This window comes from Paenibacillus sedimenti (genome assembly GCF_014534655.1).
Taxonomy (GTDB): Bacteria; Bacillota; Bacilli; order Paenibacillales; family NBRC-103111; genus Paenibacillus_E; species Paenibacillus_E sedimenti.
Genome location: NZ_JACVVD010000011.1, coordinates 1 through 57671, shown reverse-complemented (window position 1 = coordinate 57671; position 57671 = coordinate 1). Strand labels below are relative to the sequence as shown.

The window sequence follows — 57671 nt, the reverse complement described above, 5'->3', positions numbered from 1 at the left end:
AGACTTTGATTTCTCAACCTTCCAAGTAGCCTTGGAAGGTTTTTTTGCATCTCTTAGCAAGAAATTTATCCTATCTAGATTCTTATATTGGTCAATCTATTATCAATGAACATAGTATTATATAAGAAGGGTAACCATGCAATAACAACAGTTACGGTATAAGTATTCAGAGAAAAGAAAGGAGGGAGGTCTTTGACAAGACAAGAGTTTATTCAATTGTTGGCTCCGATTGCCGTTAAGCTGCGTCTCGAGGGTTCATCCATTTACCCGTCGGTTCGGATTGCTCAGGCCATCTTGGAGACCGGCGGAAAAGTTAACGCGTGGAACAATTTGGTTGGATACAAGGTAGGGAATGGGCAGACCACACCTTACTGGCATGGAGACCGAGTATCGGCGAAAACATGGGAAGTTGTAAATGGGACTCGCTATGATAACGTACCGGGCGATTTTCGAGCTTATCGGAACATCGAAGACAGCTTCCGTGATCAAGATTTACTTTTTCAATTTTCGCGATACACGAGTGTGAGGCAAGCCAAATCTTCCGAAGAACAGACAAGAGCGCTGCAGAATAGCGGTTACGCTACAGACCCAGCATATACGAGTAAGCTGAACACATTGATTCAAACTTATCAATTAAAGCAATACGATCAGGAGGTAGCACGTATGCTTGAGGAGTTGCGGAAGCAAATCGAGGGTTTACAAAATCAGGTTAATGCGTTAGAAAAGCAGCTATCATTCGATGCTGTGCCGGGATGGGCTAAGGCAGCTGTGGATGCAGCAGTCGCTTCCGGTTTGATCGATACACCGAATGGCGGGAGCTACGATTTCTACAGATTGCTTACGGTACTTCATCGAAAAGGAATTATCTAATAAGAAAAAAGGCCGCGGTGTTGGGGAAACAAATTCCTTAGTACACCATGCGGCCTTTAATTTTGACATTCTCACCATACTTGGCTTTCATTAGTTTGGTCTGCTCTTGCATATAAGCATAAATCTCTTTCAAGCGATTTTTGCGAGGCTTGATTGTTTCCTTGATTTCCCCATTAACGACAATATCATAGACGATCATTTTTTTTGCTCCTCATAAGTTGATTTGAACTTTATACGATCATTGTAAGCTATGAATATTAAATGACGATTAATTTTGTTTTTCAATTTTGTGAACATGCTCAAGGTAATGTTAACAGAGAGTTAATATTTTCATATAAACTGATCATTTTTTTCTATCGGTATTTGGAAATTCAAGGATGTGCATAACTTTATGCACATTATCCCCTAGATGAATAAGCTGTTCGTGGTACATATCAACACATTACCCACAGGATATGCACAATTATCTGTGGATAACAGAACGGTTGTTCTATTTTTTTGTGCATGATAATATAATTACAAATTCTAGGATAAAGGTGATTCAGGTGAGACTAATTAGTGATGAAACATTGATCGACTCTTATTACAAAGCTCTGGATTTAAAGTTAGAGTCCGATTTCGTCGACCTGTTGCTCGCAGAAATAAAGAGGCGTAATTTAAAATTAAGCGTGTACGTAAAGGATGAGGCTCCACTTAACTAATGTCAGCTTCGCTTTATTCGCATGCTATGGTTTTATCTCATATTTGAACGGTAAAATTGTGATGGCAGTCGGGGCATGTACAGAGATGTATGCACAAGTGTTTGCGTACATCCTGAAATCCATTGGACATGGCTATATCATCGATTTCACGATACGGAGAATAAGGCCCGAGATAATCGTCGAATCTACCGCAATCATACGCTTGGTGCGTGCAAACCGGACACTCGGCTTCGAGCGCTTGCATGCCATTGCAAACCGGACATATATAAGACAAAGGGGTATTCCTCCTAATCATAAGATTAGGCATAGAATACCCCATTTTATTTATTCAAATTAAAATTTTAAGTTACTGCTGTGTCCCGGAGAAAGCTTCGCGGACGGATCAATGTAGACTTTAGCATTGTTAATCGCAGTTGGAGCTTCACCGAATCCGACGGCAATCAGTTTCAATTTGCCAGGATAAGTTGTAATATCACCGGCTGCGAAAATGCCCGGAATATTCGTTTCCATCCTGGAGTCTACAACGATAGACCCGCTCTCGATATTCAATCCCCATTCTGCAATTGGGCCCAGGGAAGAGACGAAACCAAAGTTTACGATGACGGCATCAACGTCGTGTACCGTTTCTTCGCCCGATTTAATATCTTTCAATGTGACTTGCTCAATTCGGTCATTGCCGTGAAGTTTTGTAATTTCCGTTGGGGTAACAACATTGACTTTGGAATTCATCAAGTTTTCTACGCTGTGCTCATGAGCGCGGAATTTATCGCGACGGTGAATGAGGGTAACTTTCTCGGCGATCGGCTCCAGCATTAAGGCCCAGTCTACCGCGGAATCGCCGCCGCCGCTGATGAGCACTTTTTGACCGGCAAAAGCATTCAAATCGCTAACGAAATAATGAAGGTTCTTTTTCTCATATTGAGCAGCTTCCGGCAGTTCAAGACGACGCGGTTCGAATGCGCCAACGCCACCTGTAATAATAACCGCACGGCTGTAATGTACGCCTTTGTCCGTCGTAATTTCAAATAAACGCTCTTCCTTTTTGTTCACTTGGTGCACTTTCTCTTCCAGACAAACATCAATAGGGAAATGCTTCATTTGTGCCAACAAATTATTAACAAGATCTTGCGCTGTTACTTTAGGGAAGCCGGCAACGTCGTAAATGTACTTCTCCGGATATAAAGCTGCAAGCTGGCCGCCAAGCTGAGGCATGCTTTCAATGATTTTCACGGAAGCTTGACGCATCCCCGCATAAAATGAAGCAAACATCCCCGCAGGTCCGCCGCCGATCACAATAATGTCTACTACTTCTTGATTCACTTCTCTCTCACTCATTTGAATTTCTCCTCCGATTCGTTCCTTTGATGTAAGTTTTGCCCTGATGCATAACCATTAATCCATTATAAACTGCTCTGCTGACCAAAAGAAACAGAAAAGTGCGATTTCTTTATTTAAATCGCTTATGAACATGATAAGTTCTGCTTACTTTGTCTGGACAGGCCAGATCCGCTTTTATGCCTTATTTTAAGCCAAAATAACACTTGATATTTACAAATGAAAATTATATTATATCATGAGAATCGGTTTAAGCTGTTGTGATAAATCTCATCCTGTTTCATCATAATTCGCTGCCGCGAAGTGCAAACTAGAGGCAGTATGCTGCTTTTGAAGCTGTTTGTGTAATTTTTCACAAGATAGAGAAACCATAGGACTATAAAATCGGATATGGAAGTGAGAGACACATGAGTAGAATTCCAAGAATCGTGATCTTAGGAGCCGGTTATGGCGGAATACTTGCTGCAATTCGTTTGCAAAAGGAACTGAACTACAACGAAGCTGATGTAACCCTCGTTAATAAACATGACTATCATTACATCACAACACACCTTCACATGCCTGCTGCAGGAACGGATAATCCTGAGAATGCACGCGTGAACATTTTGAAACTGATCGATGAATTCAAAGTGGATTTCGTGAAATCCACCGTAACGCAAATTCGCCCGCACGAGAAAAAAGTCATCTTGGAAGACGGTACGCTTTCCTATGATTACCTCGTTATCGGTCTGGGTGGAGAAGCAGAAACATTCGGAATTCCAGGATTGAAAGAATACGCGATGAACATACGCAGCATTAACAGCGTTCGTTTTATCCGTGAACATATTGAATATCAATTCGCAAAATACAAACGCGAGCCCGAGCGCAAAGATTACCTCACTTTCGTCATTGGCGGCGCAGGTTTTACCGGTATCGAGTTTATCGGTGAATTGGCTGACCGCGTTCCAGAGCTTTGCAAAGAGTTCGACGTGGATCCTTCTCTCGTGAAAATTTATAATATTGAAGCTGCACCTACGGCTCTGCCAGGATTTGACCCTGAGCTAGTAGAGTACGCGATGAAAGTTCTTTCCGATAAAGGCGTTACTTTTAAAATCGGCACGGCGATTAAAGAATGTACACCAGAGGGTGTATTGATCGCTGGCGACGAATTCATCAAATCCGCTACAGTGGTATGGACAGGCGGTATCCGCGGGAACCATATGCTCGACGAAGCCGGTTTCGAAACGATGCGCGGCAGAATCAAAGTTGACGAGTACCTGCGTGCTCCGCAGTTCGATAACATCTATGTGGTAGGCGATTGTTCGATCGTGATGAACGACGAAGGCAGACCGTACCCTCCTACTGCGCAAATCGCGATGCAGCAAGGGGAAGCTGTTGCCCACAATTTGATCGCGTCCATTCGCGGATCCCAAATGAAAACTTTCAAGTTCTCCCATAAAGGAACAGTTGCATCACTGGGTAAAGGTCAAGCGATCGGTATCGTCGGCTCCCGTAAGCTTAAAGGTAACGTTGCGGCCATCATGAAAAAAGTGGTTGATATGAGATACTTGTATATCATTGGCGGCATTCCGCTCGTGATTCGCAAAGGACGTTTCTAGGTGCGATTCCCTCATGTTGCATAATGAGGGGATCGTCACCTTAGTAGTCATTCGTAAACGGGGGGATAGCCATGCGGCACTGCAGTGTCCAAGTAAGAGGACTTCTTACCCGGGAAGAACTGGACCGTTACAATGCTCTGATCGAAGTAGGCCACTTCTTGGAAAGTGAGAAACGTTACGATCATGTAGCGACTATACAAAAAGAAATCGATATTCTTATCCTTCCCGCAATTGAAAGGCTCAAAGAAAAGAGTCGTCAGCGCGATCGCGATACGGAAGAGTATCTGGCCCGTAAGGCACAGATGGAAGCTGAATTAGCGGCAGCTCTTCGGGATGATGACGACGAATAAAAAAGAAGCTTTGCTCCGTTGAGCAAGGCTTCTTTCTTGTCCATATATTAAATTTGAATCAATTTGGCAAATTTATCCGGAGTAAGCAAGTTCCCGACGTAGAAGTCGCCAAACTCGCCGAAACGAGCGCTTACTTCGTCGAAGCGCATTTCATATACGAGTTTCTTAAATTGAAGCGCGTCCTCGGCAAACAAGGTAACGCCCCATTCCCAATCATCCAATCCAACGGAGCCTGTGATGATTTGTTTCACTTTACCAGCGTATGTACGTCCGATCATGCCGTGGCTGCGCATCATGTTTTTACGGTCTTCCGCAGGAAGCATGTACCAGTTATCGTTACCTTCGCGGCGTTTGTTCATCGGATAGAAGCAGATATGCTTCGCTTTTGGTAAAATTGGCTTCAAGCGGGCTGCAAGCTCGGGATCTTCCATCGGGTCAATGCCAGGCTTGGCGAGATAACTGCTCAATTCTACAATGGATACGTAAGAATAGACCGGAATTGTAAAAGCGGCAAAGCTTGATTTATTGAAAGTATTTTCCAGGTCATTCAGTTCTTCCAGTGTTTCACGCATGTGCATGAATACAAAGTCGGCCTTCTGACCAACGATGCTGTAAACGGCAGTGCTGCCTAGTTTATCGTTCTCGATTTGCTGCCACTGGGTTAGGAACGAATTTAGTTCCTCAGTTGCATGCTTGCGCTCCTGAGGGGTTGCAGCATTCCAAGCGTTCCAATCGATGAGACGGAAATCATGGAGCGCATACCAGCCTTCCAGCGTTTGTACGGCTTCACTCATGAAGAATCCTCCATTCACGGCTTAATATCCACTACATTGTATCCAATTCATGGAGAAAGGGCAAATGAACAATGGGTGACGGTGAAAATGTTCATTTTGTGTACACTTTACCTGATCCGATCAGTGGATTACAATTATAAAGTGAACATAAAGGTACTAATTTTTTGCTGATGCAAAAACAAGGAGGAGAATGTTTTGTTCCAAATGATTATAGCTACGGTCTTAATGATGGTTTTGTTTTTTGGACTGGGCTTTATTTTGAATATGTTAATGAAAACGACTTGGTTTCCGCTTTATGCTTATATCGCTTTGATCATTGGCGTTATCATTTACGGGGCGATGGGAACAGCTACATTTTTGTCGAATGATACCGGTTTTACGATCGTAGATATTATTCCTGCTATTGGAGGCTTTGTCGGTGCCATATTGAGCGGATCTGCGATCAAAGCGTTGCGTATCAGAGGCTTCAAAATGTTCTAAAACGAACATAAAATTGGCGGAAGTGGTCACTCTATGGGGAAGAAGTAGAATATTACCTACCGGAGGAGAATACCTTTGCCTTTTGCTTATGTAAATGGAACCACACTAAACTATGATATAACAGGAAAAGGAACGCCTATTGTCTTCCTTCATCCTCCACTGTTGACCTCACAAAATTTTAACTATCAGCGTGAGCAGCTTTCGGACGAATTCCAGATCATTACCTTCGATTTTCGGGGGCATGGCGCCAGCAAGCCGTCTGAACGACCGATTAGTTATTCGTTAATTGTAGAAGATATCAGGCAGCTTCTTGATTTTCTTGGGATTGAAAAAGCTTTCCTATGCGGCTATTCAACAGGCGGCTCTATTGTGCTGGAAGCGCTGCTGATGTATCCGAAGCGTTTTCTTGGAGGTATTGTGGTTAGCGGCATGTCTGAGCTTAGGGATTCCTATAACAAAACCCGGACGTGGATGGGTTCCCTAATGGCGAGTTCAAGCTTGTTCAATATGCTGTTGAAGAGATCGGTTGCCTTTGGGAATTCGGATAATGGCGAAACGTATCATCGGTTATTAGAGAGCTCGATACCCGATCATGAGGACAATTTGCGGCAATATTATGATTGCGCGTTAAACTATAATTGTACGAATCGGCTTTCAAGTATCCAGCATCCGATGCTGCTGATCTATGGCCAAAAGGATCGCAGCTTTGTCCAGTATGCGAACTTGCTGCATCAGAACCTTCCTCATAGTTCGCTCTATTTCGTTAAGGATGCGAAGCACCAAATTCCAACCAAGAATCCCGGGAAAATGAATGATTTGATCCGGCTTTGGATACTTAGCTTGCAAGACCAGCAGACGGAGCGGATCATGCTCGATCTGGAAATTGCAAGAAAGCTGAATCCGGCGATGTACGATCAGGATGAGCAAGATAACCGTTTGCCGCTTAGCTAGAAAGCATAGGATACCATTTGAGCGCCAGCCCTTAGGTTGGCGTTTTCATTTCAGGAAAAATTATCTTTTCCCCGATACATTCCAAGCGTGTCGATTTTTGTGGTAGACTGATAGAGAGAAGCTGCAAAGCTATGCTAGACTCGGATCAGGCAGGATGGTGCTGGAAAAGAATGCGAATGACAAATATGCTGCACTTTACGGAAAATCACCGCTTTTGCGTGAGTCGGGATTTTTCCTTGAGCAGCCTGGATTATAAAATGCTTGCCATGATGTATCAACCGATGATCGGTGGCTATGCGATTAGCCTCTATCAAGTTCTCTATCAGCAGATTAGCGCTGAGAGAGTCGGATACTCTCCGCTGGAGCAGCAGCGCAAGTTGTTTCTGTTATTGGAGCTGGAGCAGGGGGAGCGGGGACGCAAGTACCTGATCGAGCAATCCTCGAAGCTGGAAGCGATCGGGTTGTTACAGACAAACCGCAAGTTTTTGCCTGATGAGGAAGATTATATTTTTGAATACACCTTGTTCGCCCCTCTCGGGCCGAACGAATTTTTCCGTAATCAGCATTTGACGTTGCTGCTTCGAGATAAGGTCGGGAAGTTCATGCTGCTTTCACTCCGGGAAGAACTGCTCGCACCGGAACCCGAGGAGTGCAGGGATGCGAGCGTTGAGAATTTATCCGTACCGTTCTATGATTTATTCCGCCTTAATACACAGGTTATTGATTATGAGCTGGAGCAGGCGCTCTATGAGGCTTCTGCTTCCAAGCAGACGGACGTACGTTTAGACGTAATGACAAAAGGTTTTAAATATGCGGACATTATTATGAGGTTCCCCCGGGGAGCGAGCAATCGTATTTTCGTTGAGGCACTTAAGCATGCTCCAGAGCAAATGGCTGCCATAAATATCGTTGCTAAGAAATACAACCTGTCCTTGCAGGAGACGTGCCGTTTGCTCGATGAGGATGGTGTGTTTTCTGAAGATGGCGAGCTGCAGATGGATTTGTTGCAGTATAACGCCAATCTGTTCTATCGTCAGACAAAGAAACGCGGCGAAGAACGGGAACGCACACTGGCCAGGTCGGAAGAGAGAGGGCAAGGTGCAGACCACGAAAGTGCCGAAGACGCAATTGCTGATAAGTCGGTAGAGATGCAATATTACTTAGAGGTGCCGCAGCAGCTGCGCGGTGATTGTACAGATCATCAGTACAATTATATCATGCGCAATGAGCCGTATACGGCAGTTTTGAAGATGTTTTTTACGCAAGGCTCGATTCCTGACGGTGTACTTAATATTTTTGAGAAAATTGATCTCAATTATAAATTGAACGAGGAAGTGATTAATGTGTTGATTCATTTTCTGCACATTGATCGCCGCTCTTGGGCCAAGTCGTCGATTGAAGCTGTTGCTTCCGACATGCTTGGCAAACAAATTAACACATACGAACAAGCCGTCGAATACGTGCGTGAGAAAATTAGCTACAAGCAGAAGGCGGCCTCCAAAGTGGAGGCTGCGAAGGCTGGCGGCGGGGCAGTAACGCGAGGCCGACAAGGCAAAACGCAGAAACCGCATATTCCAATCGTCGTCCCTGATGCGGGCGCAACAGCGTCTTCCAGATTAACGGAAGAAGAGCTGGAGGCCGCGAGAAAAATGGCTCAAAAGCTGGATGAGCGCTTTAATCGCAAGAGCTAAGGAAAATTAAGCTTACACTTTTGATTTCTAGACGGAAAACTCAGCTTATGCTTACGATGCAAGTTTTCCTACGGAAAACTCTTAGGAGGTGTCTGACGAATGGAATCCCTATCGCAGTTACTGAAATCAATGCCGGAGTCGCAATGGAGAAAGAATGCAGAGGCGAAAATTCGGCTCGTCATGCAGGATCCCTTAATTCTCAAGTTCCGTCAAAAATATCCGTTTCTTGATGATTACACGATTAAAATTAATATGAACAAGCTTTACCAGCATGTCACAGAATACAAAAACTGTTCGAACTGTCCGGGTTTGGACCAATGTCCCAATGATATGACGGGGCACTACACGATGCTGACAGCTGAATCGGTGAGTGAGTCTTCTTTCATTCATGAGGAAAAAGTAGCCTGCAAGAAGTTCACGGCCAAGCAGATGCAGGATGCGATCAGCAGCCGGATACGTACTTTTCATGTAGATCCTCGCATGATATCTCGCAGCTATTCTTTCGGGGACATCCTCGAGACTGATTTGGATCGGGCGAAGGCGGTCATGCAGATCAATGACTACGTCAACCTGACGATTGAGGAAGGGCTACAGACGAAGGGGCTCTATCTATCCGGATCGTTCGGTACGGGCAAGACGTTTTTGATGGGATATATGCTCTATCAGCTTGCCAAAGTCGGAATGACAGGCGCTATAGTTTATATGCCCGATTTTGCGGAAGATTTGAAAGGCATGTTCCAGGAACCTGCCAAGCTCAAAGAGACGATTGATCTGCTCAAAGAGACGGATTTGCTCGTCTTTGATGATATTGGTGCGGAGAATTTGAATCCATGGCTTCGAGATCACGTGATTGGCGCAATATTAAATTATAGGATGAATCGGAAGCCGACCTTCTTTACGTCGAATTATGAGCTCTCCGGGCTTGAGAAGCATTTCAGCTTCACGAACAAGGATGGGGACGAGGAATATAAGGGGCAGCGGATTATGGACCGTATTCGTCCCTTTGTGGAAGTGGTGCCTGTGAACGGCACGAACAAGCGGGGATGCTAAGAGAAAGGCTGTATATACGGAGGAGATCCTTCGTGTATACAGCCTTTGTTGTTTTTAACGCTGCATAAACAGCGCATAAGAAAAAAAACCGCTTCGCAACAAGTGCAAAGAGGTTCTTTACATGCGGGAATATTCTTATTGCATGACTTGAATGACTGTAGCAATGACAGCTACTAGCAGCAGGACTCCGAAGAAAACGCCAAAGCCCATGCCTACATCCATAAAATCGTTGCGCGGTTCTTCGTATACGTGAAGCTCGGGATGCTTAGGATCGCTCATGTTTGTTACCCCCTAACGTCCATCGTTAGAATAGTTTAAGCATAGTATACCCAAATTCGTCGAAAGTTGTAAAGGTTGTGGCAATGACATTTATGACAATTATGCAAACACTATCCTGATACCTGATGTTTAAAAAGCGCCGGGGCCTTCTCGGTTCTGAAAGCGGACTTTTTAAACGCTATTGAACAAAGCATACATATACGATAAACGTGGAAATATTAAAAAAACGCTTGACTATGACATTAGTGTTATGGTTTACAATGAGAGCATCACCAACGGTGAGACTTTAATTAACATTAAAGATCCCTATATGATGATCAACAGGGAAAAGGTGAACGCCATGCGGATTAGTGAGCTATCCAAGCTTACCGGCGCCAGTATTCGTTCTTTACGGTATTATGAGGCCAAAGGGTTAATTGCCACAGAGCGGGAAGATAACGGGTATCGGGTGTTTAACCAGATGGCTGTCGAACGCGTAAAGACCATTCAATTCTATTTGAGTTTAGGTTTTACGACCGAACAAATTGAAAGCTTCCTTAACTGTGTGATGAAAAATCAAGAATCGCAGTGCGACGATTTGCTGCCTCTTTACACGGAAAAGCTCAAAGAAATTGAGCAGCAGATGGAAATGCTGCAGCTTCTGCAAGCGAATCTGAAAGATCGGATCGCTTATATCGAACAGCAACGGCTGCGCGGGGAACCTGTAAGTTCGTCACATAACTGAGCGAATGCCAGCTTTTCACTAGCTTGCGGTTCGGTTGAAATGGCCTGCCAGTGTGGTATACTTTACATGTTGACTCATCAGTAGCAATCTACTTGATGTTATAAATCTTATATTTAGAAGGAGGAACTATCATGGCAATCGTGAATGTTTCAGATAACAGTTTCAAAGCAGAAGTTGAAGGCGAAGGTACAGTTCTAGTCGATTTCTGGGCGCCTTGGTGCGGACCTTGCAAAATGATCGCTCCTGTACTGGAAGAGCTTGACAAAGAAGTTGAAGCATTGAAAATCGCAAAAGTTAACGTGGATGACAATCCGGAGTCCGCAGCTCGCTTTGGCGTTATGAGTATCCCGACATTGATCGTTTTCAAAGACGGTCAACCGGTTGATAAAGTGGTTGGTTTCCAATCCAAAGATGCGCTGAAAAACGTAGTATCCCGTCATCAATAATCGCAGCGTTTGCTTTTAGTAAAACTACGTGAGAAAAAGCTCTTTTTCTGCTATGCTGAAAAAGAGCTTTTTTGTTGTGAAAAACGGGGGCTTGGTATCAAAGGGAGGGTGAAAATCTGTGACTGAACATGAAGATGCAGCAGCCCGGGAACAGAGCTTGGAAGCCATCAAGCACAAGCTTTCCTTGCTGCCGGACAAACCAGGCTGCTATTTGATGAAGAACCGCGAGGGCACCATCATTTATGTGGGCAAGGCCAAGGTATTAAAAAATCGCGTGCGCTCCTATTTTACAGGGAGCCATGGTGCCAAGACGCAAAGACTAGTCAGCGAGATTCGCGACTTTGAATATATTATCACCTCTAGCAATATGGAGGCGTTGATCCTCGAGTGTAATCTGATTAAGCAGCATCATCCCCGGTACAACGTACTGTTGAAGGATGACAAGACGTTCCCTTACATCAAGATTACACATGAAGCGCAGCCGCGTCTGGAAGTCACGCGGCGGGTGATCAAAGATAAGGGGAAGTACTTCGGCCCTTATCCGAACGCTTTTGCGGCCCAGCAGACGAAGAAGCTGCTGGACCGGCTCTATCCGCTCCGCAAGTGCAGGACGCTGCCCGATAAAGTATGCCTATACTATCATATCGGGCAGTGTTTGGCGCCTTGCGTGTACGATATATCCGCGGAGACGAACGAGCGGATGGTGCAGGAGATCACACGTTTCCTGAACGGGGGACACGACGATATTAAAGAAGAGCTGACGGCGAAGATGCATGCCGCAGCGGAGGAACTGAACTTCGAGCGCGCGAAGGAGCTGCGCGATCATATTTTGAACATCGACGCCGTGATGGAAAAGCAGAAAATCACGACGAACGATGCGGTCGACCGCGATGTGTTCGGCTACGCGGTCGATAAGGGCTGGATGGCTGTGCATATCCAGTACATGCGGCAGGGCAAGCTCATTGAGCGGCACGTCTCGCTGTTCCCTTACTACGGTGACGAGTACGGCGATTTCATTACCTACGTCACTCAGGTGTACAGCGACAATCCGGCGCTGCCCAAGGAGATCTTTCTGCCGAGCATGCCGATCGCAGAGCCGGGAGCGGGCACGCAGACGGAAGCCGGGGGAGCTGCAGCCACCGCTGTAGAAGCGAATGCGCAGGCCGCCGCCCATGCCGAGGCCGAAGAGAAGGATGTCCGCGAAGCGCTGGAATCATGGCTGAAGGTGAAGGTTCACTTCCCGCAGCGCGGGTTGAAGAAGCAAATGGTCGATATGGCAAAAGACAACGCCCGCAATGCGCTTGAGGAGAAGTTCCGCATGCTGGAGCGCGACGAGCGCCGTACGGTCAAAGCCGTCGAGAATCTCGGCGAATGGCTCGGCACCGGTACGATCCGCCGCATCGAAGCGTTCGATAACTCAAACATTCAAGGTACGAATCCGGTATCCGCGATGGTCGTTTTCGTTGACGGGAAGCCAGATCGGAAGGAGTATCGCAAGTATAAAGTGAAAACCGTACAAGGCCCGGATGATTATGAGACTATGCGCGAAGTGATTCGCCGCAGGTATGAACGGGTATTAAAAGAGAATCTCACGATGCCCGATTTGATCGTCGTCGACGGCGGCAAAGGGCAGATCTCTGCGGCCGTCGATGTCCTTGAGAATGAACTTGGGCTATTCATCCCGATCTGCGGACTCGTTAAGGATGCCAAGCATAAGACTGCGCAGCTGATGATCGGCGACCCCGCTGAAGTCGTTCCGCTACCGCGCGACAGCCAGGAGTTCTACCTGCTGCAGCGCATCCAGGACGAGGTGCACCGATTCGCGATAACGTTCCATCGGGAGACGAGAGCGAAGTCGATGGTTGTCTCCCAGTTGGATGCGATTCCCGGTATTGGCGAGAAGCGCCGGAAGGCGCTGCTTAAACATTTTGGCTCTGTTCGCAAAATAAAAGAGGCAGGAGTCGAAGACTTCAAGCCTCTGGGTATTGGTGAGAAATTGGCAAGCGAGATTCTTAGAGCGCTTCAAGGCGAGGCGGCGGCTCCCCAGGAATAAGGGGACCCCGCCTTTTTTCATGCAGCCAGGCAAGCATTATGGCGATTAATGCGGGCAGCAGGATATAGAATATGCCTGCAAGTACATCGCTCCATTGCCCTAAAGAGAAGAGGGACATGCCCATCAAGATGCTGTCCATACAAGCATGGGCAAACACCGCAGTGATGAAGCCGAATTTCAAGAAGACATATCCGAGTATGAGACCGATAATCGTGACTTCGATGAGACGCGTATACACCGGGTAAATCGGATATTGCGTATGACTTGCCGCCCAAATGACACTTGGCACTATGATCGCGATAATATTAGAGCGGAATAGCTTTTTGAACAGCATGATGCCAAGCAGTCTGTAGGTCGCTTCTTCCGATATCGCGGCAACCCAGGCCATCAAAGGAAACAAACGAGGTTCGAGCATATTCAGGACAGAGTTGGAAGGATCGCTGACCGCCCACACATCGAAGTTTACTTCGCCCGTATAGAACAGCACCTGCTGTACACCTAAGATGAAGAGAGCAAGTAAATAGCCGCGTCCCATGCCATGGTAGACTTCCGAACCAAAATGCCGTTCCTTCCATGAAGGCCACAGACGCAGTCCGATGGATTCCCACAAACCATTGCCGGCTGCAAGAGATAAGTAAAGCGAGATTCCCAGCAGCATCGTGACCAAATTCATGAATAGGGATGCGATGAGTGTCGCTGTGCCTTCGTTAGCAGTGGCTGCCATCGCTTTAAACGCAGGGTACATATTGATGTTATTGATGATATAGATCGTGATGAAAATGACGGTCAATAATAAACCTCGGCGAAAATCGATTTTTTTCCGTAAAATTAGGATGTAAATGATGGCGGCAAGGGACATAAGCAGTGTGAACCCCATGGAAACCCACGTCATAATGGAAGCCGAACTGTCTTGCTGATCCAGCCAAGCTTGATACGATTCCGGCAAACTAAAAATAACGTTGTAACCAATGATAGTCTTGTCATCAAAATCCATGCGCAACTGCAATTTGGCTTCGCCGAGAGATTCCGATTGCTTTTCATAGAAAAGAGTAGTCCCATTCTCCTCTTCGGCTGCAGGCTTTTCGATTGCTATAAAGTCATCCGGATTTAATCCCTGTTTCCGGATTTCCTCTTTGGCCATTATGTCTGCCTTCTGCTTGCTGATCGATGACTGAACCGTCGCATCTTCGCTCCAACCGATGATACGTGCGTTCGTGTAATTAATCTCAACTTCGAAATGTCGCTTCATGACTGGATCGACAACGCTGACTTGATAGTAATCAATCGGATAGCGTTCTCCGTATTTCGCAGTGTAATCTTCTGAGAGGTTCTCCTTTTGCAAGTAACCGCTCCTTGCTTTTTTTGACTGGTATACGACGAAAGTCTTCGTGCGGTCTATGCGATATCGCTCACTGATGAATTGCGCGGCACTGTCTGCGGCCTGCTGCTTCGATATCGTTGGATTTTCGGCAGGGACCGCTTCTTCCTCTTGCAGCCCATACAGGATATTTACACCGATATACAGCACGATTCCGATACAAGCAAGTAGGAGCAGAGAACGATTTATTTTCGATCGGATCATGGACGAGTTCCTTTCATTATGCATGATTTTTTCATGATGATGTTTCGATAAACAGTTATATTAAAGTTATCACAGTTTACATAGAAAACCAATTAAGTCAAAAACATTCGTAAACAAGGGTAAATACTTGATTTCGACGGATAACTCCCTCGCCAGCTTAGCAGAAACGTTGGTTTATCGGAATTTACTCTCATATCCGCTGAAACGAACTTTGTATGTGGACGTAAACAGTAATATAATTCATATCAATTGAATAAAAAGCCGAATTTCTTATTGAAAACGGGGGAACCATTTATTTATGGGGTGAATTTTGCTTAGGCATTCCGTGTCAGGCAAATAGGGTGATCCACGCATCCGAATCCGTCAGCTAACTTCGTAGGCTTTACGTCAGGAACCATACCGAACAAGGCATTGGATTTCCAGTGTCTTTTTTGCATGTTACAGGGGGCAATATGAAGAAAAAAGTGAACATTTGGCAGCTTACGCCGCCGCAAATTCTTGTACTCGGCTTCGCTGCGATCATCTTTATTGGAGCAGGTCTGTTAACGCTCCCGTTTGCATCAGCCACCGGTCATTCTATTCGATTCATTGACGCGCTGTTTACAGCGACTTCTGCAACTTGTGTGACCGGTCTGGTAGTTGTCGATACTGGCAGTACATATACGATGTTTGGCCAGATCGTCATCGTGACCTTGATTCAGATTGGCGGTCTGGGCTTCATGACGATGTCGACGCTGATTGCATTCGCATTCAGGAAGAAGATCACGCTTAAAGAGCGGCTTGTACTTCAAGAGGCTTTTAATCAAGGCAGCATGGAAGGCATCGTGCGGCTCATTCGCAAAGTCATCATTTATTCGCTCAGTATAGAGGCCATCGCAGCTATTATTTTAACGATTCGCTGGACATTTGATTTAGGCTTTGGCAAGGCACTGTATTTTGGAATATGGCATTCCATCTCGATGTTTAATAACGCGGGCTTTGACTTGTTCGGCACTGTCGACGCTCCTTATGTCTCGTTTACCGGTTATGCTGACGATTTCGTTGTTAACGTTGTCGTTATGTTACTTATTGTTCTAGGCGGTATCGGTTTTATCGTATTGTCCGATTTGATGGACTATAAAAAGACGAAAAAGCTGTCTCTACATTCAAAGGTTGTGCTCAGCATGACTGGAATTCTCATCGTGCTCGGCGCGATCGTCATTTTCATATTCGAATTTACAAATACGAAGACGTTAAGCTCTCTCAATATGGGCGGCAAGGTGCTCGCTTCCTTTTTCCAGTCAATTGCGCCGCGAACTGCCGGTCCGAATACGATCGATATCGCTGCGATGCGACAAGCATCCCAATTTTTCATCGTTATACTCATGTTTATCGGAGCTTCTCCGGGATCGACAGGGGGCGGGATCAAAACAACGACCTTTGCGATTCTAATCAGTGCGATTGCGACGATGATACGCGGCAAAGAGGATATCGTTATTTTCCGTTTTCGCTTGGCGAAGGATCGTATCCTTAAAGCGATTACGTTAACGATGATCGCCTTGTTCCTTGTCATATTCGTATCCATGCTGTTATCAACCACCGAGGATGCACATTTTCTCAAAATTTTATTTGAGGTTACATCCGCCTTCGGCACCGTGGGGTTGAGCATGGGGCTTACGCCGGAATTGACCGCTTTCGGTAAAATCATGATCAGCTTAACGATGTTTGCCGGACGTTTAGGTCCGATTACACTCGCCTACGCTTTACAACCGAAGCAAGAGAAAGAATTATATAGATACCCAGAGGGTAAAATCACCATTGGATAGGGGACAAATCAGATGAAAAGTCAGTATGCGGTAATAGGTCTGGGACGTTTTGGAGCAAGTATTTCGAAGGAGCTTGTACAGCTCGGTAATGAAGTGCTGGGCATCGACAAGGATGAAGAAGCAGTTGATGAAATGAGCTCTGAGTTAACGCATACGGTCGTTGCCGATGCGACGGATGAAGATGTCTTAAAGTCGTTAGGCATTCGCAATTTTGATTGTGCCGTTGTCGCCATAGGCGATGATATTCAATCCAGTATTTTAGCGGCGATCGTGTTGAAGGATTTAGGCGTGAAAAAAGTGGTTGCCAAAGCACTCTCTGAGCTCCATGGCAAAGTGCTTGATAAAATCGGCGTAGATCGGGTCATTTACCCCGAGCGGGACATGGGCATTCGCGTGGCGCATCAGCTTGTATCCCCTAATTTACTTGACTATATCGAAATTTCCAAGGATTACACGATTGCTGAACTTTCTGTACCTAAACGGATCTGCGGATTATCCATTAGAGAATTGGACCCTAGAGCCAAGTATGGATGCAGTGTGGTAGCCATTAACAAAAAGACCGGCGTGATCATCGCTCCAACAGCTACAGATGTTGTCAATGAGAAAGATATTATGGTAATTATTGGAACGAATGATCAAATCGAAGAGTTCGAAAATGAAGTTATCGGCTAGTGATATTCTCGTCATAAAACGTTCTTTTCGGCTTTAAAAGGTCGAGCAGGGCGTTTTTTTCATAACAATTTACTAACATTTCATCTTGTTGCCCGCATAACTTATATAGTATATTAATGCTGTGTCCTACATTATTCGACATTATCTTTCATTTTTCAACATTCAGCGAAAGCTGACCTAACGATTTCCTTACATTTTCTTTATAAAAGGTCTTCGAAGCACAGAGGTGGGCTCAGCATGTATAAGGTATTAGTTATTGAAGATGACGCGATGATTGGTGATATGGTATCGATGTATTTGGGGGAAGAAGGCTTTCAGGTCATACGTCATGAGAACGGTAGGGACGGGCTTCAAGCTGCAGGGCATTTTAATCCTGATATCATTTTACTGGATCTCATGCTGCCTGATATGGACGGGCTCGAACTATGCGAACAAGTACGTGAAACGTCTAAAGTGCCGATAATGATTGTTTCGATGAAAAACAAAGTAATTGAACGGGTAAACGCTTTAGCGGTCGGTGCTGACGATTATATGTGCAAGCCGTTCAGTATGCACGAAATGAGTGCAAGAGTACATGCGCTGATTCGTCGCTCCAAGCTTTATCAAACTAACCACAGTCAGGTGAAACGCCCCTCGGTCGTGGCTGTATCCAATACAGCGGTGCTGCTCGCCGAGCAAGCCTATGAAAGTATCGTCAGTCTGGATCAAGAAACTCGGTCAATGTGGGTGCGCGGAGAGTTGATCGATACGACTTATTCTGAATTCGAAATTATGAAGTGTTTTGTGAAGAACCCCGGAAGGGTGTTTAGTCGGGAAGATTTGCTTCAGACAGTCCGCGGATTTGATTCGTTCGTAACGGATCGTGCCATTGATGTGCATATCGCCAATCTGCGCAAGAAAATCGAAGAAAACCCCAAAGAACCCAAGCGGATTCGCACTGTATGGGGCGTAGGGTATAAGTTTGTATTATGATTTCCCCTCAGTAGCTTCTAATCATTGCTCTCCTTAATAGGAGCGTTGATGATTAGGGGCTTATTTGTGTTTTGTAAAATAATCAGTTGCTTGTTCGATGAACTTCATGGCAGCCGGATTCTCTGAGGTGCCCTCCGAATAGATGAGGGAGGTCGTCCGTTTCGTTTGCTCCAGCTCCACCAAATCGCGTAGGATCAAATCGTTATTGCGTATCAAGTCTTCGCGCAAATAGGATTGCGGCAGCAGTGTGGCTGTTTTGCAGGTAGAAACCAGACGAATGATCGCCTCGAAGGAATCAATCTCCATTTGCACATTAGGAAAGATGGAAAACCGGTGAAACAGCTCATCCATAAGAACGCGATACCAGGTACCTTTGGAAAAAAGGATCATTGGCAATTCATTCAAATCACGGATCGCTATGTGTGGACGGTCGATATAAGGGTGACCGAGTGGCAGCACGAGACACAAATGATCATCGAATAAAGGCTCGCAGTGCAGGCCTGAAGCGTTGATCAGCGAGGCTACGATGCCGATGTCGACCTTTTTTTCTTTGACCATCGTGACGACTTCATGAGTTTTACCTGTCAGCAGCTTGATCTCGGTGAGCGGATGATCCTTGAGATAATCCGTGATCAGATCGGGGAGCGTAGCTTGCAGGGTTGTCAAACTGGCGCCGATGGTCATGGAAACATGATGGCCCTCAGCTTTGTACGTTTGAATGGCTTGCTTGAATTTGCGCTCCAGATGGCGCAGCTCCAAAGCGTGGTCGTAGCAAATTTGGCCGACCTTGGTCAATTCCAGCCGTTTACCTTTACGGATAAAAAGCTCAACCCCGAGCTCTTCTTCCAGCTTCATGATTTTCCGCGAGAGTGCGGGTTGTGACAGATTCAACAGCTGCGACGCTTTATTCAAGCTCGCCTGTTCGACAACAACAGCGAAAACATCCAACAATTCCACGTACCGATCAACTCCTCACTTGCTCTATATGCATATAAGTTATAAGTATATATAAAGAAACGGCACTTCCATTATAAGCGGGAAAGAGGTACGATGTATATGTCACTTTTGTTGACAATTGACCTATGCTGCGCAAAAGGTCAATTGCAACCTGTTCACATTTTTTGGTCGATCTAGTATAAACGCTCACTGATTTGGAAAAATAGGCGTGGATGATTCTGGGTTGACGCTCGTTTGCGGCGAGGGTACAATGATATGTGGCTTGTCTAAAAATGTCGGATCTTATTATTTTAGGGGGGAATTGGTTCAATGACGGGTAATTCGTATTACTTTCGAAAGATCCACTCTTTGCTTGGCGTAATTCCAGTGGGCTTCTTTCTGATTGAGCATCTGCTCACGAACTATGAAGCTACAAAAGGGCATGGCGCTTTTGTGGATCAGATCAATTGGCTGAACGACTTACCGCTGGTTTTGTTCCTTGAAATCTTCGGTATCTGGATTCCGCTTCTTTACCATGCGGTTTACGGACTGTACGTAGCGTATCAGGCTCGCAATAATGTGAGCAATTACAGCTATTTCCGCAATCAAATGTTCCTGCTTCAACGCGTAACGGGTGTGATCACGTTCCTTTTTGTGGCTTGGCACTTCTTTGAAACAAGATTCCAAGTAGCGATAGGCAGCGTGGAACATCATGAGCTGGGAATGACGATGCATGAAATTGTGACGAATCCAATTATGTTCACGATTTATGTGATCGGTACCGTAAGTGCGGCATTCCACTTCTGTAACGGTATGTGGTCGTTCCTCGTAAGTTGGGGAATTACGGTTGGCCCTCGTGCACAACGCTTTTCCTCATACATTTGGATGGGGCTATTCGTAGTAATGGCAGTCATGTTTATTATGTCTTTGACTGCGTTTACAGATACTCAATTTCAGCAGCTTCCTGCAGAAGCGACCGGGCATTAAGGGAGGGTGAACGAAAGTGGCAAATTCGAAAATTATCGTCGTCGGCGGAGGCCTTGCGGGACTCATGGCGACAATCAAAGCAGCGGAGGCCGGAGTTCACGTGCAGTTGTTCTCCTTGGTACCGGTTAAACGATCGCACTCCGTATGTGCCCAAGGCGGCATCAACGGTGCGGTAAATACAAAAGGTGAAGGCGACTCCCCTTGGGAGCACTTTGACGATACAGTATACGGCGGTGACTTCCTGGCTAACCAACCGCCAGTTAAAGCGCTTTGCGAAGCGGCTCCTGGCATTATTCACTTGATGGACCGTATGGGCGTAATGTTCAACCGTACGCCAGAAGGTCTCCTCGATTTCCGTCGTTTCGGCGGAACGAAGCACCACCGTACGGCGTTCGCAGGCGCGACGACCGGGCAACAATTGCTGTATGCTCTTGATGAGCAAGTACGCCGCTGGGAAACAGCAGGTCTCGTAACGAAGTTCGAGCATTGGGAATTCCTTGGCGCCGTCATCGATGACGAAGGCGTATGCCGTGGTGTTGCAGCGCAAGATCTGCGCAGCATGGAAATTCAAACATTCCCGTCCGACGCGGTTATTTTGGCGACAGGCGGTCCTGGCATCATCTTCGGTAAAACGACGAACTCCGTGATCAACACAGGTACGGCAGCGAGCGCGGTTTACCAGCAAGGCGTGAAATATGCGAACGGCGAAATGATTCAAATTCATCCGACAGCGATTCCCGGGGATGACAAGCTCCGCTTGATGTCCGAATCTGCTCGTGGTGAAGGCGGACGGATCTGGACATACAAAGACGGTAAGCCTTGGTACTTCCTTGAAGAGAAATATCCGGCTTACGGGAACCTGGTACCGCGTGATATCGCGACTCGTGAAATCTTCTCCGTCTGCGTAGACCAGAAGATGGGCATTAACGGCGAGAACATGGTTTATCTGGATCTTTCTCACAAAGATCCGAAAGAGCTTGATGTCAAGCTCGGCGGTATTATGGAAATTTATGAGAAGTTCATGGGCGATGACCCGAGAAAAATTCCAATGAAGATTTTCCCGGCGGTTCACTACTCCATGGGCGGTATGTGGGTTGACTACAACATGATGACGAACATTCCTGGCTTGTTTGCAGCCGGTGAGTGCGAGTATCAGCACCATGGCGCGAACCGTCTTGGCGCGAACTCGCTCGTGTCTGCGATTTTTGACGGAATGGTATCCGGTCCTAAAGCGGTTGAGTATATCCGCGGCTTGGAAAAGCATGCGGACGATACGTCTTCTACGGTTTATGACCGCGAGAAAAAACGCCATACGGATCGTTACGAGTCCCTGCTCAAAATGAACAGCGGTACGGAAAACGCATACGTTCTGCATAAAGAGCTTGGCGATATGATGAATGCGAACATGACGGTTGTACGTCACAATGATCGTCTTCAAGATACGATCAACCGAATTAAAGATTTGAAAGACAGATACCAAAACATCAACATTACGGATACGGCTCGTTGGAATAACCAAGGCGTAGCTTTCACACGTCAGCTGTGGAACATGTTTGAGCTTGCGGAAGCGATGACACTCGGCGCCTTGCTGCGTAACGAGAGCCGTGGAGCGCACTACAAGCCAGAGTTCCCTGAACGTGACGATGAGAACTTCATGAAAACGACAATTGCTGATTGGACGCCGGATGGCCCGAAAATCAGCTACGAAGATATCGATGTATCCTTGATCGCGCCGCGGAAACGCGACTACTCCACGGAAAAGAAAAAAGGAGGACACTAATCATGGCAGAGACACAAACCGCACAAAAAACAGTGAAGTTTATCGTGACTCGTCAAGAGAGTCCTGAATCTAAATCCTATACCGAAGAGTTCGAAATTCCGTACCGTCCGAATATGAACGTGATTAGCGCGCTCATGGAAGTTCAACGGAATCCGAAGAATGCTAGAGGCGACAAAACGACGCCGGTATGTTGGGAATCCAACTGTCTGGAAGAAGTATGCGGCGCCTGCTCCATGGTTATCAACGGCAAGCCGCGTCAAGCTTGTTCCGCATTGGTCGACAAATTGGAACAACCGATCCGCGTAGCTCCTATGAGCACGTTCCCGGTTATGCGTGACCTGGTCATCGACCGCGGACGCATGTTTAGCGCCTTGAAGAAAGTCAAAGCATGGGTTCCGATCGACGGAACTTATGATCTTGGACCGGGGCCTCGTATGGCAGAGTCCAAGCGTCAATGGGCTTACGAGCTGTCCAAATGTATGACATGCGGCGTTTGTTTGGAAGCTTGCCCGAACGTGAATGATAAGAACTCCTTTATCGGTCCTTCGGCTCTCTCGCAAGTTCGTCTGTTCAATGCTCATCCGACAGGTGAAATGAACAAAGAAGAGCGTCTGGATACGCTGATGACGGATGGCGGTATTGAAGGCTGCGGTAACTCGCAGAACTGTGTACGCTCTTGTCCGAAAGGCATTCCGCTCACGACTTCGATCGCAGCATTAAATGCGGACACAACGAAACATTTATTCAAAAAATGGCTAGGCGTGTAAGCTAAATAAAAAAGCCTGATACCCTATGTACGCTCCAGGGTGTCGGGCTTTTTTGCAACACGGCATTTATCAAAAAGTAATAATTTGACGAAGGAATTTCTTCCCGATAAAATGAGTTAAGGCGTTTTTAGGAAAGATAATGAGGGAAACAAATGAGTAAAAGCAAACAGCCCACGATCATCGACGTAGCCAAGGAAGCCGGAGTTTCAATCGCCACCGTATCGAATGTCATCAATCGCAGAAAAGTGCCTATGGCGAAAGAGACGATACGTAAAGTGGAGGATGCAGTGAACCGGCTTGGCTATCGCAGGAATGTCATGGCGACTAACCTAAGCCGCCGGCGCTCTTATGAGCTCGGGCTTATCATCCCGCACTTCGGAGGCTATTACGGCCGATTCGCGGAGATGCTGGAGCAGAAGGTGCATCGTTTCGGCTATCATTTATCTGTATTTTCGGCAGCCGGTATGAATCCGGAGATTGAGCGGCGTCATTTGGAGTTATTGTTGCAGCGAAGAGTGGATGGGCTCGTGTCCCATGGATTGGCGATGAGCATGGATTCTACCCGGCAAATCGTCGGAGGAGGCATGCCGCTAGTCATTTTCAATGGTTGGGGTTGGCCGGGCGATATGGTGAAGCTTGCGGTGAATTTGGATTTTGCAAAGGCTTCCTCCGAAGCGGTACGCCATTTCCATGAGAACGGCTGCCGTTCCATCGTGTACGCAGGCAGGCGTAAAGGACTTGGCGCGAATGAACAGCGAATTCAAGGGTTTACGGCGGGAATTCAGGACTATGCCCGTGAGAGTATACATGCCATTTTGGATGTGGACGAGCTTGGTATCGAGGGAACGCTGGATGAAGCGCTGAAGTTGAGTGGCGAGCAGAAGCCGCTTGGCATCTACACGTTCAATGATGCTCTGGCTTTTGAGATTCTGGCGGTATGTCATGCTCGTAGTATTCGGGTGCCTGAGGATGTTAAATTGATTGGCATGGATAATGAGCTGTTTTCGAAGGCCAGCTTTCCGGCTATCACAAGCTTTGATATGCCGGTGGAGCTGCAAACGAGCCTTGTTGCGGCCTTCCTCATCAAGCAGATCGGCGAGGAATTAGATGAGGAAACGGAGCAACTGCTCGATGCGCACCTGGCGCGAAAAAAGGATCGCGAGCTGCTCATCGACCTTACGATGATGGCTCGTCCATCCACAGCAAATGCAGAAAGACCGTTACGCTCCGCCCAGAGCTAACGGTCTTTGTTTTTGGATTGCGGGAGTACCAGCAAAAATCTGTTCCTATTTAAGTGAGAAGCTCCCTGCGCTTTCCCTCACTTTTATGCTTCAGAAACTCCTTACCATACTCCCCGTGCGGATTAATGTTGGCGTGCTCGACTTGAATCGTGGCATGTGCGATGCCGTATTTATTCTTCAATGTCTCATTGATGGCAAGTATGACGCAAAACGGTTGAATATTCGGATCGATGAAGACATGGGCCGTCAACGAATAATGATCTGTAGATACAGACCAGAGGTGCATTTCGTGCACATCCTCGACACCTTCGACTTCTCTGATTGCACTGCGAATTTCATCAAGGTTGAAGTGCTCAGGCACGGATTCCATGAGAATCAGATAGGACTCGCGGATGATCTTGCTGCCACCGGTGAAAATAATGCCGCCGATGACCATACTGATCAAAGGATCGAATATGAGCAAATCCGTATAATAAATGATAATCGAAGAAACAATGACGCCAAACGAGCTGAGCAAATCGCCGAAAAAGTGCCATAGGGCGCTTTTCACATTCAGGTTGTCTTCTTCTTTGACACTGTGATGAAGCACCAGGGTGAGCACCAGATTCACGATGAAACCAATGGAAGCGATACCCAGCATGAGACCAAGCTGTATCGGTTGCGGGTGAATAATGCGCTGAATCCCTTCAATAAAGATGCCAATCGCAATGACGCAGAGCGCTAATCCGTTCAAAAAAGAAGCGATGATTTCAAATCGCAAAAAACCAAACGTAAACCGGGCATTCGGCTGCCGAGTCGCCAGATGCAGGGCGATCATGCTCAACCCGAGCGCGATAACGTCGGAAATCATATGTGCCGAGTCCGAAAGCAATGCTAGCGAGTTCGAAAGGATACCCCCGACAATTTCTACGGAAGTAAAGAAAGCAGTTAATAAAAGGGTTACCCATAATGTTTTTCTTGATTTACTTTGTTCTTTGACGTGATGGAGATGATGGTAGTCGTATTCAATGGCCATAGGCGCGCCCTCCTTCGTTGAGTCTGATTGAGAATGATAATGATTCTCTTATTTAGAATAATTCTAATTAAGTATTATCAGTATATGCCAGACCTTCTCAAGGTGCAACAGCTAATTTTATCGGCACAATTAATTTTTTATTAACCGTCGAATATTGACCAGCGAATAATAACGCTTTCAAAATTGTTACACAAATGAAATATTTCTGTTATGGTTTCATAATGTTAGGGAGGTAATATAATAAACAAGACCCCCTTTTTAATATATAAACATTTGAACCTGGCCCCGTTGGCCGGGTTCCTTTTTTTGTGTCAAGAAAAGCGATTGCAAAGGCAACAAGCTGGAAATCCTATTCAGTGATTAAATCTAATCATAAGTAGGGTGAGCTGAATGAAAGAGGTTATTCTTGCATTTGCGGCAGGAGCCTTAGTTGGAGTTGCTTTTAAGTATCTTCGCCTCCCGCTTCCGGCGCCTCCTGTTTTCTCAGCTGTTATGGGTGTTGTGGGTGTATATGTGGGCGGCAAGCTGGTTGAATGGGTGAATCGTCTTTTTGCATAAAAACATTGTTTTTGTGGAAAAATCTCCGTATAATAGATATGAAATTATGTCAACTTCTAATGAACGAAATTTCAATTTATTATAAGGGCGGAGACATATGAGCGGAGAGAAGCTGGAGAAGATCGTTGACGCGGCTCGCATGTACTATCAGTTGGACTATAGTCAACAGGATATTGCCAGAAAGTTAGGGGTATCTCGGCCTACCGTATCCCGATTTTTGCAGCAGGCGAAGGAAGAAGGCATTGTCCAGATCAAGATTATGGATCCGACTGAAAATAAAGAGATTTTAGCCGCTCAGCTGGAAGAGCAGTTTAGTTTGAAAAAGGCGATTGTCACTTCGGTACCTGAGTATGAAGATCACATCGTCAAAAGATACATCGGCGAAGCGGCCGCTGCATACTTGCATGACGTGGTCAAAGACGGGGATACAATTGCCACAACCTGGGGTACGACGCTTTATGAAGTTGCCGTTCAATTGCCGAACAAGCTGGTGAAAGATGTGACTGTTGTACAACTGAACGGCGGCGTCAGTTACTCGGAGACGAATACATACGCTTCAGAGATCGTTCATCTGTTCGGCGGAGCTTTTAATACGACGCCCCATTTATTGCCGCTTCCCGCGATTGTGGATCATGCGGTTGTGAAGCAGGCGATCGAAGCGGATCGGCATATCCGCAGAATTCTGGAGATCGGCAAGAAAGCCAATATCGCGGTTTTTACCGTCGGTGTTCCATCGGAAGATTCGGTTCTGATCAAAGCCAATTATTTTTCCCCTTCTGACTTGGACATTATTCATGCAAGAGGAGCAGGCGATATTTGCTCCAGGTTTATTGATCTGGAAGGAAACATTTGCAGCGAAGAGCTGAATCGCCGCACGATCGGCATCGATCTGGCTGAGCTGAGAGACAAGGAAAGGTCGATCCTGGTGGCAGGCGGTAAGAAGAAGGTAGAAGCCATCTACGGCGTTATTAAAGGAAATTATACCAATACACTGATTACTGATCAATTTACAGCCAAGCACTTGCTAGAATATTCAGTTTGAAGGTAAATAAAGGAGAACGAGAACCCATGGAAAACAAAGATATCGCACAGATTATTGATCATACATTATTGAAACCGGAAGCAACCAAAAATGAAATCGTTAAAATTTGCGGCGAAGCTAAGCAGTACGGATTTGCAACAGTATGCGTGAACCCTTCCTGGGTTCCGCTTGCTGCCAGAGAACTAGCTGGTTCAAACGTTGGTATTACGACGGTGATCGGTTTCCCTTTGGGAGCGACAACGACGTTTGCCAAAATGGCTGAAGCGCGCGACGCGATCGCGAACGGCGCGACGGAGATTGACATGGTCCTCAATATCGGCGCACTGAAATCAGGCGATCTGAACACGGTGCAAAAAGATGTCGAAGGCGTCGTGCAAGCCAGCAATGGGCAGGCTGTCGTCAAGGTTATTCTCGAAACGGGACTATTAACTGATGAAGAAAAAGTGAAGGCTTGCACGATCTGTAAGCAAGCAGGAGCGGATTTTGTCAAAACCTCAACAGGCTTCGGACATGGCGGAGCGACTGTGGAAGACATTGCTTTGATGAGAAAAACGGTCGGCCATGAAATGGGCGTAAAAGCGTCAGGCGGAGTCAGAGATCTGGAGACGGCGCGTAAAATCGTAGCCGCAGGAGCGACTCGCATCGGTGCAAGCTCCAGCATTGCCATTGTAACCGGCGGCAAGGGCGAGGGGTACTAAATACATGAATGGAACAGGCGAATTTCGATTCGGGCCTGTTCCTTTTTTTGTATGCTTTAAGTTTCGAACAGCACACGGCCTGTTTTGGATAAATCATATCCCTGAATGAACCGCAGCTCGCCTTGAAAGGCTTCCGATTGCAAAATGTGCTTAACCTGATCGATCCACTCGCGATTCTCAGGTTTCCGGAGCATCACAAGATCGTAACGTTCTTGGATTAAAGGTATAAAATCTATGCCGCCGACCAGATTGGCGGCTTTTTCGATACCGACGCCGACGTCGGCTTCCCCGGAAGCAACCTTGCCGGCGACGCTCATGTGATTCGTCTCCTCGTCCTCATAGCCGCCGATCCCCTGAGGCGCTATCCCGTGAAGGCGAAGCTGCTCGTCCAGCAGGACGCGCGCGCCCGAGCCTTTCTCACGATTGGCGATGCGAAGCCCCGGCTGCTTGAAATCGGACCAGCCGCTAAGCTGCTTCGGGTTTCCGCGCTGCACATACAAGCCGGCTGTACGCGAGATAAGGTTCACGACGATATAGGAAGAACCGACAAGCAGCTTGCGGATATAGGGCAGATTGTACTCGCCGGTATCGCCATCCAGCAGGTGCGTACTGACAATGTCCGATTCGCCTTTGTACATGGAGATGAGGCTGTCCAGACTCCCGACATAAGAACGGAGCGGCCTATAGCCAGGCACTCTTTTTTCGATATGCCCCGCCAGAATGTCCAGGCTGAAGTCCTGTCCGGTAATAACCAGAGAGCGGTTTGATGAGGAGAGGAGTGGGGACTCCATCCGGGGCGGCTGTTCGGTGACTTCCGTTTTTTGAACAGCGGGGTGACCGCTTTTAGCCCTCGTTTTGTAAGCCTCAAGATCCGATGCATCGACACGCATCTGCTTGCCTACACGATAGGCGGGAAGATCCCCTTTTTTGATTAGATCGTAAACGGTTAGTTTCGATATTTTAAGCAGTTTGGCAATTTCTTCGGTTGTATAGGAAATGTCGGATGTCATTTTATCCTCCAAAGTTGGTTTATATGTATCATATGCTGTGATTTCGTTTATTTCAATCTAATTTGTTTACTAGGCTGGCATGATTCAGTATAATGATTTCATATTATTTATATCTAATTATATCTAAATATAGCTAAAACAAACCGTGGAGGAATGATTGTGTATAAGTTCATTAAAAGCCATTTTACTTTACTTCTTCTAACAATGATTCTGACTTTCATAGTAGGCTGCGCTCAAACGCCCGCAGAAAAGGTAGAGCTTACCATCTCCGCAGCTGCGAGCTTAACCGATGCATGTAAAGAAATTCAAACCGCATATGAAAGCAAAAACAAGAACATTAAGCTCAATTTCAACTTCGGTGCATCAGGTGCGCTGCAGCAGCAAATTGAGCAAGGAGCGCCTTCCGATGTGTTCATCTCGGCGGCTGCAAAAAATATGAAGGTCTTGGTCGATAAACAACTCATCGACAGCTCCCGGCAGATTAACCTGCTGCTCAATGAATTGGTTGTCGTCGTGCCTGCTGATGGCGAAGCTGCCATCGGGCAGATGAGCGATCTATCGAGTGCGGACATGAAACACCTAGCCATTGGCGAGCCGCAAACGGTGCCGGCCGGAGGCTATGCGAAGGAAGCGTTGGCGAATGCGAAGCTGTGGGAGCCGTTGCAGGATCGGATCGTACAAGCCAAAGATGTTCGCCAAGTGCTTACTTATGTGGAATCCGGCAACGCGGAAGCGGGATTTGTATATAAAACGGACGCATTATCTTCGAAAAAAGTAAAAGTAGCCTTTAGCGTCGATCCGAAAACGTATGCACCGATTGCCTATCCGGCCGGCATTGTAAAAGCGACCAAACATAACAAAGAAGCAGCGGATTTTTACGCATACCTGCAAACGAAAGACGCCCAGGATATTTTTATGAAGTTCGGCTTCTCCATACCTAAATGATGATGGCATCAATCAATTGGACAGAATTTGCATCGCCAATTCTTCTATCCATTAAAGTTGCAGTCGTCTCTAGTATTTTGGTGCTGCTCCTGGGTGCTTTAATGGCTTGGCGGATGTCTCGGCGCAGTTTCAAAGGGAAAACTCTGGTGGAGACCCTGCTGCTCCTGCCCCTTGTATTGCCTCCAACTGTCGTTGGATTTATTTTGCTTATGCTGCTGGGTAAAAAAAGCTGGGTTGGCATCTTGATGGAGAAGTTGTTCGATCAACCGATTATTTTCACATGGGGGGCTGCCGTCATCGCTTCGGTTGTAGTTGCCTTTCCTCTAGTCTATCAAACGATGAAAACAGGCTTTGCTTCGGTCAGCCGGGACCTCGAGGATGCAGCCCGATCGATGGGAGCAAACGAGTGGCAGGTGTTGAGGCTCATTACTTTACCCTTGGCGTGGCGGTCTGTCCTCACCGCATATGTGCTTGGTTTTGCCCGGGGACTGGGTGAGTTCGGCGCAACACTAATGATTGCGGGAAACATACCGCATCAAACGCAGACGTTGCCCACAGCCATCTATATAGCGGTTGAAGCCGGCAATCAGACGCTTGCCTGGTGCTGGACAGTCTCCATCGTGATGATCTCGTTCATCCTGTTGTTCATCGTAAGTCCAAAGAAATAGCGATATCATAGAAAATGACAAGTCAATATTAATGAAACAACGTCGAGGAGTGAATAGGAATGGATATGACAACCTTTTGGCCATTGTTGCAAAAAAAAGTCGATACCATGATCGAACGAATCGGTTCCAAATCTCCACATGTAGACAAAGAAGGCGTGTATGATGATTTCCGGTTGGATTGGTGGACATCAGGTTTTTGGCCGGGGATTCTCTGGATTATGTATGATATGACCAAAGATGAGAAGTATAGCCGGCACGCTTGGGAATGGGATTCCAAAATAGAAGCTTGCTTCTTGCAGGAAAATAATTTTCATCATGACGTTGGTTTTCAGTTTCTTCCCACTGCGGTGGCGAAATATAGGATGACGGGAGACAAGGACGGTCGCAGGAGAGGGCTGCAGGCAGCGAATTTCCTGGCAGGACGCTTTAATCTGGCGGGTCGCTTCCTGCGAGCATGGAATCAGGAGAAACATGGCTGGGCCATCATCGATTCCAGCATGAACCTGTCGCTGCTCTTATGGGCAGCCGAAGAAATAGCCGATTCCCGATTCAAGCAGGCGGCTATGGCTCATGCGGACACAGTTCTGGAGTATTTTATACGCAATGACGGGTCGGTCCGCCATATCGTCAGCTTTGACCCGGATACAGGCGCTTTCCTGGAATCGCTTGGCGGCCAAGGATATTCTCCTACCTCCGCATGGAGCAGAGGACAGGCGTGGGCGTTTCATGGGATGGCTAACGTCTATCGCTATACGCGGGAGCAGCGGTATTTGGATGCTGCGAAGCGGGTCGCCCATTACTTTATGGCGCAAACGGCGGTCGATCCAATCCCGCTTTGGGATTTCCGAACCGGAGACGCGGATTTGCAGCTCAAAGACACATCCGCTGCATCCTGCGCGGCTTCGGGTCTTATCGAAATCGCCGACCTGGTTCCGGGCGAAGAAGCGCACCTTTATCGTAACCAAGCTTTGCGTATCATGGAAGCATTAACAGAGCGCTATGCCGTACTGGATCATTCGCGAGAGTCCATATTGCGTGAAGGAACAGGGAATAAGCCGGCTGAGCAGAACGTTAACGTCGGACTCATATACGGAGACTATTTCTACGTTGAAACTGCGGCGAAGTTGATGAACTGGAAGAATCGTATATTTTAATCTACTTTGTAACACAATTGGAACATTCCCGTTTTCGTCCCATAACATTACTGGGCTATTATAATAAACAAGACCCCCTTTTTTAATATAGAATTTGGACCCAGCCCCGTCGGCTGGGTCCCTTTTTTTATCCGGCGCATAATTGAAAGGCAATATTTAAATACTAAGCAAAAACGAAAGTGGCGGTTAAATGACAAGCTTCGTCGAAGCGGCGATTGATGTAATCAAATCTTTAATCGATGATGAACCCAAACCCCCTTTACATGTTGGAGAGGTTATGACATGTTGGACATACCTGACCATGCTCGAAGAAGAAAAAGCGAGTGTACAAATTGGACTAAATACAACAACAGATAACGAACTCTTAGAAGCTCTGAATGCTTCTATGGAATTAGCAACAGCACAGGCGAATAAATTAAAAGAATTCATGTTACAGGAAGGTGTTCCGTTACCCCCGGTTTCTGAAAAGAAACCCGTATCAGAACCGGGTTCTGTACCTTTAGGAGTTAAGCTTACCGATGATGAAATCGCCAATGCACTATCGGTTAAGGTTGTTGCGAATTATATGATGTGTGCAACCGGCGCAGTGGAGTCTGTGCGTAATGATGTGGGAATGATGTTTGCTAAGTTTCAAGCAGATAAATTGAAATTTGGAGCTGCATTAAAGACATTGATGCGCAGACGTGGATGGATCAAAATTCCTCCCTATTATGTTCCTAACGGATTGCCGAAACAATAGAATTTCTGAAAAAAGCAGGAGATCTGGCCACGTCGGCTAGGTCTCTTTTTCTGGTAGCGAATAGCGTTTCTAGGTATGTATTGAACTGCACAGGTCTTTTTGACTATATATTAGAAGTGATGAATAAATATATTGCAACTTTGGGACTAGGAATGAAATAATAGAGCAGATCCTTTTTTTATTTTTATGTCTTAAAACAGAGGATTTTTCTATCCACAACATGAAATAACAGAAGACAGATTGATTTTGGCAGGGAGCCGACAGTATGAGAAAAATTAACTACACCCTAATAGCTCTAATATTTGTCATTTTGGTATCTTCCGTAGAGGTTGTACTCAAAAATTATGAGAATACATTGCTTCAAGAACTGAAGCTCTCTGAAGAATCTCAATTATCATCACGTGCCCTTGCTTTGAAATCGGCTGTTGACCGAAACTTCAATCTCATGGCAAGCTTGGAGGCTTACGTCACTTCGGGCTATCTCGAAGGCAAGAATGATCGAGAGGTCATGGATTACATGGAATCTTTATATAATGGCGTTCAAAGCTCCGCTTTTAATTTGCTCATTGTGCCCAAAGGCATCGTGAAGTATGTATATCCGCTCCAAGGCAATGAGAGTATTGTGAATTGGGATTTGTTGAATGATCCTCGGGCTAATTTACAAGAACAAATACAGCGGGGGTTGCAAACGAAAAAAATGACCGTTGACGGCCCGTTTAAATTGCTGCAAGGCAATAACGGTTTGGTCGCCCGGAAGCCAATTTATCAAAACGGCAACTTCTGGGGATTCGTCTCGGTTGGATTGGATAAGGATAAACTCTTGCTGGAATCGGGAGTTGCAGGCAAGGACAACAGAGCGCTGCAGGTTGCGATTCGCAATCCGGGAGAGCCGGCTTTTTATGGCGATGATCAAATTTTTCAAATGAAGCCGATGTACGCTACGATTGAATTTTACGGGAAAATATGGGAATTGGCAGCTCTCCCGCAAAGCAGCTCGATCCAAAGCGTGAAGGAACAGATTCAACTTATACGCTGTGCTTATATTTTGGTACTGCTGCTTGGACATATTTTCTATATCTATATCGTAAGACAGCGAAATCAGTTAAGCCGTATAGTTCAAGAACGTACGCAAGAGCTGCTTGAGGCCAATGAGGACCTGACCGCAGTGAATGAAGAACTTAAAGCCGGTGAGCATGAGCTGCAGCAGTATACGAGGCGGTTGCAGGAATCAGAGCAGATGCTGTCCTATATGGCCTATCATGATATGTTGACAGGCATCTACAACCGCGCACATTTTCAAACGCTGCTGAAGGAACAGATTGAACGTCATCGCGATCGGAGCTCAACGCTGGCCGTACTGTTTTTTGATATGGACAATTTCAAAATGGTCAATGATTCGCATGGACATCATATGGGAGACATGCTGCTGCAGGAAGTCGTGAACCGCATACGGCAAGCCGAATTATCGTATCAAACGTTTGCCCGGTTCGGCGGCGATGAGTTTGCGATGCTGCTGACGGATTGTTCGTACGAACAGGATATCCAGAGTTTGTGTGAGCGATTGTTGGACCTTTTCAAGGTACCTTGCACCATCGCTAACCGCTCCTTCTTTGTCAGCATCAGCATCGGTATTGCGCAGTACCCGCAAAGCGGCACCACGTGGGATATGCTGCTCAAGAATGCGGATATCGCCATGTACATAGCGAAAAAAGAAAGCGGCAGCTCGTATACATTCTTCACACTGCAAATGGAAACCAGCTCTTTAACGAAGCTCGAGATGGGCAACCATCTGCGGCAAGCGATGGATCGCAATGAACTGGAAATCGTTTACCAGCCTCAAGTGGATTGCATGCAGGGCAAGATCATCGGCGTGGAGGCTCTGCTCAGGTGGAAGCATACGACCAAGGGTTACATCTCGCCAGCCGTATTCATTCCTTTGGCCGAGGAGATGGGCTTGATTGTGCCGATCGGCGAATGGATTTTACGCAGAGCCTGCAGTCAGATGAAGGCGTGGCATCATATGCTGGAGCAGCCTTTAGCCATTTCAGTCAACCTTTCGGTACGGCAGCTGCATGATGAGCGGTTTGTCGATAAAGTATGTCACATCCTGGAGGAGACAGGCTTAGAGGCCAAATATCTGGAGATGGAGATTACGGAAAATGTGGCGATGAAGGACGAGCAATTGGATGCGCTTCGTCATCTTCGTCACATGGGCATTGCGATCTCCGTCGACGACTTCGGCACGCACTACTCCTCGCTAAGCTACCTGAAGCGGTTTCCGGTTACCAAAATCAAGCTGGATCAGTCCTTTGTCCGAGGCGTCCAGTCGGATGACAAGGATCGTGCTATGATTAAAGCGATTATTTCCGTGGCTAATTCCTTCCAATTGGAAATTATTGCAGAAGGGGTGGAGACGGAAGAGCAAGCCAGTTTCCTCGTTGAGAATGGATGCCGACAGATTCAAGGCTATTACTTCTTCCGGCCGATGTCTGCTGAGCAGGTCATGGTGGTGCTGAAGCAAAGTTTACGGCCTAAGCTGGTTTTCATGGAAGTGGCTGCGGCTGGTGAGGAAGAATAATTTAGGTAAACAAATAAAATCTCCTAGCTTAAATAAGCGCAGGAGATTTTTTGTTCCCATTATAAAGGGACGACTTGTTTTTGTTGGTTTTTAAAATAAACCCAGTGCTTGAAGCCGATTTCCTTCAGCTTCGCGCTGACTTCATTCCACTCGTCACCGACACGGCTAGGAATATGAGCGTCGGAACCGAAGGTGACTTCTACACCGTAATGCAGCGCCCGCTCAAGGATCTCATCGGAGGGGTACCAGCCGCCTACGTCTTTGGTATTGCCGGAAGTATTAATTTCAATAGCTACGCCGCATTCGCCGATTACTTTCAATGTATCGTTCACTTTTGGTGTGGAGATGTTCGAGAATTCAGGATAGAACCCTTTCATGGCATCAATGTGTCCAAGAATGTGGAACATGCCCGCGCGAGCGGATTCTGCAATTAAGCGGTAGTACTCCTCTTTATGTTCAACTTTTTGAGCGTCGTTCAGTTTCTTCCAGCGGTTGCGATTGAAGATGCTGACGCCTCCGGATAAATGAACGGAGCCGATGATGTAATCGAACGGATACTTCTTATACTCTTCACGGTAGATTTCGGCGTGCTCAGGAAAAAAGTCCGATTCCACTCCGAGAAGAACGTCGATTTTGCCTTTATATTCTTGTTTGAGCTGCAATACTTCCTCAATATAACGAGGAAATTCGCTTTTGGCCATTGCAATCTGGGGCTGTGCCTGATCCTCGGTGCTTCCGAAATAAGGCGAGTGGTCCGCGATACCGATGACGCTCAAACCACCGGCAATAGCCGCTTCAATATAATCGCGAATCTTGCCCTGCGCGTGTCCGCAGCGGTCATGATGGGTATGTAGATCGAATTTCATAGGGGCCTCCTTATTCCGAACCGAGAAATTGGGTTTCCGGCATGCCTTTCAAATCTCTTAGAAATTGCTGCATGGCGGAATTCAAGTATCGTCCTGACTTATATACTACACCTACTGGGTGGGTTATATCCAATTCACTCACTTTTAACATTTTTAACGTGCCATGGCGAAGCTCGTCGGCAACGGAAAGCTTGGAGATGATAGCCACACCGAGATTCAGCTCAACCATACGCTTCACTTCCTCGCTGCTCGAAAGCTCCATCACGATATGCGGCGACACTTCGTAAGTGGTGAAAATCTGATCGACGAAACGCCTTCCGGCAGTTTCCGGAGAGAGCATGATGAAAGGGATGTTGCGAAGCTTCTCGACAGACAGATGAGAAAATCGGCTGAGCGGATGCTGGGAAGACACAATGAGTTCAAAGGTGTCATAGTAGAGTACGGATGTCTCCAACGCTTGGTTTTTTTCGAATAAATAGGTAATGCCGATATCAATCTGACCGTTCTCCACGCTGTTCATAATTTGCGAAGAGGTCATGGAATGAATAGTTGTTTTGATCAACGGGAATTGATCTTGAAAATAAGAGAGGACCCGCGGCAAAATCTGCATAGCAATGGATGTAGTTGTTCCGATATGAATGTGTCCTTGTGGCGTTTGGTGTAAATCGGCTAGCCGCTGCTTCAAATCGCTGGCGATGCGCAGCATTTTCTCTGCATGCTCAAGAAACAACTTTCCGCTGTCCGTCAGGGTGACAGGTTGATTACGGTCAATCAAAATCGTGCCGAATTCGTCTTCCAAGCTTTTGATTTGTGCGGAAACGGCAGGTTGGGTCAAGTTAAGAATCTCCCCAGCTTTGCGAAAGCTCATCGTTTTCGAGATTGTGAGCAGCGTCTCCAACTGGTTCATATTCATGAGCGCACCTCCTGCTTTCATTTATGTAAGATGCATACAAATAAAATTTATCGAAATTGTAAAGGACATAAAAACCTTTTCTAACCTCATTATATGATATATGATTGGCCGTCGGCAAATAACGATAGTAAATTTCTTTCGTTTTTTGCTTGCTATGGCTCCAGGATGCTGGCGAACTTGGCGATGCCAGCTTCGATTTCCTGCCGGTTTGCCCGGGCATAGGACAATCGTACATAACCTTTATCCGCGCCGTAAACGCCGCCCGGGACGAACAGAACCCCTTGCCGGATGCCGCGTTCAAGCAGCTCGGTTTCTGTGATGGGCTCATGCAGCTTGCACCAAATGTGGTAGCCGCCCTCCGGCTTCTCCCATTCTGCTTTGCCGGTGAGATGCTTTTTCATGGACTCCAGCATGTAATCTCGCTTTATAGTGAGGCCTTGCAGAACTTTATCGCGCTGCTGCGCCCATGCCGATGAAGTGATGAAAGTTTCGACCAGATGCTGCAGAAGCGGACTCGTTCCGAAATCCATCTGCTGCTTGGCATCCGCAAGTCGGTCAATGACTGAACTCGGTCCGACCATCCAGCCGAGCCGGAGACCCGGCGCCGTCGTCTTCGACATGCTGCCGATATGGAGGATCGACTCCTTCGCACCGCTGAGTGCGAGCAGCGGGAGGGGCGGATCAGATTCACCGGCGAGCGTAATCGAGCCGAACGTTTGATCTTCTACGATCGGAATGCGATACGCTTCACAAATTTCGATTAAGCGCTGCCGTCTCTCTAAGGGCAGCACGGTACCAGTGGGATTCTGGTAGGTCGGCATCGTGATGACCATTTTGATGCGGTGCATTTTGTGCAGGGAGAGCAGCTCGTCAGGCAAGAGGCCATGCCCATCGACAGGTATGCGAAGTAAGCGAATGCCGGATGCTCCGAAAAGCGGAAGCGAATAATGGTAGGACGGGCCCTCAATCGCAATACTATCGCCAGGGCTTAAGAGACACTGAGCGATCAAATGGAGCGCCTGCTGAGCGCCCGAAGTAATCAAGATGTGCTCCGGCTTGCAGGTGATACTGGAAGTGCGGAGCAGGTGTGCCGAGAGGGCTTGACGCAGAGAGAGCTCACCCTTGGCGTCCGGGTAATGCAAGGGCAAGGGGCGATTGCTTCTCTTGAGCATATCCGCCACCATGTCTGCAGGAAGCAGATCAGGAGACATCTCGCCATCCGCCAGGTTCAAATAGACAGGATCCATCGTAAGCTCGCGCACTTTGCGGAGCAGGCTTTGAGTCGGACGGAAAAGTCCTGATGCCATATAACTACGCCATTCAGAGAATTTCGAGGACGATAAATTCCATAAGCTGTCGCTAACGTAGGTTCCACGGCCTTGCGCCGATTGAACTAATCCGACTGCACGCAGCTCTTCAAATGACTTGGTTACGGTACTGCGGTGAACGCCAAGCAACGAAGCCAGAAACCGCTCAGTAGGAAGCTGGCTGCCTGGAGCTAAAGTACCGTCTACAATCATTGCTTCGATTTGCCTGGTAATTTGCATGGGGATCGATTCTTTGTTCTCCCGATTTCGATTGATTTCAATTTGCATAGTAGCTTTCAACCCTTTATATGATCGCTTTTACTCTTATCTTCGTTGAATTGGCCTGCGAAATCAACTGCCAATTGGCTCCTGACGATAGCGGCCAATTCGATTAATCTGAAAGCAAGGACAAGTGATTGTACATATAGAAAGGGGCACCTGCATTGCTGTTATCCGCTTTTATCAAAGGATTTGTATTTTCATTATCGCTCTGCTGCGATCTAGGGCTTGTGAATGTGGCCATGATTAAGACGGGGATCGAAAAAGGCTTCAAAAGTTCATTCCAGCTAGGATTTGGATCCTGCTTTGGAGACTTGACTTATTTGGTACTAGCTCTGCTGGGAGTTACGGTTATATTTCAAATCCCAGTCATTCGGTGGGTACTATGGATTGTCGGTACGTTGGTGCTTGCGTGGATGACGATTCAGATGCTGCGCAAATCGCTCAGCCGGCAAAATGAGCTGCAGCTTTCAGGGGCAGTGACGAGGGAGAGTAAGCAATTTTGGTGGGGGCTTGGCTTAACCTTATCCTCCCCCACGGTCATTCTTTGGTTCGCGGTTGTGGCGGGGCCGATTATCGCCAGCTTCGGTACGCATGACTTGAAGACGACCCTGGTGTTTATCGCCGGTTTTTTTGCGGCCAGCGTGATCTGGTCCGGATTTATTGCACTAGTCTCCGGCGTATCCCGCAAATGGTCCAGCGCACGATTCGTCCGAATCATGTCGCTGGTCTCAGCGGTGTTATTCTTGGCGCTGACGGTAAAAATCTTTATGGACGGCTGGCAAAACCTGCTCCATCATTCAGCTTAAGCTGCTTAACGAAGTCCTGCAGATCTTCGCAGATCAAATCCGGCGTCACGCCCGCCAACGCCAGCTGCTCGTGCGCATTCGCCGGCGTGGCGACGCCCGTGAGCACGAGCGCGGTACGACACCCGGCCATCACGCCTCCGCGGATGTCCGTAGCCGCATTGTCGCCGATGACCCAGACATCGGCGGCGGGCAGACCGAGCCGCCCGATGGCGTAAGCCATAATGATCGGCGACGGTTTGCCGATCACCACCGGCTCCACGCCGGAGGCGGCGGTGATAGCTGCTGCCAGGGAGCCCGCCCCTGGCATGAGTCCTCCATCCGACGGCAGCATGCGGTCGGGATTGGTTAATACATAGGTCGCGCCGTTTTGCAGGCGGCGGACCGCTTCCGTCAGCTTCGCGTAGGAGAAGCTGCGGTCAATGCCTTGGACGACGTAGTCCGGCGTCCCCTCGTTCAAGAGGAAGCCGGCCGCCTCCAAGGCTATTTGCAATCCGGCTTCGCCGATCATATGCACGCGGTTCCCTTGCCGCTGCTCAGCCATGTACTGTGCAGCCGCTTGGGATGATGTATAGACGGCTGCAGCAAGGACCTCGATGCCGAGTTCTCGCATATGCCCGGCGACTTGCTCAGGCGTTCGTGACGAATTGTTCGTCACGAGCAAGTACGGCAAGCCTTTTTCATTCAGCATGCGGATGAAAGCCGCAGCATGGGGAATGGGCTTGCGACCCCGGTACAACGTTCCATCCAAATCGATGAGGAATCCATTTTTCATATTCATATATTCCTTTCGTTCCTACTGCATGGAAGGCAGCGAAATTTCCACCGTCGTGCCTTCTCCCAGCTTGCTGCGAATTTTCATTGTGCCTCCATGGGCTTCGATAATACGGTAGCAGACCATGAGACCGAGACCGGTTCCTTTTTCCTTCGTGCTGTAGAAGGGCTCTCCCAGCTTCGGAAGCCGTTCGGGGGCGATACCGCAGCCCTGATCGATGAAACGGATCATCAAGTTTTTGCCATGTTCGGCAGGGAATGCCTGAATGCGCATCTTTCCGCCTAAGCTCATGGACTCCAGCGCATTTTTCAGAATATTAATGAACACCTGCTTAAGCTGATGCTCATCGCAGGACACAAGCGGAAGCTCGGCTTCGATCTCGGCTTCGATCTCAATGTTGCCGAGCAGCGCCTGCGGTTGCAGCAGTTCTATCGTGCTCATCATAATCGTGTCCAGCTTGCGAGGCTCAAAAAGAATGGCCTGCGGCTTGGATACAAACAAAAATTCATTTACAATAAATTCAATTCGCTGCAGTTCATTTTTCATAATTTCTATATAATATTGTTCTTTGGGACTGTTCGTCTTAAGCAGCTGCAGAAACCCTTTCAATGCAGTCAACGGATTGCGAATCTCATGCGCAACGCCAGCCGCCAGCTGACCGACAGCCGAAAGCTTATCCGATTTAATGAGAAGCTCCTGCGTCTTCTTCTGCTCGGTAATATCGACAAAGGTGATAACAGTACCCAGCAGCTGCCCTTTGTCCTCCAACATTGGACTGCACATATATTCCACGGGAAAGTACGTTCCGTCTTTTCTCCAGAATATATCCTCTTTGATAATCGTAACTTCCCGGTTCAAGACGGTATTCAATATAGGGCTTTCTTCCCTTGAGTATAATGTCCCGTCGCTTTTTTCCGGTCGGATGAGGTTGTGGATTTGTCTGCCCAGCATTTCATCCACTTTCCACCCGGTCATCATCTCGGCTGCTTTATTCCAAAAAATCGTTCTACCGGTCATATCAATGCCATAAATGCCTTCCGACACGGAGTTGAGAATAAGCTGATTTTGCTTATGAAGCTTATCGATTTCCTTCTTCTGCTCGTTGACTTCGGTTAAATCTTTCAAAATGGCGTAAACGCCCACGATGTTGCCGTCGACCATAGTCGGAACGAAAGTTACATTTGACTGGACGGGAAAACCTTTCCGGTGAACGAAAGCCGCTTCAAAGTGCTGCGGTATCCCGGCAGAAGCTACTTGAAAATGATGCAAGGCCTTGAGTAAATCCGGCGGATTAATCATGGGAATGAATGAAGTTAACTGAGAGGCGTCCTGACTTAGACCGAGCAGGCTTTCCAGACCGTGATTGGAGGAGATCACCTCACCGTCCAGGCTGAAGGAAATAATCGAATCCGGATGGTTGTCATACAAGGATTTATAGCGTTCCATGCTTTCTATCATCTTCGCTTCACGCTCTTTGATCTGTTTCATGCTATAGAAAGTAAGCACCAGAATGATGCAAATGACAAGGATGTCGATTGTGATTCCCGCATACTTCAAATTTTGCAAAAATTCGATGCGATGCAGGACCAAAGCATCTACTAGCAGTAAAAGAAAAGCAAAAATATGATAAACTAGCGCATTTTGAAATATAGTCATGCGTTGATCGTTTGTGGTATGTTTGGACATGATCGACTTTCAAAGCCCCTTTAAGTCATTTTCTACCATAATTGTACCAGTATTCGACAGAAAATTATATATTTGTCTAGTACTAGTTTGAATCCTGTCTTATAGGAAGAATTTCCCATGTGTTACATAACTCAGCGCCGTTATAGTTCCGGGAACATGATTAAGATGCATATGTGAGCAGTTCGTACTATAAATCCAAAAAAAATGCAGTATACTTGTCCCAGATATTTAGGTATAATGTTGTAAAAGGTCGTTTTTCTGCGGATTTTATTCACAAAGGAGATCGGAGCATGAAGGCTGAGTACATTAATCCCTTTTTGGAGTCGGCTAGAATCGTCATCGAACAAGTCGCTAACATTCGTCCTACGACAGGGCAGCTCGGCGTTAAAGACGTCAAATTTGTGGAAAAGTACATTTGGATTCAAATTGGTATGACCGGTCAAATGGAAGGCGACATCGTATTTGGGCTTGCTGAAGAGGTCGCACTGAAGATGGTCTCTGCCATGATGGGCGGCTTTACAGTGACGGAAATGGATGAATTGGGTAAGAGTGCCATCTCCGAACTCGGAAATATGATTAGCGGTAACGCAAGTACGATGCTGTTTAATCAAGGCGTCCGTGTAGACATTACACCTCCGAAGCTCGTTCAGTCAGCTACAGCTGCAGGCTTTGTGCCAAAGAAGGCACTTACGATTCCTTTAATTATGGATAGTATCGGAGAGCTGGACATTCAAGTACTCATTACTTAGCAGGTGTTTCACAAGAAATAACGAATTATGGATGGAGTGCTGCTGATAAGCGGCAGCTCCATTTTTTGCATTTATTTGTAATATAAGGAGAAATCACGTTGAACATTTCGGGTAAAATTGTACTGATTACAGGGGCATCCAGCGGTATTGGGGCTGTGATGGCGCAGCATTTTTCCGCCAAGGGGGCCATCCCTGTTCTCACAGCCCGAAGCACGGCAAAATTAGAAGAAATTGCAGCCGGGTTGAAGGGCAAGCACGCTGTGTTTCCATTGGATGTGACGGATACGGGACAAGTAAATGCTGTCGTAGAGCAGATCATCGGGCGATTTGGGCGAATCGATATACTTATCAACAATGCGGGGTATGGCATTTTTGAATCATTCGTAGACGCTCCTCTGGCGAATTTCGAAGAAATGATGAATGTCAATTACTTGGGATTGGTTCGCTGTACCAAAGCGGTACTTCCTCACATGTTGGAAGCGGGAAGCGGTCATATTGTCAACATCGCGTCGATGGCTGGTAAAATCGGATCTGCCAAGTCGACAGGCTATTCCGCGACGAAACACGCCGTGCTTGGGTTCACGAACAGCTTGCGGCAGGAATTGATGGGCTCAGGCGTAGCGGTAACAGCTATTAATCCAGGTCCGATCTCGACCCCTTTCTTTGATAGAGCCGATCCAAGCGGTAATTATGTGAAAAACGTTTCGTGGTTCATGCTGAAGCCTGAGAAGGTTGCAAAAGAACTAATACATGCGGTAGAAAAAAACATTCCCGAAAAAAATCTGCCGATTGTAGCTGCTGCGGGCATCAAATTGTTTCACTTGTTCCCGCGTGCGTTTGACCGATTGGCCTATAAGTTATTGAACAAAAAATGAAAAAAAAGCGGGTCCAGTCATAAGATGGAATCCCGCTTTTTCTCATGGGTTAGGATTGTCTGATTTCAAGGCTTGATTCAAATCGCGTATTTCTTCAAAAATGCGGCGCACTTCGGTTTTCCCCGTCGGATGGGTCTGATTCCAGTGGGAAGCAAGTGCGGGAAGCGACTTATGTATGTGGTTATAAAGTGCCCAAATCTTGATTTTCTCAATCATTTCCGGAGAGGTGTCGCCCGTGATCAGCTCGGCAGTTTTAACGAGCAACGCATCGAATTCTTTCTCAAATTCTGTATTCATAGGATCATCCCTTCGGATGGAATAGTAAAGGATACAACCAGTCTAGCGCAAGTAATCACCACTGTCAAAATAGCCTATGCTTAGGAGGTCCTCATGTCAATTGCTGCAACGCAAGTTCGAGACGGTCAATTATTGGAAAGGGAGCAGCTTCGCTGCTACGCCAAGCAAGTATCGCTTTATCTGATCACTTACGGCAGTCAAGGCTTGCGGGTGAAGGGTTATTTGGCCGTCCCCGAAGGAAATGCTCCGAGACCTGCTGTTATCTATTGCCGCGGCGGAATCCGGCGTGTCGGTATGGTCCGCAAACGAAGAATCGTATCGATGGCCCAACGAGGATATGTCGTATTCGCTCCGTTTTATCGCGGAAATGAAGGCGGGGAAGGTCGTGAAGATTTTGGCGGCGAAGATCGGTACGATTTGTTTCACGCCATTCCGATGGTTCAAGCTCTGGAAGAAGTACAGCCGGGACCTGTGTCTTTAATCGGCTTCTCCAGGGGAGCCGTGATGGCGATGCTTGCGGCCAAAGAATGCAGCGGCGTCGGTCCTGTCGTCGTATGGAGCGGCGTCAGTGATATGTTCGATACGTATGAGCAGCGGATTGATATGAGACGGATGCTGAAACGGGTTGTCGGACATCCGAAGAAGCAAGCAGAAGCTTATATCCAGCGATCTCCGGCTCATTGGGCAGAGCAAGTGAATTCGCCTATCTATATTATTCATGGCACCCGGGATACTCAAGTAGATATCGGACATGCCCGAAAGTTGGCTGTTGCTTTAGAGAAGGCGGGCAAGGATTATACAATGGATTTATATGATGGACTCGATCATCGCTTTCCGAAAAAGGAAGATGAAAAAGCATTGGATGCCATGTTCCAATGGTTGGCTGATAAATCGGCGCTCATGGGTTAGGAAAGGAATTCCACTTTTTTCATGGATAATATTGTTTACTCACCACTAATGCCCTAATATTAAGTAGGAAACACAGAGGGCTAGGGCCGGTTGTAGTGGGGGGCTTTTATGTCGAAGTATCTGATGCTGATTTTTACAAGTGACTTTTATTCGTTGGATAAAGACATACAAGAGCAAGTTTACCAGGAGTTCTATTTACTTGTATACCCGATGATTTATTTTATTTTGAGAGATCATTCGGCTGTAGAAGATATAATTCAAGAATCATTTATAAGAGCGGTTGGCAAAGCGCCCATGCTGAAAGAGATAGATAAGTATGAAAGTTGGCTGAAAAAACTGACGCGAAACGTAACACTCAACCATCTTCGCAAGCATAAGCGGAATCGGGAGGAGTTAGAAGCCGAGTTCGTCCTGATATCTAAGGAAGCTGCGCCGGCAGCGGAACATTTGGTACCGCTCGAAAAAGAAGTTGAATTGAAGCTCATGCGTGAGGCGATTATAAAATATATCAATCAGCTGAGCCCCTCTTATCGGCAAATTATTGCCATGAAATGGATACATAATCTATCTTACAAAGATATGGCCGTTGAGCTTGGCGTTACCGAAGGTGTGATTAGGCAGCGACTGTTTCGGGCGCGCGAAGCAATCAAGCAGAAGCTGCTTGACGAGTGGGGATCTTTGCATGAGTGACAGAGAGAGGTCTTGAAAAGTAGAAAATGGTTAAAAGCGAAGTTCTGTCCTGGTGGCAGAGCTTTTCCGCTCTTGATTTGTATCGCTATGCGCGGTGACTTATAATTGGGGGAAACAGGTTTGAAGAAATGGGGTTTTCGGAAGTGAACACAAGCTTTGAACAGCTGCTGGTCGAGCAGTCTTATGTACATAAATTGCACGCAATGGGTATTGCGGAACCTACACCGATACAAGAGGAAGCGATCCCTGCCCTTTTGCAAGGGAAAGATGCAATTATCCAATCTCAAACGGGAACAGGGAAGACCTTAGCTTACTTATTGCCGGCACTGCAGAAGATTGATCTACAACAAAAACAGCTGCAAGTACTAGTGCTTGTACCCACAAGGGAACTTGGCATGCAAATTATGCAGCAAATCGAATTGCTGACTCAAGGAAGCGCGCTCCGCGCACAATCATTAATTGGCGGTGCGGCCGTTGCAAGACAGGTGGAAAAGCTGAAGCTTCACCCCCATATCGCCGTTGGAACGCCAGGACGTATACTGGAGCTAATGAAAATGCGTAAGCTGACTCTCCATCATTTGAAGATGACCGTTGTCGATGAAGTCGATCAAGTCTTCGAGCTCGGTTCTATGAATGAGGTTGAAGCTGTCCTCAAGGGAACGCTACGTTCCAGTCAAACGGTATTTGTATCTGCGACCATTCCGGCTAGTATTGAACAAACGGCTCTGAAGTGGATGAAGGAACCCGTTATTTTGAAAATCAACCCAAGTCAGCGTACGGCCGAAACGCTGGAGCATTGTTATTTCGTATGTGATGAGAGAGACAAGATCGATACATTAAGAAGATTGGTGCGTCTGATAAATCCCGCTTCCGCTATCGTCTTCATTAACGCGACAGCGGATATTGCTGAGGTGGTTGGTAAACTGCAGTATGTAGGGCTTTCCGTGGAAGCCTTATACGGAGAAGCGGGTAAGACGGAGCGGGCTAAAGTGATGGCCCATTTCCGCGATCGCAAGTTTCAACTGCTGCTTGCAACCGACATTGCAGCCAGGGGGTTGGACATCGAAGGCGTGACCCATGTCTTTCATCTGGATCCTGCCATTAACGCGGAGTATTATCTTCACCGCGTAGGGCGGACAGGCCGGATGGGCCGTAAGGGAACGGCCGTCTCCATCGTAACACCGAAGGAGCTGTTCATTCTCGAGAAATTCGAGAAGCAGCTAGGCATTACGATCGCGCCGAAGGCGATGTACGAGGGCCGGATCGTCGATCCGGACCATAACCGCAGCGCGGCTGCCATGCGCAGCCGCCGTCAGGGCGCGCGCCCGTCAGGCGGCGTAGCACCTGCGCGCGGCGGCCCTGCCGCGAGCGCACGGGATGCCGCTGTACCTGCGGCAGGCACGGTGCGCATCAGCGCCGCAGCCCCAGGCGCCCGCGGCGCGCGCAGCGCTGCTGCAGCGGCGAAGCCTGCAGCGCGCATTAACGCGGCCGCCGGCGGAAAGGGCGCAAGCCCGGCTGCTCGCAAGGCGGAGCGCGAGCGGGACCGCAAGAGCAAGGGCGCGCCGCGCTGGCTCAAGGCGAAGCAGCAGGGCAAGGAAGAGTAAACGTTCCGACACATCATGGGAGATGGGGGGCGCAATACGATTTGAAGAAATTCATTGTATTCGTAGTCGTTACAATAGTGATTCTTGCTGCTGTTATTGCGGGGATCATCTCGTATGTAAAACCGGCTGAAGCTTTGGACCTTGAATATAGTGAAGTTCCTATAGGGAGCAAAATCGTAGACATCATCAAAAACCGCAAGCTGAAAGTGGAACTAACGGAACAAGACGTCAACGATATCGTCAAAAAGCAGCTGGCTGCCCGCAAAACGCTGCCTAACGATGTTCGAATCGAAGGTGCGAAGCTTACGCTTCAAGGAACTGCACTTGCAGCTGATGTGAACATCCGATGGCACGATAAAGTGCCTGTGGGCGCCAAATTGAATTTCGTCTTGGCATGGAATAACCCAAAGATCGAAATTCAACACATAAGTACACAAATCAAGGGAGTTAATATTCCTGGCAAGTGGCTTCAACTGGCTCCGATAGAGATACCGCTCGAACAACATTTGCCCAAACTGGTTGGGGTCAAAGATGTAATTTTTGAAGAAGATGCAATTCAAATTGATCTGAAACTATTGAAGTAAAAGCCAACTCCAAGGATATCGGTCAAATACCGGTTCAATGGAGTTGGCTTTTCATTATATTAGGAAATTAAGCCATCAGCCAGATCTCAAAGCTTGTATCTTCCATCGATATGAGTAAAAAATAATGGCCAGCGTCAAACTCATACCGCCTAAAATAAACCAAATGGAGACGCCGACATGGATATGATCCATGCCCCAGCCGACGGCCAAAGGAAGGACGGCTCCGCCAAGACCGCCTGACGCGATCAGTGTGCTAGTCGATTCCTCGGTGCGTCCCGGGATTAGCTGATTGGCATAAATCAGCGCGACGGCAAACATGCCGGACATGAAGAGTCCGAGCAGCAGAACGATGATAAACGTGCTCCAGATTGCCGCGCTAAACATCCATAGGAAGGCAATTACGAGACAAGCTGCGAAGGAAGCGGCCAAATAACGGAAATACGTCATTTTTTCGGCAAGGACCCCTGCAAAAATGCGCCCGATCACCATGGTTAACCAGTAGGCTGTCACAGACAGCGATGATATCGAGCTCGAAGCGTTTAACTGATCGATAAAGAGCGAGGGCAGAAAATTCACGATTGTATTTTCCATCCCGACGTAGACAAAGAAAACAATCATAAACAGGAACAGCAATACCATTGAACGTCGGGTAAGCGCCGGAGGCTTCTCGGCTTTTTGCGTGCGATCAGCCCTATGCGCCAATAATTCATCGTGCTCGCCTAACGATAGCTTTGACCAGACGAGTCCTGTCGCGAGTGCGCTGGCACCAAGCACAACGAAAGAATATCTCCATGCGCCTCCGGCAATGAGCATACTGGATACGAGCGGCATGACAAGCGCGCCTATACCGAAGAAAACTTCAAGCTTGCTGAACGCAACCGCCTGCTTATCTTTAGCGGCAATTAATACGAACGTGCTGATGCTGCTCTCGACGAGGCCGAAGGAGACCCCTGCTATGAAGGTCAGGCTTACGGCAAGAGGCCATGGCGGCAGCAATACGATGGCAAACATCGCGATACCTAGCAGGGCAAAAGCCGTTGTGATCGTACTTCTGCGGCTGAGGCGGCGAATAAGAAAAGGCGTGCTGAGAACACCCAGCAGGAAACCGCCAAACAGCATAAAAACGAGGAGGCCTCCATCGTCATAGCTCTGTCCGTAGTGCGTTAACAACTCAGGTAAAATGGCGCCGAAAATAACGTGCGTGCTGCCCGTTAATAAATACGACAAGCAGCCCATAATTAGCAGTCTTCTCATAGTCCCTTACTTCCTTTTTCTTGCAAAGAATGTTTTTCGTTATGGGCGAAAACATGCCCGATAGCCTCTGCAACAGATTCAACTAGATAGGTAGCTTTTTGCCTCACATCTGGGTGAGCGCCCTTCATGGCAAAGCTGTGAGGCGTAACGCCGAACATCGACACATCATTAAATGAGTCGCCGATACAAGCCGCTTCATCCGGCTGCAAGCCGAGTTTTTCAAGTAAAACAAGCAGTGAGCTGCCCTTTGAAACATTTCGCGGCATAATATCGAGGCAATCTGTATCCGAGATGAAAAGCTCTAACTGATTACCTAACTTTTCTTCCATTAAATCTTTTACTTGCAGGAGAGTTTCCAATTTCCCGAAAAGAGAAAATTTGCTTGCCGGGAGTTCGTTAAGGAGTGCTTGCTCCGCATCTTCTTTTACAATAAAGGGTTCAAACATTCGCGATTCGATCTTATCCGAGGCAGGGGAAACATTGGCGATATAATTGCCATCGATAGAGCAAATCAGTTTGACGAGTCTAAAGCCGTGCAGCAGCTGATAAACCTGATGAGCCAGCGCCGGATCAAAAAGCTTCGATTGCAGAAATGTACCGTCATCCAGATGGATGAAGGCTCCATTTTGGGATAGCGAATAGGCTTGATGGCCAATCTCCGTCATGACCCGCTGCAATTCGATATGCATTCTGCCGGATGCCAAGCATAGTTGAATGCCGGCATCTTTAGCTTTTGCCAGTGCAGTCACTTCTCTTGGACTTACCTTCTTGCTATGATCCAGAAGCGTACCGTCCAGGTCGCTTACAATGAGTTTAATCATGCTCGTTTTCTCCTCCTGCTAATACAATTTCGACTTCGCTGGCGAGCAATTTTTCTTTGATCTCCGGACTCAGTGCCTGATCCGTCACGAGAATATCAATGCTTTCGAAGCCAACGACGCGATGAAAAAGTCTTCTGCCGAATTTGGAATGGTCGGCCAGGACGATAACCTGATCCGCATGCTTCATCATCGCCCGGACTAAATAGCAATCCTCTTCGTTCGGAGCGGACAGGCCATCCTCCGTAATCCCGCAAGTCCCGATAAACAGCTTATCGACATGGTAGTCGTTTAGCATCTCGATCGCTTTAGCTCCATACACGCTATGATGTTTGTTATCCAGCACGCCGCCAAGCATATGAATGGTCGTATCTTTTTTACGTGCCAAAATAGCTGCGATTTCAATGGAGCTGGTAACGACTACGTTATGCTTGGCATTCATGGCTGTAGCGGCGTGAAGCACTGTAGTCGAAGAATCCATCATTAAGTAATCGCCATCTTGAATAAGCGCTGCGGCTGTTTTACCTATGTTAATCTTAGAGGAAGGCTCTGATTGCAGCCGCTCATCATAGTTCCATACTTCTTTGGACAATGTAGGCAGGATAGCTCCGCCACGTGTCCGGATAATACGGCCTTGCTCCTCCAGTTTGACCATGTCGCGCCTTGCCGTATCGCGAGAAACGTCATAGAGCTCACAGATGAGATCGACGGTAATTCGCTTATTTGTTTTTAAGTAATTGACGATTGAGATCAGTCGTTCCTCTTGAAACAATTCATTTTCACCTCTTTTACTTAAGTAATTATAAGTATTGTTAAGTTATAAACTTAGTATATGCTTAAACATGGGAAGTTTCAACAATAAAAAACGTGCTTCGGAGAAATATATCTCCGGAGCACGTTTTCCTTTGCTAAGTTGCATCGATTGATTGCATGGACGGTTGCTGATCTTCTGTTTGTTTGCTTTGAGCTGAAACAGTCCGCGCACGATTGAATGGCCACCAGTTGCTTTCCCCGAATAGAACGGTAAGAGAAGGAACGACCAATCCCATGATGACCGTAGTATAGACGGCCAAACCAATAACGATGCCGGCTCCGAGCTGAAGCAAAGTGTTCATGCCCGAGAACATGAGGGCACCGAACGTACCGCCCATAATAACGGCTGCCGACATAATGACGCCGCCTGTCGTTGTCATCGCCTTGCTCATCGCCTGCGTGACATGACCATGGCGATATTCTTCTTTGAATCGCGCCATGAGGAATATGTTGTAGTCAACGCCGAGCGCTACTATGACCAGGAAGACAAAGAATGAGACCGTCCACGATAAACCATCATAACCTAGAAGCTTAACGAAAATAAATTCGACGATTCCCATCGTAATCAAATAGTTGAAACCAAGGGAGAGCAGGAGATAAAGCGGCATCACCAAGGAACGCAGGAGTAAGGCAAGCACAATATAAATACCGATAAGCACTAAGGAACCCGTACGAATAAAATCATCTTGGGATATACGGTCGAGTTCATGCGCTTGTGGCGTCGTGCCTGCAAGCTTTACATCGACATTCGTCAATGCGGTTCCTGCCAAACTATCTTGAATCGTTTCCTTCAGATCTTCCGTACCGTTCATCGCTTCTTTGGAATATGGATTGATGCTCAGTACAACTTCGAGTTTGGCTATCCTGCCATCTTTGGAGATATAGAAATCCATTGATTTTTTAAAATCTTCCTGCTCCAGCAATTGCTTCGGCACATACCAGCCGGCGATTTGCTTGGAGCTGTTTTCGGCAATTCCTTTTTGCGCGTCGACAACTTGCGTCAATCCATCAGAGACTTTCGAGAGTGCGGCCGTGCCTTGGCCGAGCCCGGAGCCGAATTGATCGAGCCCTTGCTGTAGTTGCTTGATACCGCCTGATACTTGAGATTGACCGTCGGCCAGCAAACCGACACCTTCCGTAAGACTATTTGCGGCGGGTGTAAGTTGCGCCAGCCCTTTGCTAAGCGGAAGCAGACCTTCAGCCGTTTGGTTCAACCCGCCGGCAATCCCTTTTTGTTTAGCGACGATCGTCTGGTAAGTCACGCTTTGGGCCAATTCCGGATTTTCTTGAACGAGTTTGGTCAAATCATTGTCCAATGATGATGCGGTTTGCGTCAATTGCTTTACCGCATCGCTTATCTGTGTCGTGCCGGTTTGCGAGCTCGCCAGCCCTCCGGACACTTGCTTCAATCCGCCCTGTACTTCAAGCAATTTCTGCGAAACTTGTTCGGCGCCTTCTTGAAGCTTTGTTATATCGGCCGACTTTGCGTTCATATCGGCCTGAGCTTGCCGGAATCCGTCCCGGACCTGGTTCACGCCGGATCGGAGTTCCTCCAAGCCTTTATTCGTCTGCTCCAATTGATTCGGCACGGTCAGCTCTTGAATCTGCTTGCCAAGCGGCCTTGCCGCGCTGCGCACTTCTTTGACATGCGGCGCGAGACTTGCCGCAGCGCTTGCTTTCTCCAGCGCTGCCAGCCCTTCGGGGGAGCGCATATCCGTCGCTGAAGTAATCGCGACGCTCACAGGAAGCACTTCGCCGCTGCTGAAGGCGGCCTCTACCTTGCGGAACCCTTTGACCGCGCTGATATCCGGATCAATTTCGGCCAAATCGTCAAACGAACGATTGCCTTGGAACAGAAAGATGAACGGTGAAAGTAGCAGTACGCACACAAGGAGTACCGCAAGCGGCCTCTTGCTGGTCAACCGGGCCATGGCACCCCACAGTTTCGAGTCTCCATGTGAATGTCCTGCTTTCAGCTTTACCGGCCAGTACATGGCAGGTCCCAGGATTAACATAAGCGCCGGCGTTAACGTTACAGCCGCTAGTAAGGTAACGGCCATGCCGATCGCAACGCCGACAGCGGATTGATACAATCCGAATTTAGCGAAGCCGATGAGAAAGAAGGCGATCAGTACAGTGCTGCCGGAATATATGACCGTCTTACCTACGGTCATGATGGTACGAGTCAGCGCCAGCACGCGATCCGTCGTTTTTGACAGCTCTTCCCGATAACGGTGAATGAGCAGAATGCAGTAGTCCGTTCCGGCGCCGAACAATACCGCAATAAGGAAAGTTTCTGTAAAGGACGAAACCGGCAGACCCGCTTTTGTCGACAAGGCGACGAGCCCGCGGGTAAGTACAAAGGCAATACCGATAGTTACAAGCGGTATGAATGGCGCAATCGGCGAGCGGAAGACGATAAGAAGAATGCTAAGGACAAGAACGATAGTGAGCACTTCCGTCTTCTTCAATCCTTCTTCTGACGATTTATTGTAATCGGCAAAAATCGGTGCGCTGCCTGTATAGTCAATCGTGGTGCCGCTTGGATTATCGCCCAGCTCTTCCTTAAGGAGCGCAATGCTGTCGGCTGTTACTGCAGACTGCACTTCTTTTGGAAATTCAATAATGGCCATTTCTGTCGTTTTATCTTGGCTAATGAATTTTTCGGCAAGCGTCGGATCGTCATAGGCCGACATCGTGCTCACAAGGCCGAGCTTCTCTTTGTTCGCATTGATTTGCCGAAGTTCTTTCTTAAACCATGCATGATCCTCCTCGGTCAACCCTGTCTCCCGCTGCAAAACAACGACAGCATTAGATTTGGATTTATGCTCAGGATCCATTTGTTCCAAAATGGCTGACGCTTGAGCGGATTGCGCATCTGACGGCACGAACTTGGACTCTGTATTGCGTACGATTTGCTGCAAGTCAGGCAGCACGAATACGGAGCCTACGGTGATAATCAACCATACGATCACGACCAGCCATTTTATTTTCGCTAAATTTCTAACCCATAATTCCATGTTCCAATCTTGCCTCCTCATCCATATTTCTCTATCTACATGTAGTTATATCTAATAAATGACCGTAAGTCAAGTTTAAATTATACTCATGGTCATATTTTATTGAACGGCAATCAAACAAAGTTATTTATAGATAATGAAAGCGATTAGTATGTATAAAAAATAAATGAAAAATATATTATTGTACTTAAAGTCATAATTTTGATTGAACATCATCTGTGTTTTGTTTATAATTTAATGAAGACCTGTAAACGGAGTTGAGGGCATGAACCGCGAAGAGAAGAAGCGTGCAACGAGGCAGAAAATTATTGACTGTGCACTTGAATTGTTTGCAGAGAATGGCTATGAAGCGACGACTGTTCATCAAATTACGGAGCGAGCGGGCGTTGCGAAAGGCACTTTTTTCAACTATTTTGAAAATAAAGAGGAAGTATTGTGCGACCTTCAATTGTTTATTGCGACTGAAGAGATTTCCAAACTTCAATATAAACAAGGTCCGATTATTCCATTGATGAGAGAATTGCTTATGGAGATGCTGCGGCATCTTCCTTTCAATAGGTCTCTGATTCTAGCGTCATTTCAATGCACGTTGAGTAACAAAAAGCTATTAGAATCAGCAACAGTCAAATTCGAAGAATTCAAACAAGTGCTCATACCCGTCATTGCAGCCGCGCAAGCACGGGGTGAGATTAGCAGCGTGATGCCGGCAGAGATGATTGCTGATCTTGCAGTTCAGAATTATCAAGGTGCTCTTATCTATTGGGGAATGGGGTTAGGTGAAGATAAGCTTTCCAACCAGGTAACGCTTAGCTTTGAATTGTTTTTCAAAGGACTAGCTCCATGAGGAAAAAAGACCGCGCAGCTCGCTTGCAATAAGCGATTGCACGGTCTTTTCATTTTGGATGCGCAGTTTTTTTGCGCTTATGCACATAATTCGGGTACGTAATTTCACCGGAATCGAGCTTTCTGATTTCCTCTTCGTTCCAGCCGCTAATTTTATTCATACCGGTAATGCCGGTTAATTTGATGTGGTAACGATCGGCGATATATTGCTGAAGCTTGGCCATTTCCTCCGGTTGTACGTCTCTAAGCCTTTGCTTGCCGCGCAATTGCCCCAAGATAATACCGATGGATTCTGCAGCCAGACTTGTATTAGGTTGAATTCGAGTGCTGCCGTAGGCGATTGCAGAGGATCCTACGTTTTTCCCTGCCGCTATCACGTTATCATAATTTTTAAGTAAAAAGCTGCGCAGCGGCATGCCGTATTTATCCGGCCGCCCCATTTCTATTCCCCATTTATTCGCGCTTGTACCTTGTAAATCAAGCGGATATCCGCCAATACTCACATTATCCCAAAACATACCGCCTGAAAGCAGATCCGAGGGTTTGAGCACATAGTCCATCTCGTAGTGGTTGTACTCGCGGATGTAAGGATACGAGGGCAGCTCTCCCAATTCGGCATGTTCCCATCCAGGCAATGCTTTGCGGAAATGATTCAGGATTAACGGTGTTTCTTTATTGCCAAGCGTGACGGCTTCTTGTATGGAAGCAGGGTTAGAAGGGTCAACGGTGTAAACGAGCAGAGCGTTGATCAATACTTCCCCATCCCGTTGATGCACCGCATTCAGACCTCTAAGGAAGACGCGGTCATTTGAAGGATGATAGCTTTTGGTCATACCGCTAAGTCCAATTGCAAAGCTGTCATTGACATAGCCGCCGCCAAATTGCTTTGTTTTTTCCTCTTGTTTCAATTGGTTGAATACCATGTTGAATTTCTTCCAATCGACATGCTTGAACTTCATCATCATGCCGGCGCTCATGTATTCAATGTTTTTCTGTCCATAAAAAGCTTCCAGCCCTGGAAGCCGTTTTGCGTTCAATCGGCTGATCAAAGCAGCATAATCGCTGTTGTCTACATAATAAGAAGCTGTTATTTTCTTTTTTTCACGCTGTTGGTCGGTGTATATGATGGAAGTGATTTTATGCAGGTTATCAGGTGTGTTCGTTTGTTCGACTTCGTTGATATCAATGCCGGATTCTAAAGGAATATCCTTAATCAATTTATTCATATAAGTCTGAAACTCGGTCAATTTGCGAATTTTTGCGTTTCTGAAGCCGTCAAACAGCTCTTTGGCCCGGCCTTGGACAAGCAATTTACCATGGTCATCCCTTGTTTCATCCAGGAACAACATTTGGCTCTGCAAAATTTGACCACCGAAAGCCGTTCGGGGATCTAATATTTTTACTTTCAATCCTTCATCTGCTGCTGCTCTGGCTAAGTATAGCCCCTCAAGCTCACTCCCAATTACAACGATATCGGTATGTTCAGTAGGGATGTTGTTCGCGCTTTCAATTGGCGATGCCTCCGGCTGCTGAGAAGGAGTCGCTATTGAATGGGGCTCTTGATGCGTTGATGATGTTGCAGAATTGGATGGATCCATTTTTTGCTGCATCCAAAGCTTGCCTAAAGCAAATGCCGATACCAGAATGAGCAAAGCGGCAAGAGCAATGACGAGCTGGGCTCGTGTGCTTAGTAAACGCATGCGTGAGCTCCTTTAACATAGATATAGGGATTTTTGAACGAAGTTCAAAGTCTTTCTGCTTCAAAGTCTATCAGTTTCATAGCTGTTTTAATAGACTGCAAAGTTATTTTTCAAAGTTTTTATCCTGCACCCCCCAAAAAAAAATCCAAATGGCGAATTGATGTAGCATAACCAGGAACCCTTCGCGAAGGCTCCAAATTGATTATCATTATAATGTACAAGGAGAGGGAACTTGATGAAGAAAGATTTGATGAAAAAAGTTGTAGCAACCGGTCTCGCACTTACAATGGTGATGGGAGGCGGAACTGCAGCTTTTGCAAAAGGAAACGAACATAAAGACTGGAATGATAGAGACGATGACCGCAAAGGAAAAATCGAAGTTAAAAACGATTATCAAGTAAAAAACAATATCCAAATCAACCTGAATTTCAATGATATGAAAAGTGCTGAATGGGCAATGAGATACATAGCGAGCTTGGCTTCCAAACGCGTATTTGAAGGATATGAAGATGGAACGTTCAAGCCGGAGAAAAGCGTTTCCCGCATCGAGGCTATCACAGCGGCTGTTCGTCTGATGGGACTGCGCGAGCAAGCGGAATCCGCCGCTGAAATGCAAACCAAATTGAACTTTAAAGATGCTGACAAAATCCCTTCATGGGCTGTAGGCTATGTGGCTGTAGCGCTTGAAAACGATTTGTTCACGGAAAGCGATGATTCCGTTCAGCCTCAAAAAGAAGCTGACCGCCTGTGGGCTACTACGCTTTTGGTTAAAGCTCTGAAGCTGGAAGCCGAAGCAAAAGCAAAAATGAACACAACGCTTACTTTTAAAGATGCAAAAAACATTCCAGCCGGCTCTGTAGGTTATATCGCAGTAGCGATTGAAAAAGGTTTGGTTGACGGTTTCGAAGACAATACATTCAGACCTAATCAGCCTGTAACTCGCGCACAACTTGCTGCATTGCTGGATCGCACGGGTAATCAATTACCTGATCAAGATCAAAACACAAGCAATGGGACCGTAAATGCCGCTGTTGCTAACAACGTTCTTTCGCTGACCAAATCAGGCACGACTACTCAATATACTCTTCACCCAGACGTATTTATTCTGCGCGATGGCGTTAAAGTAAGTGCATCCGCGATTCAAATTGGCGATGAAGTTAAAGTTCGTTCTTACAACAATACCGTTGTATTCATTGAAGTGACGAAAACGGCCGCGCAAACAGAAGTAACAAGCGGAACAGTAGCAACCGCTGTTTACAATAATACTTTGTCGGTTACGAAGAACGGTACAACGTATCAGCTGACTCTTAGTCCGAATGTATTTGTATACCGTAACGGCGCACAAGTAGCGGCTTCGGCTCTGCAAGTCGGCGACGAAGTCAGCTTCCGTACTTCCGCAAACCAAGTATACTACATTGAAGTAACTAAACTAGCGCAAGTGAACCAAGCGTTTGATGTTATCGGTGTTTTAAACAGCACTACACTGAACGCACAAGGAAAAATCGCAACGATTTCGGTTACCCAAAATATCAATGGCAACAATCAAACGTCCATTTACAACGTTTCTGCCGACGTTGCGCTTACAGGTAATCTGAACGCATTTACTCAGGGACATCTGGTTCAACTGAAAGGCCAAAATCAAGTTGTTACTTCCATTGATGTTAAATAATTAGATCTTTTTAGAGATGAAAAAGGTTAGAATCGTGCGACTAGCTCCTGCTGCCATCAGCAGGGGCTGTTGTTATTTGCGCTGCATATTATTATTTCCATTGAGGTAAACTGACATTTATCAATTGTAAGGAGAGGTGTTGATTTAATGGACGAAACACTTATTCAAACGTTTAAAAGGTATTATGCCGATTATCGCGCTGCAACAGACGTTGACCAAAGCTTTGCCGATGCGTATCAAGCGCTTGCTTACCATGTTATTGAGGAAACAGGACAGCTGGCGCAAGAAGGGAACCTGGATGAGATTCAAAACTTAGTGCGTGAGTTTAATGAAATCCGATTATCGGTTGGCGGAAGTAATGATTCGGTAAAAGAACGATTCGAGCAGGAACTTGTGGAGCATATGCTCGATCGGGTATCCCACTAATTTCCATTAAAAAGAAGGTTGCATTATTCAATTCAGCATGCTATATTAGTTTTCCGGCCGAAAACGAGCTGAAAACTTTATGAATAATAAAAAAAAGCTTGCCATCGACTGGGTGAATGTGATATATTAGATTTCGCTGTCGCCGAATTGCTTCGGTGATAACGAAAGGAATTGTTCTTTGAAAACTGAACAACGAGTGAAGAAGCACGGTCACGCAAGTGACCACAATTAAGAGATTGCAAAATCTCGTCAGCTTTGAAATTGAGCTATTCAGCTTAACAAATAGGTTTTACCTTTTTGGAGAGTTTGATCCTGGC

Annotated in this window: 55 protein-coding genes and 1 riboswitch; of the genes, 36 read left to right on the top strand and 19 right to left on the bottom strand. The window is 46.9% G+C overall.

Features of this window, described 5'->3' with window-relative positions; all coding sequences use genetic code 11:
• Positions 1-192 precede the first annotated feature (192 nt).
• The gene (locus ICC18_RS25190; RefSeq protein ID WP_188177222.1) at positions 193-870 is read left to right on the top strand and encodes a glycoside hydrolase family 73 protein; all 678 of its coding nucleotides are present in this window, start codon (positions 193-195) and stop codon (positions 868-870) included.
• 37 nt (positions 871-907) lie between these two features.
• Here ICC18_RS25190 and ICC18_RS25185 read toward each other — a convergent pair whose 3' ends face one another.
• Positions 908-1069, bottom strand: coding sequence for a mechanosensitive ion channel protein MscL (locus ICC18_RS25185; RefSeq protein WP_188177221.1), 162 nt, complete (start codon positions 1067-1069; stop codon positions 908-910).
• 256 nt (positions 1070-1325) lie between these two features.
• Here ICC18_RS25185 and ICC18_RS34850 point away from each other — a divergent pair, with 256 nt between their 5' ends.
• Positions 1326-1571: a sporulation histidine kinase inhibitor Sda gene (locus ICC18_RS34850; RefSeq protein ID WP_376745667.1), complete on the top strand. Its 246-nt coding sequence runs from the start codon at positions 1326-1328 to the stop codon at positions 1569-1571.
• Between the two features lie 333 nt (positions 1572-1904).
• Here ICC18_RS34850 and ICC18_RS25175 read toward each other — a convergent pair whose 3' ends face one another.
• Entirely contained in the window at positions 1905-2906 is a 1002-nt protein-coding gene (locus ICC18_RS25175; protein WP_188177219.1) for an NAD(P)/FAD-dependent oxidoreductase, read from the bottom strand.
• Between the two features lie 407 nt (positions 2907-3313).
• Here ICC18_RS25175 and ICC18_RS25170 point away from each other — a divergent pair, with 407 nt between their 5' ends.
• Entirely contained in the window at positions 3314-4504 is a 1191-nt protein-coding gene (locus tag ICC18_RS25170; RefSeq protein ID WP_188177218.1) for an NAD(P)/FAD-dependent oxidoreductase, read from the top strand.
• A gap of 71 nt (positions 4505-4575) precedes the next feature.
• A complete protein-coding gene (locus ICC18_RS25165) occupies positions 4576-4854 on the top strand; it encodes a hypothetical protein (RefSeq protein WP_188177217.1) in 279 nt (92 codons plus the stop codon).
• A 47-nt stretch (positions 4855-4901) separates the two neighbouring features.
• On the opposite strand, the gene hemQ is transcribed toward ICC18_RS25165, so the two are convergent.
• Positions 4902-5648 carry a hydrogen peroxide-dependent heme synthase gene (hemQ, locus tag ICC18_RS25160; RefSeq protein WP_188177216.1) on the bottom strand — a complete coding sequence of 249 codons (747 nt, stop codon included), beginning with the start codon at positions 5646-5648 and terminating at the stop codon, positions 4902-4904.
• A gap of 195 nt (positions 5649-5843) precedes the next feature.
• Between hemQ and ICC18_RS25155 the strand changes: the two genes are divergently transcribed.
• The 4 genes from ICC18_RS25155 (at position 5844) to dnaI (ending at position 9820) form a co-directional block, all read left to right on the top strand.
• The gene (locus tag ICC18_RS25155; protein WP_188177215.1) at positions 5844-6128 is read left to right on the top strand and encodes a YuiB family protein; all 285 of its coding nucleotides are present in this window, start codon (positions 5844-5846) and stop codon (positions 6126-6128) included.
• A 75-nt stretch (positions 6129-6203) separates the two neighbouring features.
• Positions 6204-7079 carry an alpha/beta fold hydrolase gene (locus ICC18_RS25150; protein ID WP_188177214.1) on the top strand — a complete coding sequence of 292 codons (876 nt, stop codon included), beginning with the start codon at positions 6204-6206 and terminating at the stop codon, positions 7077-7079.
• Positions 7080-7249: 170 nt separating this feature from the next.
• Entirely contained in the window at positions 7250-8770 is a 1521-nt protein-coding gene (locus ICC18_RS25145) for a replication initiation and membrane attachment family protein (RefSeq protein WP_188177213.1), read from the top strand.
• Positions 8771-8869: 99 nt separating this feature from the next.
• Positions 8870-9820, top strand: coding sequence for a primosomal protein DnaI (dnaI, locus tag ICC18_RS25140; RefSeq protein WP_188177212.1), 951 nt, complete (start codon positions 8870-8872; stop codon positions 9818-9820).
• A 135-nt stretch (positions 9821-9955) separates the two neighbouring features.
• On the opposite strand, the gene ICC18_RS25135 is transcribed toward dnaI, so the two are convergent.
• Positions 9956-10099, bottom strand: a complete 144-nt coding sequence (locus ICC18_RS25135; RefSeq protein ID WP_188177211.1) for a YqzM family protein — start codon at positions 10097-10099, stop codon at positions 9956-9958.
• Positions 10100-10349: 250 nt separating this feature from the next.
• Between ICC18_RS25135 and ICC18_RS25130 the strand changes: the two genes are divergently transcribed.
• From ICC18_RS25130 to uvrC, 3 genes are all read left to right on the top strand, one after another.
• A complete protein-coding gene (locus ICC18_RS25130) occupies positions 10350-10823 on the top strand; it encodes a MerR family transcriptional regulator (RefSeq protein ID WP_312029604.1) in 474 nt (157 codons plus the stop codon).
• 131 nt (positions 10824-10954) lie between these two features.
• The gene (gene trxA / locus ICC18_RS25125; protein ID WP_188177210.1) at positions 10955-11269 is read left to right on the top strand and encodes a thioredoxin; all 315 of its coding nucleotides are present in this window, start codon (positions 10955-10957) and stop codon (positions 11267-11269) included.
• A 118-nt stretch (positions 11270-11387) separates the two neighbouring features.
• Positions 11388-13322 (top strand): excinuclease ABC subunit UvrC, encoded by a 1935-nt coding sequence (gene uvrC, locus ICC18_RS25120; RefSeq protein WP_188177209.1) that lies wholly within the window; start codon positions 11388-11390, stop codon positions 13320-13322.
• Here the strand turns inward: uvrC and ICC18_RS25115 are convergent.
• The gene (locus tag ICC18_RS25115; protein ID WP_188177208.1) at positions 13282-14904 is read right to left on the bottom strand and encodes a CPBP family intramembrane glutamic endopeptidase; all 1623 of its coding nucleotides are present in this window, start codon (positions 14902-14904) and stop codon (positions 13282-13284) included. The two genes, uvrC and ICC18_RS25115, sit on opposite strands and share 41 nt — an antisense overlap.
• 249 nt (positions 14905-15153) lie before the next feature.
• Positions 15154-15301: riboswitch (cyclic di-AMP (ydaO/yuaA leader) on the top strand.
• A 55-nt stretch (positions 15302-15356) separates the two neighbouring features.
• Between ICC18_RS25115 and ICC18_RS25110 the strand changes: the two genes are divergently transcribed.
• The 3 genes from ICC18_RS25110 to ICC18_RS25100 all read left to right on the top strand — a co-directional run bounded on the left by ICC18_RS25110 (position 15357) and on the right by ICC18_RS25100 (position 18353).
• Positions 15357-16709 carry a TrkH family potassium uptake protein gene (locus ICC18_RS25110; RefSeq protein WP_188177207.1) on the top strand — a complete coding sequence of 451 codons (1353 nt, stop codon included), beginning with the start codon at positions 15357-15359 and terminating at the stop codon, positions 16707-16709.
• A 12-nt stretch (positions 16710-16721) separates the two neighbouring features.
• Positions 16722-17381 carry a potassium channel family protein gene (locus ICC18_RS25105; protein ID WP_188177206.1) on the top strand — a complete coding sequence of 220 codons (660 nt, stop codon included), beginning with the start codon at positions 16722-16724 and terminating at the stop codon, positions 17379-17381.
• A gap of 237 nt (positions 17382-17618) precedes the next feature.
• Positions 17619-18353, top strand: a complete 735-nt coding sequence (locus ICC18_RS25100) for a response regulator transcription factor (RefSeq protein WP_188177205.1) — start codon at positions 17619-17621, stop codon at positions 18351-18353.
• Between the two features lie 60 nt (positions 18354-18413).
• Here the strand turns inward: ICC18_RS25100 and ICC18_RS25095 are convergent, their stop codons facing one another.
• Positions 18414-19310, bottom strand: coding sequence for a LysR family transcriptional regulator (locus ICC18_RS25095; RefSeq protein WP_188177204.1), 897 nt, complete (start codon positions 19308-19310; stop codon positions 18414-18416).
• Positions 19311-19619: 309 nt separating this feature from the next.
• On the opposite strand from ICC18_RS25095, the gene ICC18_RS25090 reads away from it, so the two are divergent.
• The 4 genes from ICC18_RS25090 (at position 19620) to ICC18_RS25075 (ending at position 24064) form a co-directional block, all read left to right on the top strand.
• Entirely contained in the window at positions 19620-20276 is a 657-nt protein-coding gene (locus ICC18_RS25090; protein ID WP_188177203.1) for a succinate dehydrogenase cytochrome b558 subunit, read from the top strand.
• A gap of 16 nt (positions 20277-20292) precedes the next feature.
• Positions 20293-22056 carry a succinate dehydrogenase flavoprotein subunit gene (gene sdhA, locus ICC18_RS25085; protein WP_188177202.1) on the top strand — a complete coding sequence of 588 codons (1764 nt, stop codon included), beginning with the start codon at positions 20293-20295 and terminating at the stop codon, positions 22054-22056.
• 2 nt (positions 22057-22058) lie between these two features.
• Positions 22059-22823 (top strand): succinate dehydrogenase iron-sulfur subunit, encoded by a 765-nt coding sequence (gene sdhB / locus ICC18_RS25080; protein ID WP_188177201.1) that lies wholly within the window; start codon positions 22059-22061, stop codon positions 22821-22823.
• Positions 22824-22975: 152 nt separating this feature from the next.
• Positions 22976-24064: a LacI family DNA-binding transcriptional regulator gene (locus ICC18_RS25075; RefSeq protein ID WP_188177200.1), complete on the top strand. Its 1089-nt coding sequence runs from the start codon at positions 22976-22978 to the stop codon at positions 24062-24064.
• Positions 24065-24113: 49 nt separating this feature from the next.
• Here ICC18_RS25075 and ICC18_RS25070 read toward each other — a convergent pair whose 3' ends face one another.
• Positions 24114-25079: a cation diffusion facilitator family transporter gene (locus ICC18_RS25070; protein ID WP_188177199.1), complete on the bottom strand. Its 966-nt coding sequence runs from the start codon at positions 25077-25079 to the stop codon at positions 24114-24116.
• A 390-nt stretch (positions 25080-25469) separates the two neighbouring features.
• Between ICC18_RS25070 and ICC18_RS25065 the strand changes: the two genes are divergently transcribed.
• From ICC18_RS25065 to deoC, 3 genes are all read left to right on the top strand, one after another.
• The gene (locus tag ICC18_RS25065; RefSeq protein WP_188177198.1) at positions 25470-25637 is read left to right on the top strand and encodes a DUF1427 family protein; all 168 of its coding nucleotides are present in this window, start codon (positions 25470-25472) and stop codon (positions 25635-25637) included.
• A gap of 97 nt (positions 25638-25734) precedes the next feature.
• Positions 25735-26679, top strand: a complete 945-nt coding sequence (gene deoR, locus ICC18_RS25060) for a DNA-binding transcriptional repressor DeoR (protein WP_188177197.1) — start codon at positions 25735-25737, stop codon at positions 26677-26679.
• A gap of 26 nt (positions 26680-26705) precedes the next feature.
• On the top strand, positions 26706-27377 hold the full coding sequence (gene deoC, locus ICC18_RS25055; protein ID WP_188177196.1) for a deoxyribose-phosphate aldolase: 672 nt from the start codon (positions 26706-26708) through the stop codon (positions 27375-27377).
• Positions 27378-27433: 56 nt separating this feature from the next.
• Here deoC and ICC18_RS25050 read toward each other — a convergent pair whose 3' ends face one another.
• The gene (locus ICC18_RS25050; RefSeq protein WP_188177195.1) at positions 27434-28387 is read right to left on the bottom strand and encodes a substrate-binding domain-containing protein; all 954 of its coding nucleotides are present in this window, start codon (positions 28385-28387) and stop codon (positions 27434-27436) included.
• Positions 28388-28540: 153 nt separating this feature from the next.
• Here ICC18_RS25050 and modA point away from each other — a divergent pair, with 153 nt between their 5' ends.
• The 5 genes from modA to ICC18_RS25025 all read left to right on the top strand — a co-directional run bounded on the left by modA (position 28541) and on the right by ICC18_RS25025 (position 34471).
• Complete coding sequence (gene modA, locus ICC18_RS25045) at positions 28541-29332, top strand: molybdate ABC transporter substrate-binding protein (protein WP_188177194.1); 792 nt, start codon at positions 28541-28543, stop codon at positions 29330-29332.
• A gap of 2 nt (positions 29333-29334) precedes the next feature.
• Positions 29335-30000, top strand: a complete 666-nt coding sequence (modB, locus tag ICC18_RS25040) for a molybdate ABC transporter permease subunit (protein ID WP_188177370.1) — start codon at positions 29335-29337, stop codon at positions 29998-30000.
• Positions 30001-30059: 59 nt separating this feature from the next.
• Entirely contained in the window at positions 30060-31154 is a 1095-nt protein-coding gene (locus ICC18_RS25035; protein WP_188177193.1) for a glycoside hydrolase family 88 protein, read from the top strand.
• 190 nt (positions 31155-31344) lie between these two features.
• Positions 31345-31893 carry a DUF3231 family protein gene (locus ICC18_RS25030; RefSeq protein WP_188177192.1) on the top strand — a complete coding sequence of 183 codons (549 nt, stop codon included), beginning with the start codon at positions 31345-31347 and terminating at the stop codon, positions 31891-31893.
• Positions 31894-32158: 265 nt separating this feature from the next.
• Positions 32159-34471 carry a bifunctional diguanylate cyclase/phosphodiesterase gene (locus ICC18_RS25025; protein ID WP_188177191.1) on the top strand — a complete coding sequence of 771 codons (2313 nt, stop codon included), beginning with the start codon at positions 32159-32161 and terminating at the stop codon, positions 34469-34471.
• Between the two features lie 59 nt (positions 34472-34530).
• On the opposite strand, the gene ICC18_RS25020 is transcribed toward ICC18_RS25025, so the two are convergent.
• The 3 genes from ICC18_RS25020 to ICC18_RS25010 form a co-directional block, all read right to left on the bottom strand.
• Positions 34531-35337 carry a histidinol-phosphatase gene (locus ICC18_RS25020; protein ID WP_188177190.1) on the bottom strand — a complete coding sequence of 269 codons (807 nt, stop codon included), beginning with the start codon at positions 35335-35337 and terminating at the stop codon, positions 34531-34533.
• A gap of 10 nt (positions 35338-35347) precedes the next feature.
• On the bottom strand, positions 35348-36250 hold the full coding sequence (locus tag ICC18_RS25015; protein ID WP_188177189.1) for a LysR family transcriptional regulator: 903 nt from the start codon (positions 36248-36250) through the stop codon (positions 35348-35350).
• 152 nt (positions 36251-36402) lie between these two features.
• Positions 36403-37845 carry an aminotransferase-like domain-containing protein gene (locus ICC18_RS25010; RefSeq protein WP_188177188.1) on the bottom strand — a complete coding sequence of 481 codons (1443 nt, stop codon included), beginning with the start codon at positions 37843-37845 and terminating at the stop codon, positions 36403-36405.
• A 155-nt stretch (positions 37846-38000) separates the two neighbouring features.
• Between ICC18_RS25010 and ICC18_RS25005 the strand changes: the two genes are divergently transcribed.
• Positions 38001-38645, top strand: coding sequence for a LysE family translocator (locus tag ICC18_RS25005; protein ID WP_223192852.1), 645 nt, complete (start codon positions 38001-38003; stop codon positions 38643-38645).
• On the opposite strand, the gene ICC18_RS25000 is transcribed toward ICC18_RS25005, so the two are convergent.
• A complete protein-coding gene (locus ICC18_RS25000) occupies positions 38605-39423 on the bottom strand; it encodes a TIGR01457 family HAD-type hydrolase (protein WP_188177187.1) in 819 nt (272 codons plus the stop codon). The two genes, ICC18_RS25005 and ICC18_RS25000, sit on opposite strands and share 41 nt — an antisense overlap.
• A gap of 15 nt (positions 39424-39438) precedes the next feature.
• Positions 39439-41103, bottom strand: coding sequence for a PAS domain-containing sensor histidine kinase (locus ICC18_RS24995; protein WP_188177186.1), 1665 nt, complete (start codon positions 41101-41103; stop codon positions 39439-39441).
• 290 nt (positions 41104-41393) lie between these two features.
• Here ICC18_RS24995 and ICC18_RS24990 point away from each other — a divergent pair, with 290 nt between their 5' ends.
• Both ICC18_RS24990 and ICC18_RS24985 read left to right on the top strand, forming a co-directional pair.
• Positions 41394-41852 (top strand): chemotaxis protein CheX, encoded by a 459-nt coding sequence (locus tag ICC18_RS24990; RefSeq protein ID WP_188177185.1) that lies wholly within the window; start codon positions 41394-41396, stop codon positions 41850-41852.
• A gap of 98 nt (positions 41853-41950) precedes the next feature.
• Positions 41951-42727 (top strand): SDR family NAD(P)-dependent oxidoreductase, encoded by a 777-nt coding sequence (locus ICC18_RS24985; RefSeq protein WP_188177184.1) that lies wholly within the window; start codon positions 41951-41953, stop codon positions 42725-42727.
• A 42-nt stretch (positions 42728-42769) separates the two neighbouring features.
• On the opposite strand, the gene ICC18_RS24980 is transcribed toward ICC18_RS24985, so the two are convergent.
• Positions 42770-43024 carry a DUF2573 family protein gene (locus ICC18_RS24980; protein WP_188177183.1) on the bottom strand — a complete coding sequence of 85 codons (255 nt, stop codon included), beginning with the start codon at positions 43022-43024 and terminating at the stop codon, positions 42770-42772.
• A gap of 93 nt (positions 43025-43117) precedes the next feature.
• On the opposite strand from ICC18_RS24980, the gene ICC18_RS24975 reads away from it, so the two are divergent.
• From ICC18_RS24975 to ICC18_RS24960, 4 genes are all read left to right on the top strand, one after another.
• Positions 43118-43933 carry an alpha/beta hydrolase family protein gene (locus tag ICC18_RS24975; protein WP_188177182.1) on the top strand — a complete coding sequence of 272 codons (816 nt, stop codon included), beginning with the start codon at positions 43118-43120 and terminating at the stop codon, positions 43931-43933.
• Positions 43934-44041: 108 nt separating this feature from the next.
• Positions 44042-44623, top strand: a complete 582-nt coding sequence (locus ICC18_RS24970; protein WP_188177181.1) for an RNA polymerase sigma factor — start codon at positions 44042-44044, stop codon at positions 44621-44623.
• Between the two features lie 143 nt (positions 44624-44766).
• Positions 44767-46227, top strand: a complete 1461-nt coding sequence (locus ICC18_RS24965) for a DEAD/DEAH box helicase (protein ID WP_312029603.1) — start codon at positions 44767-44769, stop codon at positions 46225-46227.
• Between the two features lie 41 nt (positions 46228-46268).
• Positions 46269-46811: a hypothetical protein gene (locus ICC18_RS24960; protein WP_188177179.1), complete on the top strand. Its 543-nt coding sequence runs from the start codon at positions 46269-46271 to the stop codon at positions 46809-46811.
• Between the two features lie 75 nt (positions 46812-46886).
• Here ICC18_RS24960 and ICC18_RS24955 read toward each other — a convergent pair whose 3' ends face one another.
• From ICC18_RS24955 to ICC18_RS24940, 4 genes are all read right to left on the bottom strand, one after another.
• Positions 46887-48065 (bottom strand): MFS transporter, encoded by a 1179-nt coding sequence (locus ICC18_RS24955; protein ID WP_188177178.1) that lies wholly within the window; start codon positions 48063-48065, stop codon positions 46887-46889.
• Entirely contained in the window at positions 48062-48886 is an 825-nt protein-coding gene (locus tag ICC18_RS24950) for an HAD family hydrolase (protein ID WP_188177177.1), read from the bottom strand. Before ICC18_RS24950 ends, ICC18_RS24955 begins: the two co-directional genes overlap by 4 nt.
• Entirely contained in the window at positions 48879-49655 is a 777-nt protein-coding gene (locus ICC18_RS24945) for a DeoR/GlpR family DNA-binding transcription regulator (RefSeq protein ID WP_188177176.1), read from the bottom strand. The genes ICC18_RS24950 and ICC18_RS24945 overlap by 8 nt, the downstream gene beginning before the upstream one ends.
• A gap of 136 nt (positions 49656-49791) precedes the next feature.
• On the bottom strand, positions 49792-52716 hold the full coding sequence (locus ICC18_RS24940) for an MMPL family transporter (RefSeq protein WP_188177175.1): 2925 nt from the start codon (positions 52714-52716) through the stop codon (positions 49792-49794).
• A 265-nt stretch (positions 52717-52981) separates the two neighbouring features.
• Here ICC18_RS24940 and ICC18_RS24935 point away from each other — a divergent pair, with 265 nt between their 5' ends.
• Positions 52982-53560, top strand: coding sequence for a TetR/AcrR family transcriptional regulator (locus ICC18_RS24935; RefSeq protein WP_188177174.1), 579 nt, complete (start codon positions 52982-52984; stop codon positions 53558-53560).
• Between the two features lie 49 nt (positions 53561-53609).
• Here ICC18_RS24935 and ICC18_RS24930 read toward each other — a convergent pair whose 3' ends face one another.
• The gene (locus ICC18_RS24930) at positions 53610-55259 is read right to left on the bottom strand and encodes an FAD-dependent oxidoreductase (protein WP_188177173.1); all 1650 of its coding nucleotides are present in this window, start codon (positions 55257-55259) and stop codon (positions 53610-53612) included.
• 235 nt (positions 55260-55494) lie between these two features.
• On the opposite strand from ICC18_RS24930, the gene ICC18_RS24925 reads away from it, so the two are divergent.
• Positions 55495-56928 (top strand): S-layer homology domain-containing protein, encoded by a 1434-nt coding sequence (locus tag ICC18_RS24925; RefSeq protein WP_188177172.1) that lies wholly within the window; start codon positions 55495-55497, stop codon positions 56926-56928.
• Positions 56929-57075: 147 nt separating this feature from the next.
• Entirely contained in the window at positions 57076-57354 is a 279-nt protein-coding gene (locus ICC18_RS24920; RefSeq protein ID WP_188177171.1) for a hypothetical protein, read from the top strand.
• Positions 57355-57671: the final 317 nt, after the last annotated feature.

Coding starts and splice junctions, on each gene's coding strand:
- ICC18_RS25185 (WP_188177221.1), bottom strand. CDS start 1,069: ATGATCGTCTATGATATTGTCGTTAATGGGGAAATCAAGGAAACAATC.
- ICC18_RS34850 (WP_376745667.1), top strand. CDS start 1,326: ATGCACAATTATCTGTGGATAACAGAACGGTTGTTCTATTTTTTTGTG.
- ICC18_RS25175 (WP_188177219.1), bottom strand. CDS start 2,906: ATGAGTGAGAGAGAAGTGAATCAAGAAGTAGTAGACATTATTGTGATC.
- ICC18_RS25170 (WP_188177218.1), top strand. CDS start 3,314: ATGAGTAGAATTCCAAGAATCGTGATCTTAGGAGCCGGTTATGGCGGA.
- ICC18_RS25165 (WP_188177217.1), top strand. CDS start 4,576: ATGCGGCACTGCAGTGTCCAAGTAAGAGGACTTCTTACCCGGGAAGAA.
- hemQ (WP_188177216.1), bottom strand. CDS start 5,648: ATGAGTGAAGCCGTACAAACGCTGGAAGGCTGGTATGCGCTCCATGAT.
- ICC18_RS25145 (WP_188177213.1), top strand. CDS start 7,250: ATGCGAATGACAAATATGCTGCACTTTACGGAAAATCACCGCTTTTGC.
- dnaI (WP_188177212.1), top strand. CDS start 8,870: ATGGAATCCCTATCGCAGTTACTGAAATCAATGCCGGAGTCGCAATGG.
- ICC18_RS25135 (WP_188177211.1), bottom strand. CDS start 10,099: ATGAGCGATCCTAAGCATCCCGAGCTTCACGTATACGAAGAACCGCGC.
- ICC18_RS25130 (WP_312029604.1), top strand. CDS start 10,350: ATGGTTTACAATGAGAGCATCACCAACGGTGAGACTTTAATTAACATT.
- trxA (WP_188177210.1), top strand. CDS start 10,955: ATGGCAATCGTGAATGTTTCAGATAACAGTTTCAAAGCAGAAGTTGAA.
- ICC18_RS25115 (WP_188177208.1), bottom strand. CDS start 14,904: ATGATCCGATCGAAAATAAATCGTTCTCTGCTCCTACTTGCTTGTATC.
- ICC18_RS25110 (WP_188177207.1), top strand. CDS start 15,357: ATGAAGAAAAAAGTGAACATTTGGCAGCTTACGCCGCCGCAAATTCTT.
- ICC18_RS25105 (WP_188177206.1), top strand. CDS start 16,722: ATGAAAAGTCAGTATGCGGTAATAGGTCTGGGACGTTTTGGAGCAAGT.
- ICC18_RS25100 (WP_188177205.1), top strand. CDS start 17,619: ATGTATAAGGTATTAGTTATTGAAGATGACGCGATGATTGGTGATATG.
- ICC18_RS25090 (WP_188177203.1), top strand. CDS start 19,620: ATGACGGGTAATTCGTATTACTTTCGAAAGATCCACTCTTTGCTTGGC.
- sdhB (WP_188177201.1), top strand. CDS start 22,059: ATGGCAGAGACACAAACCGCACAAAAAACAGTGAAGTTTATCGTGACT.
- ICC18_RS25075 (WP_188177200.1), top strand. CDS start 22,976: ATGAGTAAAAGCAAACAGCCCACGATCATCGACGTAGCCAAGGAAGCC.
- ICC18_RS25070 (WP_188177199.1), bottom strand. CDS start 25,079: ATGGCCATTGAATACGACTACCATCATCTCCATCACGTCAAAGAACAA.
- ICC18_RS25065 (WP_188177198.1), top strand. CDS start 25,470: ATGAAAGAGGTTATTCTTGCATTTGCGGCAGGAGCCTTAGTTGGAGTT.
- deoR (WP_188177197.1), top strand. CDS start 25,735: ATGAGCGGAGAGAAGCTGGAGAAGATCGTTGACGCGGCTCGCATGTAC.
- deoC (WP_188177196.1), top strand. CDS start 26,706: ATGGAAAACAAAGATATCGCACAGATTATTGATCATACATTATTGAAA.
- ICC18_RS25050 (WP_188177195.1), bottom strand. CDS start 28,387: ATGACATCCGACATTTCCTATACAACCGAAGAAATTGCCAAACTGCTT.
- modA (WP_188177194.1), top strand. CDS start 28,541: ATGATTGTGTATAAGTTCATTAAAAGCCATTTTACTTTACTTCTTCTA.
- modB (WP_188177370.1), top strand. CDS start 29,335: ATGGCATCAATCAATTGGACAGAATTTGCATCGCCAATTCTTCTATCC.
- ICC18_RS25035 (WP_188177193.1), top strand. CDS start 30,060: ATGGATATGACAACCTTTTGGCCATTGTTGCAAAAAAAAGTCGATACC.
- ICC18_RS25030 (WP_188177192.1), top strand. CDS start 31,345: ATGACAAGCTTCGTCGAAGCGGCGATTGATGTAATCAAATCTTTAATC.
- ICC18_RS25025 (WP_188177191.1), top strand. CDS start 32,159: ATGAGAAAAATTAACTACACCCTAATAGCTCTAATATTTGTCATTTTG.
- ICC18_RS25020 (WP_188177190.1), bottom strand. CDS start 35,337: ATGAAATTCGATCTACATACCCATCATGACCGCTGCGGACACGCGCAG.
- ICC18_RS25015 (WP_188177189.1), bottom strand. CDS start 36,250: ATGAATATGAACCAGTTGGAGACGCTGCTCACAATCTCGAAAACGATG.
- ICC18_RS25010 (WP_188177188.1), bottom strand. CDS start 37,845: ATGCAAATTGAAATCAATCGAAATCGGGAGAACAAAGAATCGATCCCC.
- ICC18_RS25000 (WP_188177187.1), bottom strand. CDS start 39,423: ATGAATATGAAAAATGGATTCCTCATCGATTTGGATGGAACGTTGTAC.
- ICC18_RS24995 (WP_188177186.1), bottom strand. CDS start 41,103: ATGTCCAAACATACCACAAACGATCAACGCATGACTATATTTCAAAAT.
- ICC18_RS24990 (WP_188177185.1), top strand. CDS start 41,394: ATGAAGGCTGAGTACATTAATCCCTTTTTGGAGTCGGCTAGAATCGTC.
- ICC18_RS24980 (WP_188177183.1), bottom strand. CDS start 43,024: ATGAATACAGAATTTGAGAAAGAATTCGATGCGTTGCTCGTTAAAACT.
- ICC18_RS24975 (WP_188177182.1), top strand. CDS start 43,118: ATGTCAATTGCTGCAACGCAAGTTCGAGACGGTCAATTATTGGAAAGG.
- ICC18_RS24970 (WP_188177181.1), top strand. CDS start 44,042: ATGTCGAAGTATCTGATGCTGATTTTTACAAGTGACTTTTATTCGTTG.
- ICC18_RS24955 (WP_188177178.1), bottom strand. CDS start 48,065: ATGAGAAGACTGCTAATTATGGGCTGCTTGTCGTATTTATTAACGGGC.
- ICC18_RS24950 (WP_188177177.1), bottom strand. CDS start 48,886: ATGATTAAACTCATTGTAAGCGACCTGGACGGTACGCTTCTGGATCAT.
- ICC18_RS24940 (WP_188177175.1), bottom strand. CDS start 52,716: ATGGAATTATGGGTTAGAAATTTAGCGAAAATAAAATGGCTGGTCGTG.
- ICC18_RS24935 (WP_188177174.1), top strand. CDS start 52,982: ATGAACCGCGAAGAGAAGAAGCGTGCAACGAGGCAGAAAATTATTGAC.
- ICC18_RS24930 (WP_188177173.1), bottom strand. CDS start 55,259: ATGCGTTTACTAAGCACACGAGCCCAGCTCGTCATTGCTCTTGCCGCT.
- ICC18_RS24925 (WP_188177172.1), top strand. CDS start 55,495: ATGAAGAAAGATTTGATGAAAAAAGTTGTAGCAACCGGTCTCGCACTT.
- ICC18_RS24920 (WP_188177171.1), top strand. CDS start 57,076: ATGGACGAAACACTTATTCAAACGTTTAAAAGGTATTATGCCGATTAT.